The organism is Microbacterium sp. No. 7, from assembly GCF_001314225.1.
Lineage (GTDB): Bacteria > Actinomycetota > Actinomycetes > Actinomycetales > Microbacteriaceae > Microbacterium.
This window is the reverse complement of sequence record NZ_CP012697.1, coordinates 57672-112878: the sequence shown is the minus strand read 5'-3', so window position 1 is coordinate 112878 and position 55207 is coordinate 57672. Positions and strand designations below refer to the sequence as shown.

General features: G+C 70.3%; 57 protein-coding genes, 1 tRNA gene and 1 pseudogene (1 of these 59 running past the window's edge). 23 read left to right on the top strand and 36 right to left on the bottom strand.

The annotated features are described in order from the left end of the window. Positions 1–28 (bottom strand) — tRNA-Leu (locus AOA12_RS00530) (it extends 56 nt beyond the left edge of the window). A gap of 140 nt (positions 29–168) precedes the next feature. Here AOA12_RS00530 and AOA12_RS23465 point away from each other — a divergent pair. From AOA12_RS23465 to AOA12_RS00500, 6 genes are all read left to right on the top strand, one after another. Further along, positions 169–897, top strand: coding sequence for an FhaA domain-containing protein (locus AOA12_RS23465; protein ID WP_054678673.1), 729 nt, complete (start codon positions 169–171; stop codon positions 895–897). Next, a complete protein-coding gene (locus tag AOA12_RS00520; RefSeq protein ID WP_054678669.1) occupies positions 894–1412 on the top strand; it encodes an FHA domain-containing protein FhaB/FipA in 519 nt (172 codons plus the stop codon). Before AOA12_RS23465 ends, AOA12_RS00520 begins: the two co-directional genes overlap by 4 nt. 9 nt (positions 1413–1421) lie before the next feature. Then, positions 1422–2666 carry a Stp1/IreP family PP2C-type Ser/Thr phosphatase gene (locus AOA12_RS00515; RefSeq protein ID WP_054678666.1) on the top strand — a complete coding sequence of 415 codons (1245 nt, stop codon included), beginning with the start codon at positions 1422–1424 and terminating at the stop codon, positions 2664–2666. Next, positions 2663–4039 (top strand): FtsW/RodA/SpoVE family cell cycle protein, encoded by a 1377-nt coding sequence (locus tag AOA12_RS00510; RefSeq protein ID WP_054678663.1) that lies wholly within the window; start codon positions 2663–2665, stop codon positions 4037–4039. Before AOA12_RS00515 ends, AOA12_RS00510 begins: the two co-directional genes overlap by 4 nt. A 400-nt stretch (positions 4040–4439) precedes the next feature. Further along, complete coding sequence (locus AOA12_RS00505; protein WP_054678660.1) at positions 4440–5894, top strand: peptidoglycan D,D-transpeptidase FtsI family protein; 1455 nt, start codon at positions 4440–4442, stop codon at positions 5892–5894. Then, on the top strand, positions 5891–7693 hold the full coding sequence (locus AOA12_RS00500) for a serine/threonine-protein kinase (protein ID WP_082405831.1): 1803 nt from the start codon (positions 5891–5893) through the stop codon (positions 7691–7693). The genes AOA12_RS00505 and AOA12_RS00500 overlap by 4 nt, the downstream gene beginning before the upstream one ends. 195 nt (positions 7694–7888) lie before the next feature. Here AOA12_RS00500 and AOA12_RS00495 read toward each other — a convergent pair whose 3' ends face one another. Continuing rightward, entirely contained in the window at positions 7889–9400 is a 1512-nt protein-coding gene (locus AOA12_RS00495; RefSeq protein ID WP_442922247.1) for an IS1182 family transposase, read from the bottom strand. A gap of 67 nt (positions 9401–9467) precedes the next feature. Between AOA12_RS00495 and pknB the strand changes: the two genes are divergently transcribed. After that, a complete protein-coding gene (gene pknB, locus AOA12_RS00490) occupies positions 9468–11147 on the top strand; it encodes a Stk1 family PASTA domain-containing Ser/Thr kinase (protein WP_054678658.1) in 1680 nt (559 codons plus the stop codon). A 331-nt stretch (positions 11148–11478) separates the two neighbouring features. Here pknB and AOA12_RS00485 read toward each other — a convergent pair whose 3' ends face one another. From AOA12_RS00485 to AOA12_RS00480, 3 genes are read right to left on the bottom strand one after another with little or no spacing between them, the layout of a single operon-like run. Further along, positions 11479–12129 (bottom strand): anthranilate synthase component II, encoded by a 651-nt coding sequence (locus AOA12_RS00485; RefSeq protein WP_054678655.1) that lies wholly within the window; start codon positions 12127–12129, stop codon positions 11479–11481. After that, a complete protein-coding gene (locus AOA12_RS23460) occupies positions 12122–12280 on the bottom strand; it encodes a hypothetical protein (protein ID WP_197281020.1) in 159 nt (52 codons plus the stop codon). The genes AOA12_RS00485 and AOA12_RS23460 overlap by 8 nt, the downstream gene beginning before the upstream one ends. Continuing rightward, positions 12280–13065, bottom strand: a complete 786-nt coding sequence (locus AOA12_RS00480) for a class E sortase (protein ID WP_054678651.1) — start codon at positions 13063–13065, stop codon at positions 12280–12282. The genes AOA12_RS23460 and AOA12_RS00480 overlap by 1 nt, the downstream gene beginning before the upstream one ends. A 54-nt stretch (positions 13066–13119) precedes the next feature. Between AOA12_RS00480 and AOA12_RS00475 the strand changes: the two genes are divergently transcribed. Beyond that, the gene (locus tag AOA12_RS00475) at positions 13120–13353 is read left to right on the top strand and encodes a cell division protein CrgA (protein WP_054678648.1); all 234 of its coding nucleotides are present in this window, start codon (positions 13120–13122) and stop codon (positions 13351–13353) included. Positions 13354–13453: 100 nt separating this feature from the next. Here the strand turns inward: AOA12_RS00475 and AOA12_RS00470 are convergent, their stop codons facing one another. Both AOA12_RS00470 and AOA12_RS00465 read right to left on the bottom strand, forming a co-directional pair. After that, positions 13454–14329 (bottom strand): rhomboid family intramembrane serine protease, encoded by an 876-nt coding sequence (locus tag AOA12_RS00470; RefSeq protein WP_054678645.1) that lies wholly within the window; start codon positions 14327–14329, stop codon positions 13454–13456. A 6-nt stretch (positions 14330–14335) separates the two neighbouring features. Next, entirely contained in the window at positions 14336–14893 is a 558-nt protein-coding gene (locus AOA12_RS00465) for a peptidylprolyl isomerase (RefSeq protein WP_054678642.1), read from the bottom strand. Positions 14894–15021: 128 nt separating this feature from the next. Between AOA12_RS00465 and AOA12_RS00460 the strand changes: the two genes are divergently transcribed. Then, positions 15022–15597: a hypothetical protein gene (locus AOA12_RS00460; RefSeq protein ID WP_054678639.1), complete on the top strand. Its 576-nt coding sequence runs from the start codon at positions 15022–15024 to the stop codon at positions 15595–15597. A gap of 14 nt (positions 15598–15611) precedes the next feature. On the opposite strand, the gene AOA12_RS00455 is transcribed toward AOA12_RS00460, so the two are convergent. The 3 genes from AOA12_RS00455 to AOA12_RS00445 all read right to left on the bottom strand — a co-directional run bounded on the left by AOA12_RS00455 (position 15612) and on the right by AOA12_RS00445 (position 18215). Continuing rightward, positions 15612–16040 (bottom strand): NUDIX hydrolase, encoded by a 429-nt coding sequence (locus AOA12_RS00455; RefSeq protein ID WP_054678636.1) that lies wholly within the window; start codon positions 16038–16040, stop codon positions 15612–15614. Between the two features lie 622 nt (positions 16041–16662). Beyond that, positions 16663–17280: an NAD(P)H:quinone oxidoreductase gene (gene wrbA / locus AOA12_RS00450; RefSeq protein WP_054678633.1), complete on the bottom strand. Its 618-nt coding sequence runs from the start codon at positions 17278–17280 to the stop codon at positions 16663–16665. Then, complete coding sequence (locus AOA12_RS00445; RefSeq protein ID WP_082405830.1) at positions 17277–18215, bottom strand: EamA family transporter; 939 nt, start codon at positions 18213–18215, stop codon at positions 17277–17279. Before AOA12_RS00445 ends, wrbA begins: the two co-directional genes overlap by 4 nt. A gap of 78 nt (positions 18216–18293) precedes the next feature. Between AOA12_RS00445 and AOA12_RS00440 the strand changes: the two genes are divergently transcribed. Both AOA12_RS00440 and AOA12_RS00435 read left to right on the top strand, forming a co-directional pair. Next, positions 18294–19193 (top strand): LysR substrate-binding domain-containing protein, encoded by a 900-nt coding sequence (locus tag AOA12_RS00440; RefSeq protein WP_082405829.1) that lies wholly within the window; start codon positions 18294–18296, stop codon positions 19191–19193. Between the two features lie 140 nt (positions 19194–19333). After that, on the top strand, positions 19334–20275 hold the full coding sequence (locus AOA12_RS00435) for a hypothetical protein (RefSeq protein WP_156366327.1): 942 nt from the start codon (positions 19334–19336) through the stop codon (positions 20273–20275). A gap of 17 nt (positions 20276–20292) precedes the next feature. Here the strand turns inward: AOA12_RS00435 and AOA12_RS00430 are convergent, their stop codons facing one another. Beyond that, complete coding sequence (locus AOA12_RS00430) at positions 20293–21282, bottom strand: hypothetical protein (RefSeq protein ID WP_054678624.1); 990 nt, start codon at positions 21280–21282, stop codon at positions 20293–20295. A 206-nt stretch (positions 21283–21488) separates the two neighbouring features. Between AOA12_RS00430 and AOA12_RS00425 the strand changes: the two genes are divergently transcribed. After that, positions 21489–21998, top strand: a complete 510-nt coding sequence (locus tag AOA12_RS00425; protein WP_054678620.1) for a DUF6328 family protein — start codon at positions 21489–21491, stop codon at positions 21996–21998. A gap of 13 nt (positions 21999–22011) precedes the next feature. On the opposite strand, the gene AOA12_RS00420 is transcribed toward AOA12_RS00425, so the two are convergent. Next, positions 22012–22575: a TetR/AcrR family transcriptional regulator gene (locus AOA12_RS00420; RefSeq protein ID WP_054678617.1), complete on the bottom strand. Its 564-nt coding sequence runs from the start codon at positions 22573–22575 to the stop codon at positions 22012–22014. Between the two features lie 60 nt (positions 22576–22635). Between AOA12_RS00420 and AOA12_RS00415 the strand changes: the two genes are divergently transcribed. Beyond that, positions 22636–23064 carry a hypothetical protein gene (locus tag AOA12_RS00415; RefSeq protein ID WP_054678614.1) on the top strand — a complete coding sequence of 143 codons (429 nt, stop codon included), beginning with the start codon at positions 22636–22638 and terminating at the stop codon, positions 23062–23064. A 26-nt stretch (positions 23065–23090) separates the two neighbouring features. Here AOA12_RS00415 and AOA12_RS00410 read toward each other — a convergent pair whose 3' ends face one another. Together AOA12_RS00410 and AOA12_RS00405 are read right to left on the bottom strand one after the other, a co-directional pair. Continuing rightward, complete coding sequence (locus tag AOA12_RS00410; protein ID WP_054678610.1) at positions 23091–24101, bottom strand: RNA polymerase sigma factor; 1011 nt, start codon at positions 24099–24101, stop codon at positions 23091–23093. Positions 24102–24113: 12 nt separating this feature from the next. After that, a complete protein-coding gene (locus AOA12_RS00405) occupies positions 24114–24482 on the bottom strand; it encodes a YciI family protein (protein ID WP_054678607.1) in 369 nt (122 codons plus the stop codon). A 358-nt stretch (positions 24483–24840) separates the two neighbouring features. Between AOA12_RS00405 and AOA12_RS00400 the strand changes: the two genes are divergently transcribed. Then, positions 24841–25461, top strand: a complete 621-nt coding sequence (locus AOA12_RS00400; protein ID WP_054678603.1) for a hypothetical protein — start codon at positions 24841–24843, stop codon at positions 25459–25461. Here the strand turns inward: AOA12_RS00400 and AOA12_RS00395 are convergent. From AOA12_RS00395 to AOA12_RS00375, 5 genes are read right to left on the bottom strand one after another with little or no spacing between them, the layout of a single operon-like run. Then, on the bottom strand, positions 25443–25943 hold the full coding sequence (locus tag AOA12_RS00395) for a hypothetical protein (RefSeq protein ID WP_054678600.1): 501 nt from the start codon (positions 25941–25943) through the stop codon (positions 25443–25445). The two genes, AOA12_RS00400 and AOA12_RS00395, sit on opposite strands and share 19 nt — an antisense overlap. A 53-nt stretch (positions 25944–25996) precedes the next feature. Continuing rightward, the gene (locus tag AOA12_RS00390) at positions 25997–27253 is read right to left on the bottom strand and encodes an NAD(P)/FAD-dependent oxidoreductase (RefSeq protein WP_054678597.1); all 1257 of its coding nucleotides are present in this window, start codon (positions 27251–27253) and stop codon (positions 25997–25999) included. After that, the gene (locus AOA12_RS00385; RefSeq protein ID WP_054678594.1) at positions 27250–27576 is read right to left on the bottom strand and encodes a 2Fe-2S iron-sulfur cluster-binding protein; all 327 of its coding nucleotides are present in this window, start codon (positions 27574–27576) and stop codon (positions 27250–27252) included. Before AOA12_RS00385 ends, AOA12_RS00390 begins: the two co-directional genes overlap by 4 nt. Positions 27577–27608: 32 nt before the next feature. After that, on the bottom strand, positions 27609–28871 hold the full coding sequence (locus AOA12_RS00380) for a cytochrome P450 (protein ID WP_054678592.1): 1263 nt from the start codon (positions 28869–28871) through the stop codon (positions 27609–27611). A gap of 27 nt (positions 28872–28898) precedes the next feature. Then, on the bottom strand, positions 28899–29729 hold the full coding sequence (locus tag AOA12_RS00375; protein ID WP_054678586.1) for an SDR family NAD(P)-dependent oxidoreductase: 831 nt from the start codon (positions 29727–29729) through the stop codon (positions 28899–28901). 163 nt (positions 29730–29892) lie between these two features. On the opposite strand from AOA12_RS00375, the gene AOA12_RS00370 reads away from it, so the two are divergent. Both AOA12_RS00370 and AOA12_RS00365 read left to right on the top strand, forming a co-directional pair. After that, positions 29893–30312 carry an HtaA domain-containing protein gene (locus AOA12_RS00370; RefSeq protein WP_054678584.1) on the top strand — a complete coding sequence of 140 codons (420 nt, stop codon included), beginning with the start codon at positions 29893–29895 and terminating at the stop codon, positions 30310–30312. Beyond that, positions 30305–31225, top strand: a complete 921-nt coding sequence (locus AOA12_RS00365) for a LysR family transcriptional regulator (RefSeq protein ID WP_054678583.1) — start codon at positions 30305–30307, stop codon at positions 31223–31225. Before AOA12_RS00370 ends, AOA12_RS00365 begins: the two co-directional genes overlap by 8 nt. Positions 31226–31323: 98 nt before the next feature. Here AOA12_RS00365 and AOA12_RS00360 read toward each other — a convergent pair whose 3' ends face one another. From AOA12_RS00360 to AOA12_RS00320, 9 genes are all read right to left on the bottom strand, one after another. Further along, complete coding sequence (locus tag AOA12_RS00360) at positions 31324–32673, bottom strand: MFS transporter (RefSeq protein ID WP_054678580.1); 1350 nt, start codon at positions 32671–32673, stop codon at positions 31324–31326. A gap of 44 nt (positions 32674–32717) precedes the next feature. Then, entirely contained in the window at positions 32718–33680 is a 963-nt protein-coding gene (locus AOA12_RS00355) for an isocitrate lyase/PEP mutase family protein (RefSeq protein ID WP_054678576.1), read from the bottom strand. Between the two features lie 261 nt (positions 33681–33941). Then, positions 33942–34865 (bottom strand): LLM class F420-dependent oxidoreductase, encoded by a 924-nt coding sequence (locus tag AOA12_RS00350; RefSeq protein ID WP_054678573.1) that lies wholly within the window; start codon positions 34863–34865, stop codon positions 33942–33944. 109 nt (positions 34866–34974) lie between these two features. After that, positions 34975–37173 (bottom strand): MMPL family transporter, encoded by a 2199-nt coding sequence (locus AOA12_RS00345; protein ID WP_054686725.1) that lies wholly within the window; start codon positions 37171–37173, stop codon positions 34975–34977. 2 nt (positions 37174–37175) lie between these two features. Continuing rightward, on the bottom strand, positions 37176–38354 hold the full coding sequence (locus AOA12_RS00340; protein WP_054678570.1) for a prenyltransferase: 1179 nt from the start codon (positions 38352–38354) through the stop codon (positions 37176–37178). Further along, positions 38351–38686, bottom strand: a complete 336-nt coding sequence (locus AOA12_RS00335) for a lycopene cyclase domain-containing protein (RefSeq protein ID WP_257720149.1) — start codon at positions 38684–38686, stop codon at positions 38351–38353. The genes AOA12_RS00340 and AOA12_RS00335 overlap by 4 nt, the downstream gene beginning before the upstream one ends. Then, on the bottom strand, positions 38683–40275 hold the full coding sequence (gene crtI / locus AOA12_RS00330; RefSeq protein WP_054678567.1) for a phytoene desaturase family protein: 1593 nt from the start codon (positions 40273–40275) through the stop codon (positions 38683–38685). The genes AOA12_RS00335 and crtI overlap by 4 nt, the downstream gene beginning before the upstream one ends. Next, positions 40272–41198, bottom strand: coding sequence for a phytoene/squalene synthase family protein (locus tag AOA12_RS00325; RefSeq protein ID WP_054678564.1), 927 nt, complete (start codon positions 41196–41198; stop codon positions 40272–40274). Before AOA12_RS00325 ends, crtI begins: the two co-directional genes overlap by 4 nt. Next, positions 41195–42328 carry a polyprenyl synthetase family protein gene (locus tag AOA12_RS00320; RefSeq protein WP_082405825.1) on the bottom strand — a complete coding sequence of 378 codons (1134 nt, stop codon included), beginning with the start codon at positions 42326–42328 and terminating at the stop codon, positions 41195–41197. Before AOA12_RS00320 ends, AOA12_RS00325 begins: the two co-directional genes overlap by 4 nt. A 113-nt stretch (positions 42329–42441) precedes the next feature. Here AOA12_RS00320 and AOA12_RS00315 point away from each other — a divergent pair, with 113 nt between their 5' ends. The 5 genes from AOA12_RS00315 to AOA12_RS00295 all read left to right on the top strand — a co-directional run bounded on the left by AOA12_RS00315 (position 42442) and on the right by AOA12_RS00295 (position 44907). Continuing rightward, complete coding sequence (locus AOA12_RS00315) at positions 42442–43017, top strand: MarR family winged helix-turn-helix transcriptional regulator (protein WP_054678562.1); 576 nt, start codon at positions 42442–42444, stop codon at positions 43015–43017. Positions 43018–43092: 75 nt separating this feature from the next. Continuing rightward, positions 43093–43743 (top strand): response regulator transcription factor, encoded by a 651-nt coding sequence (locus AOA12_RS00310; protein ID WP_054678559.1) that lies wholly within the window; start codon positions 43093–43095, stop codon positions 43741–43743. A 116-nt stretch (positions 43744–43859) separates the two neighbouring features. Further along, positions 43860–44042, top strand: coding sequence for a CsbD family protein (locus AOA12_RS00305; protein WP_054678557.1), 183 nt, complete (start codon positions 43860–43862; stop codon positions 44040–44042). Positions 44043–44118: 76 nt separating this feature from the next. Beyond that, positions 44119–44391 (top strand): GlsB/YeaQ/YmgE family stress response membrane protein, encoded by a 273-nt coding sequence (locus tag AOA12_RS00300; RefSeq protein WP_054678554.1) that lies wholly within the window; start codon positions 44119–44121, stop codon positions 44389–44391. A gap of 27 nt (positions 44392–44418) precedes the next feature. Further along, positions 44419–44907: a MarR family winged helix-turn-helix transcriptional regulator gene (locus tag AOA12_RS00295; RefSeq protein ID WP_054678551.1), complete on the top strand. Its 489-nt coding sequence runs from the start codon at positions 44419–44421 to the stop codon at positions 44905–44907. An 11-nt stretch (positions 44908–44918) separates the two neighbouring features. Here the strand turns inward: AOA12_RS00295 and AOA12_RS00290 are convergent, their stop codons facing one another. The 3 genes from AOA12_RS00290 to AOA12_RS00280 form a co-directional block, all read right to left on the bottom strand. Further along, positions 44919–45767 carry an ABC transporter ATP-binding protein gene (locus tag AOA12_RS00290; RefSeq protein ID WP_054678548.1) on the bottom strand — a complete coding sequence of 283 codons (849 nt, stop codon included), beginning with the start codon at positions 45765–45767 and terminating at the stop codon, positions 44919–44921. A gap of 53 nt (positions 45768–45820) precedes the next feature. After that, positions 45821–48217 carry an FtsX-like permease family protein gene (locus AOA12_RS00285; RefSeq protein ID WP_054678545.1) on the bottom strand — a complete coding sequence of 799 codons (2397 nt, stop codon included), beginning with the start codon at positions 48215–48217 and terminating at the stop codon, positions 45821–45823. Positions 48218–48373: 156 nt separating this feature from the next. Continuing rightward, positions 48374–48973 carry a ScbR family autoregulator-binding transcription factor gene (locus AOA12_RS00280; protein WP_082405824.1) on the bottom strand — a complete coding sequence of 200 codons (600 nt, stop codon included), beginning with the start codon at positions 48971–48973 and terminating at the stop codon, positions 48374–48376. 142 nt (positions 48974–49115) lie between these two features. On the opposite strand from AOA12_RS00280, the pseudogene AOA12_RS00275 reads away from it, so the two are divergent. Then, positions 49116–50272, top strand: a pseudogene (locus tag AOA12_RS00275) (CE1758 family FMN-dependent luciferase-like monooxygenase). A gap of 96 nt (positions 50273–50368) precedes the next feature. Then, positions 50369–51370 (top strand): LysR family transcriptional regulator, encoded by a 1002-nt coding sequence (locus AOA12_RS00270; protein ID WP_054678542.1) that lies wholly within the window; start codon positions 50369–50371, stop codon positions 51368–51370. A 102-nt stretch (positions 51371–51472) separates the two neighbouring features. On the opposite strand, the gene AOA12_RS00265 is transcribed toward AOA12_RS00270, so the two are convergent. The 5 genes from AOA12_RS00265 to AOA12_RS00245 are packed head-to-tail and all read right to left on the bottom strand — an operon-like array spanning position 51473 to position 55098. After that, positions 51473–51715, bottom strand: a complete 243-nt coding sequence (locus AOA12_RS00265; protein WP_054678538.1) for a biotin/lipoyl-containing protein — start codon at positions 51713–51715, stop codon at positions 51473–51475. Beyond that, positions 51715–52140 (bottom strand): transketolase C-terminal domain-containing protein, encoded by a 426-nt coding sequence (locus tag AOA12_RS00260; protein WP_054678533.1) that lies wholly within the window; start codon positions 52138–52140, stop codon positions 51715–51717. The genes AOA12_RS00265 and AOA12_RS00260 overlap by 1 nt, the downstream gene beginning before the upstream one ends. Positions 52141–52198: 58 nt before the next feature. Continuing rightward, entirely contained in the window at positions 52199–53500 is a 1302-nt protein-coding gene (locus AOA12_RS00255; protein WP_054678531.1) for an ISL3 family transposase, read from the bottom strand. 56 nt (positions 53501–53556) lie between these two features. Continuing rightward, positions 53557–54117, bottom strand: a complete 561-nt coding sequence (locus AOA12_RS00250) for a hypothetical protein (protein ID WP_197281018.1) — start codon at positions 54115–54117, stop codon at positions 53557–53559. 33 nt (positions 54118–54150) lie between these two features. Further along, on the bottom strand, positions 54151–55098 hold the full coding sequence (locus AOA12_RS00245; RefSeq protein ID WP_156366326.1) for a thiamine pyrophosphate-dependent dehydrogenase E1 component subunit alpha: 948 nt from the start codon (positions 55096–55098) through the stop codon (positions 54151–54153). Positions 55099–55207: the final 109 nt, after the last annotated feature.

Here is a 55207-nt window from a genome sequence, read left to right as displayed (position 1 = left end):
GCGCGTCTGCCTATTCCGCCACTCGCGCGAATCCGCTCTCACGGACTCAACTTTCCGAGGATATCACGCTTGTGCGACGATCGATGTCCGTCATCGGCAGCGCACAGGTGCGCGTTCAGGGTATGCAACTACCATGTACGGACCGACAGGCATGCCCGAAGGAGCCCCGTGGGACTACTTGACAGCTTCGAGAAGGGTCTTGAGCGCGCCGTGAACAGCGCGTTCGCGAAGACCTTCCGCAGCGGCATCCAGCCGGTCGAGATCGCGTCGGCCCTGCGCGCGGAGATCGACGCGAAGGCCGCCGTGGTCAGCCGCGACCGCATCCTCGCGCCCAACGCGTTCACCGTGAGCCTGTCGAACGACGACGCCGAGCGCATGCGCTCGCTGGGCAGCGCGCTCGACGACGAGCTCAGCCGCCTCGTCGCGGCGCACGCGAGCACGCAGGGGTTCAGCTTCGCGGGGCCCGTGACGATCTCGCTCGTCGCCGACCCGCAGCGCGCGACCGGCACCGTCGGCGTGGCGTCGGCGACCGCCGTCGGCGACGTGTCGTGGCACGGCGTGCTCGAGATCGCCGGCATCCGGCATCCCCTCGCGAAGGCGCGCACCGTCATCGGCCGCGGCTCCGACGCCGACATCACGCTGGACGACTCGGGCGCGAGCCGCCGGCACGTCGAGGTGCTCTGGGACGGCGAGCGCGCCATGGTGCGCGACCTCGGCTCGACCAACGGCACGCTGCTCGACGGCCGCCGCATCGGCAACGCGCCGCTGCCGCCCGACGCCGTCTTCACGGTCGGGCGCACCGAGATCCGGTTCCGCGTCGTCGCGCAGGCCGCGCCGTCGCGCCCCGCGCCGCCCGACGACGCGACGCGCTCGTACCCCCTGGGAGGCGCCTCGTGACCGACCTGTCGCTGCTGCTGCTGCAGATCGGCTTCCTCATCCTGCTGTGGTTCTTCGTCTTCGCCGTCGTCTACTCGCTGCGCGCCGACGTGTTCGGCGTGCGCGTGCGCAAGATGCCGCCGTCGCAGACGCCGGCGCCCGCCCCCGTCGCGAAGGACCCGAGGCCCGCGAAGGAGCCCAAGGCGCCGAAGCCCGCGAAGGGCAGCCGGCTCGCGACCCGCGACGCCGTGTCGCGCATCGTCATCACGAGCGGCCCCAAGGCCGGCCTCGAGCTGCCGCTCGGCGACGAGCCGCTCACGATCGGCCGCTCCAGCGAGTCGGGCCTCGTGATCCGCGACGACTACACCTCCAGCCACCACGCGCGCCTGCTGCTGTGGGGCGAGCAGTGGATGCTGCAGGACCTCGACTCCCGCAACGGCACGTGGCACGACGGCGAGCGCGTCGCGGCACCCGTCCCCGTGCGCGTGGACGCCCCCATCAAGGTGGGCGCGACGACGTTCGAGCTGCGGAAGTAACCCGATCCGATGGTCTTCGAAGGGTCGAGCGCCGCGATCTCGCACACCGGCAAGGTCCGTGCGAACAATCAGGACTCCGGCTACTGCGGCTCCAACCTGTTCGTCGTCGCCGACGGCATGGGCGGGCACGCGGGCGGCGACGTCGCGTCGAGCCTCGCAGTGCACCGGCTGAAGGAGCTCGACCTGCCGTTCACCTCGACGACCGAGGCCGAAACGGCCCTGCGCGAGGCGATCACCGACACCGCGGCCGAGCTCATCGACACGGTCGCCGAGCGCCCCGAGCTCGCGGGCATGGGCACCACGGTCTGCGCGATCGTGATGGTCGACGACTACGCCGTGATCGCCCACATCGGCGACTCGCGCGTGTACCTGCTGCGCGACGGCGCGCTCACCCAGATCACGACCGACCACACCTTCGTGCAGCGTCTCGTCGACACGGGCCGCATCACCCCCGAGGAGGCCCGCTACCACCCGCGGCGCTCCGTGCTCATGCGCGTGCTCGGCGACATGTCGCCCGACCCCGAGGTCGACACGTTCATCATGCCGACCCGTCCCGGCGACCGCTGGCTGCTGTGCTCCGACGGCCTGTGCGGCGTGGTCGACGACGCGCACACCGCGAAGACGCTCGCGCAGGGCCTGGCTCCGGGCCGCACGGCCGATCTGCTGCTCAAGCAGGCGCTGGATGCCGGTGCCCCCGACAACGTCACGATCGTGCTCGTCGACGTGGGCGGCAAGCACCCCCTCTTCAGCGGCACCCCGACCATCGTCGGCTCGGCGTCGACGCCCGAGGGCGTCGCGATCACCGCGATCGCCCGCCCCAGCCGCACCGGCTGGCTGCACCCGGGCCGCCAGGCGGCCAACGAGCCGACGCACTTCGAGCCGGCGGCCGAGTACCTCGAAGAGCTCATCGAGGAGGACCGGCGCCGCGCCCGCGGGCGCCGCCGGTGGTGGGTCGTGGGCTTCGTCCTCGTGCTCGCGGTGCTCGCGGCGGCGGCGATCGGTGGCTACCAGTGGACGCAGACGCGCTACTTCGTCGGCACCGACGACGACACGGTCGTGATCTTCCGCGGCATCCAGCAGGACATCGGCCCGCTCTCGCTGTCGTCGGTCTACGAGGACACGAACATCCGGCTCGAGGATCTGCCGTTCTACCAGCGCCTCGAGGTCGAGAACACCATCTCCGCGCGGTCGCTCGAGCACGCCGAGAGCATCGTGCAGTCGCTCACCCCGGCGACGAGGGAGGAGAGCCGATGAGCGCCCCCGTCCAGGCCGACACGAGCGTGCTGAACGCGCTGCGCAAGCTGCGGATGCCGCAGACGCAGCGCAACCGCGAGCTGTGGCTGCTCGTGTTCGCGTTCGCGATCAACGCGAGCACGGTCGCGCTCGTGCAGCTCGGCGCCCACGGCCAGATCGACCCCACCTTCCTGTACTACTGCGGGGGCCTGTCGGTGCTCGTGCTCGCCCTGCACATCGTGCTGCGCCTGCGCGCCCGCGACGCCGACCCGTTCGTCGTGCCGATCGCGACGGTGCTGTCGGGCCTCGGCCTCGCGATGATCTACCGCCTCGACATCGCCGAGGACTACACGGGCTGGACGGCGTACTCGACGCGGCAGCTCGCGTGGCTCGCGATCGCGATCATCGCGGCGATCGCCGTCGTCGTGCTGCTGCGCAACTACCGCGTGCTGTTCCGCTACACGTACCTGTTCGGGCTCTCCGGCATCCTCCTCCTGCTGCTGCCGTACGTCCCGGGGCTCGGCACCGACGCGAACGCCGACGTGTGGGTCTCGATCGGCGGCATCGTCTCGTTCCAGCCCGGCGAGCTGGCCAAGATCGCCCTCGCGATCTTCTTCGCGGGCTACCTCGTGCGCACGCGCGAGTCGCTCGCCTCGGTGGGCACGCGGTTCCTCGGCATCACCTGGCCGCGGGCGCGCGAGCTCGGCCCCGTGCTCGTCGTGTGGCTCGCGTCGCTCGGCATCATCGTGCTGCAGCGCGACCTGGGCACAGGCCTGCTGCTGTTCGGCATGTTCGTCGCGATGATCTACGTCGCCACGGGCAAGACCAGCTGGGTCGTGATCGGCCTCGTGCTGGTGTCGGCGGGCGCGTTCCTCGCCTCGCGCTTCCTGCCCTACGTGGGGGCGCGGTTCGAGAACTGGCTCGACGCCTTCAACCCCGACCTCATGGACAACTCGTCCATGCAGCTCGTGACCGGCATCTTCGGCCTCGCGGAGGGCGGGTTCTTCGGCACGGGCCTCGGACGCGGGCGCCCCGACCTCACGCCGCTCGCCGAGAGCGACTACATCTTCCCGAGCCTGGGCGAGGAGCTGGGCCTCGTGGGCGTGTTCGCGATCCTGTGCCTCTACATGGTGTTCACGAGCCGCGGCATCCGCATCGGCATCGCGGGGCAGGACGACTTCGGCAAGCTGCTCGCGACGGGGCTCTCGTTCACGATCGCGCTGCAGGTGTTCATCATGGTCGGCGGCGTCACCCGCCTCATCCCCCTGACGGGGCTGACCACGCCGTTCCTCGCGGCGGGAGGCTCATCGCTCGTGGCCAACTGGATCATCGTCGCCCTGCTGCTGCGCATCTCGGATGCCGTGCGCTCCCGCCCCCGGGTGGTGATCGGCTGATGACGCTGACCCACCCCCGCCGGTCGAGTGCCCCCGGCCGCCCCGGCGCACCATCCCGCCGGTCGAGTGCCTCCGGCAGCATCGGCGCATCACCCCGCTGGTCGAGTGCCGCGCCGCAGACGCGGCGTATCGAGACCCCTCCCACAGACCGCTACACGGGTTTCGATACGCGGCCTCCGGCCGCTACTCAACCAGCGGTGGAGACGCACGCCCTCCTCCTCCCACCCCGCCGGCCGGGCCCCGCCGGCCGCGCCGGCGCATCACCCCGCTGGTCGAGTGCCGCGCCGCAGACGCGGTGTATCGAGACCCCTCCCACGGACCGTCACACGGGTTTCGATACGCGGCCTCCGGCCGCTACTCAACCAGCGAAGGGTGAGGCCGGCTCGAGGGGGTGCCGGGGATGACGAAGGAGCTTCGCCGTCTCAGCATCGTGATGCTCGTGATGTTCCTGGCGCTGTTCGGGTCGACGAGCTACATCCAGGCGATCGGCGCCAACGAGCTGCACGAGAACCCGCACAACCGCCGCGCGCTGTACGACTCCTTCGAGGTGCAGCGCGGCGCGATCCTCGCGGGCGAGAGCGTCATCGCGACCTCGGTGCCGAGCGGCGACCTGTACAGCTGGCAGCGGCAGTACACCGACGCCCTCATGTGGGCGCCCGTCACGGGATACATCAACCCCGTGCTCACGAGCGCGACGGGCCTGGAGCAGGCGATGAACAGCGTGCTGTCGGGCACCGCCGCGACGCAGCTGCTCGCCCGGCTGGAGCGCGTGATCAGCGGCCAGCCGCCGCGCGGCGCGAACGTCGTGCTCACGCTCGACCCCGCCGTCCAGGCCGCCGCGTTCGAGGCGCTGGGCGACTACGAGGGCGCGATCATCGCGACGACCCCCACCGGCGAGGTGCTCGCGATGGTCACGAGCCCCAGCTTCGACACGAACCTGCTCGCGTCGCACGACACCGTGGCGGTCGACGAGGCGTACCAGCAGCTCGTCGACGACCCGCTCGACCCGCTTTTCAACCGCGCGATCGGCGGCGACCTCAACCCGCCCGGCTCGACGTTCAAGCTCGTCGTGGCCGCCACGGCCCTCGCGTCGGGCCGGTACACACCGCAGTCGACGTTCCCGAACCCCACGTCGTGGCAGCTGCCGGGGTCGACGAGCCTCGTCTACAACCACGACAACGGCCCGTGCGGTCCCGGCGAGACCGTGACGCTCGCCGACGCGCTGCGGCTCAGCTGCAACATCCCGTTCGCGGAGCTCGCGGTCGCCCTCGGCGACGACGAGATCCGCGCGCAGGCCGAGCTGTTCGGCTTCAACACGTCGTTCGACCTGCCCGTGTCGTCGACGGCGTCGGTGTACCCGCCGACCGCGGACGACGCCTTCACGGCGCTGTCGGGCTTCGGCCAGGGCGACGTGCTCGCGACGCCGCTGCAGATCGGGATGGTGTCGGCGGCGATCGCGAACCGCGGCGTGCTGATGAACCCGCGCATGGTCGATCTCGTGGCCGCTCCCGACCTCTCCTGGCAGGAGCAGTACGAGAGCACCCAGTTCGCGGAGGCGATCGACGCGAAGGTCGCGGCGCAGCTCGCGGCGATGATGGTCGACAACGTCTCCAACGGCGCGGCGAGCGGTGCAAGAATAGAGGGCGTCGATGTGGCCGGGAAGACCGGCACGGCAGAGCACGGTCCCGATGATCCCTATACGGTGTGGTTCACGGGGTTCGCGCCCGCGGATACACCCGAGGTCGTCGTCACCGTGATGATCGAGAACGGGGGCGGGATGGGACAGCAGGCCACGGGCAACGAGATCGCGGCGCCCATCGCGAAGAGAGTCATTGAGGCGGTGCTGAGCAGATGAGACCGGCGCAGGGTGTGAGCTTCGGCGGACGCTACGAGTTGGATTCGCGCATCGCCATCGGCGGCATGGGCGAGGTCTGGGAGGCGACCGATCACGTCATCGGCCGCACGGTGGCGATCAAGATCCTCAAAGACGAGTACATGGGCGATCCCGGCTTCCTCGAGCGCTTCCGCGCCGAGGCCCGGCACGCCGCGCTCGTCAACCACGAGGGCATCGCGAGCGTGTTCGACTACGGCGAGGAGAACGGCTCCGCGTTCCTCGTGATGGAGCTCGTCCCCGGCGAGGCGCTGTCGACCATCCTCGAGCGCGAGGGCACGCTCTCGACCGACAAGACGCTCGACGTCGTCGCGCAGACCAGCGCGGCGCTGCAGGCCGCGCACGCCGCGGGCCTCGTGCACCGCGACATCAAGCCCGGCAACCTGCTCATCACGCCCGACGGGCGCGTCAAGATCACCGACTTCGGCATCGCGCGCATCGCCGACCAGGTGCCGCTCACCGCGACCGGCCAGGTCATGGGGACCGTGCAGTACCTGTCGCCCGAGCAGGCGTCGGGCCACCCGGCATCCCCCGCGACCGACATCTACTCGCTCGGCATCGTCGCCTACGAGTCGCTGGCCGGCAAGCGTCCCTTCACGGGCGAGTCGCAGGTCGCGATCGCGATGGCGCAGATCAACGACACCCCGCCGCCGCTGCCGGCGACCGTTCCCGGCCCCGTGCAGCAGCTGGTGCTCTCGATGATCGCCAAGAAGCCCGCCGACCGTCCCCCGACGGCCGCCGCGGTCGCGCGCGCGGCGTCGGCGCTGCGACGCGGAGACGTCGCCGCGGCCGCCGCGATCGTGCCCGCGATCGCCGGCACGGGCGCACCCGTCGACGAGGTCACCCAGCTGCTCACGCCGTCGGGCGAGGACACGACGCGCCTCATGCCGCTCTCGACGGCGACGGCGCCCGCGGTCGTCGCCCCGCCGCGCAAGCGCAGCCCGTGGACGTGGCCGCTCGTCGCGCTCATCGCGCTGCTGCTCATCGTCCTCGGCGGCACGGTGTTCGCCCTGATCAACTCGAACAGCGACACCCCCGAGCCGCCGCCCACGTCGCCGAGCCCCACCGTCACGCCGACGCCCACGCCGACCGCGACGCCCACGCCGACGCCCATCGCGATCGAGTCGCTCGAGCTGGTCGGCAAGACGTGCGACGAGGCGCGGGCGGCCGTCGAGGCCGTGGGCGCCACCGCGAACTGCGAGACGGGGGATGCCGCGTTCCTCCCCGAGGACGAGGGCAAGGTGTACCGCACCAACCCGTTCAGCGGAAACCTCGTCAAGGACGACCGCGTGACGCTCACCGTGTACAGCACGGCTGTCGACATGCCCGCGCCGACCGAGGCGCCGTCGCTGCCCGGCACCGTCACGGCCGGCACGCGCGTCGACGTCTCGTGGCCGGCCTACGCCTGCCCCACGGGCGCCGGCGAGGCTCACTACAACGTGTTCGTCGACGGCGGCGACGTCACGATGATGGGCGCCACCTCGGCGCAGATCGAGGTCACCGGCGAGGGCCAGCTGCAGGTCTCGTACACGGTCACGTGCCGCCGCGACGACGGGGCCACGCGCGAGACCAGCGCCTCCCCCACGGCGACCGCGAGCATCACGCCCGCCACACCCACGCCGACGCCCGATCCGATGCCGAGCGAGCCCTCCTCGCCCGAGCCCACTCCCGAGGCGCTGCCCGACGCGCAGCGTCTGTGGTGGCTGCTGACGTCGGGCGACACCGGTCACGCGGACGACGGGTCCGCCGTCTCTGAGGGCTGACTCAGGCTCGTCCACTAGGTGCGCGGGTCAGAATCGGGTGGCGTGGCGCGCGGCGTTGACTCTGGCATCGCGCGCTGACGGTCGCGAACGGGAACGGGCGGGCCGTTGCGGTGTGAGAGCGTGCGGGATCGCACGGCGAGGGGCTCGTGGCGACTGTCGGTGCGTGCTGTGACGCCCCGGGACCCCTGGGGAGGCCTATGCGGGCGCCAGCCCGGCGGCTGTAGCGACGCGGAGCTTGCGGAGGTTGTGGCAGATCGTGTGGAGTAGCCATTCGCCTTGGGCGCCGGCGAGTCCGCGTAGCCGGAGCTGTCCGGCGTTTTGCCGGGTCTTCATCTGCCCGAACGCGGGTTCAACGATGGCTTTGCGGCGCGCGTAGTCGGTGCGGCCCTGCTCGGTGCGCAGCGCGTGCGCCATCCGCTCCCGCCGGCTCGCGTCCTCTGGGGCCGGGTCCGGGGCGCCGGCGGTAGGGAAGCTCTCGCCGTGACGTTGCCGTCCCGTCGCGATCAACACCTGTGCGTCCAGATCGTCGGCGGCTTCGAGGTTGGCTTCCGAGCAGTAGCCCGCGTCAGCGAGGACGACCTCTGGGGAACGCTCGATTCCTGCCGCGTCGAGGTTCCGTAGGGTCTGCTCGGCCATCGGGACGAACTGCTGGATATCGGTGGCCTGCTGGGTGACCTCGGCGCTCAGCACGATCTGGTGGCCCTCATCGACAACGGCCTGCGCGTTGAACGCGTAATCGAAGCCGCGGACCGTCTTCATCATCCGCGCCTCAGGATCGGTGAAATTGCGTTGCGCTTTCGGCTTCGGCGCCGCCGTGTCCACTGCAGTCGCGACGGCCGCGTCGGCCTGTTCAGGGGGCTGACCGGCGGCGTCGGCCTTCTTCCGCGCTACGGCTGCCGCCTTCTCGGCGGCGTCGGCCTCGATCGCGTCCTTCGCGGCACGTAGTTTTGCCAGGCGCCCCTCACGGCGGGCCAGCTCCGGGGCGACCTCGTCCCCGCGCCGGTCCTGGCCGAACTGCTGATCCTCGGCCTCATCGACCGCCTCCGCCTCGGCGAGCAGCGCAGCGACCTCGGCTTGGAGCTGATCGATCTTCGGCACGATCCGGTCGTAGCTCATCGCCTTATGCCGCGACGCGTTCGCGGCCAGCTTCGTGCCATCCAGCGCGACACGCCCCAACCGCACCAGCCCCGCCTCCGCGCAGACCCGCAGCACCTGCAGGAACAACCCCGGCAGGGCATCCAGGTGACGCCGACGAAACCGGGCCAGCGACCGGTAGTCGGGCGCCTGGTTGCCCGACAGCCACCGGAAGGCGATATCGCGCTTGCAGCGCCGCTCCAACTCACGAGACGAGGTCACGCCCGTCGCGTACGCGAACAGCAGCAGCTTCAACATCATCCGCGGGTCATACGGAGGCGCACCCGAGGCGGACGCGTACGACGCGTAGACCGGCGTCAGATCCAAGAGCTCTTCGACGACCTCGGAGATGAACCGGGCCTCATCATCCTCGTCCAGCCAGTCATCCAGACTCGGCGGGAGCAGGAAACACTGCCCCTGGTCATACCCACGGAACGTCTTGCCCGCACCCGCCGGTGCAGCCGAGCCCGGCGCCCGCGCCTCACCCGGCTCGACCTCGAACAGACCCTCCAGGCTGGCAGTCACCGTCATGAATCGATTCTCCCAGCACCCCGCGCTATCCACCGGATTCACCCCGGCGCGTTAACGGAAGGATCTGACCCACGCACCTAGGCTGGCCACGACCAGTTCAGGGAGTGAAGTGACCGCAGGTTCCCGCGTGCTCTCGGGCCGCTACCGCGTCGACGAGCTGATCGGCCGCGGCGGCATGGCGACCGTCTACCGAGGGTACGATCTGACGCTCGGGCGTCCCGTCGCGATCAAGATCCTGCAGCGCGAGCTCGCCGACCACAACGCGTTCCGCACGCGGTTCCGGCTCGAGGCGCAGGCCGCGTCGCGCATGTCGCACACGGCGATCGTGCGCGTGTTCGACGCGGGCGAAGAGGTCGAGAACGACCGGCCGCTCCCCTACATCGTGATGGAGCTCGTCGAGGGCACGACGCTGCGCGACATCATCGCCGCCGGACCCGTGTCGCAGGCCGACGCGCTGCGCTACGTCGACGGCATCCTCGAGGCGCTCGAGTACTCGCACCGCGCCGGCGTCGTGCACCGCGACATCAAGCCCGGCAACGTCATGGTCACGCCGCGCGGCCAGATCAAGGTGATGGACTTCGGCATCGCGCGGGCCGTGTCCGACTCGTCGTCGACGGTCGCCGAGACGACCGCGATCATCGGCACCGCGTCGTACTTCTCGCCCGAGCAGGCGAAGGGCGAGCCCGTCGACGCGCGCGCCGACCTCTACTCCGCGGGCATCGTGCTGTACGAGCTGCTCACGGGCCGCCCGCCGTTTCGCGGCGACTCCCCCGTCGCGGTCGCCTACCAGCACGTGAGCGAGCAGCCCGAGCCGCCGTCGGAGGTCCTCGAGACGGTGCCGAGGGCGATGGATGCCGTCGTGCTGCGCGCGCTCGCGAAAGACCCCTTTCAGCGGTTTCAGGACGCCGCCTCCTTTCGCGAGGCGCTCGACGCCGCACGCGACGGCCGCGAGCCGACCAAGCGGCAGGTCGAGGCGCTGTCGAGCGAGCTGTACGGGCCGAGCCCGCAGCAGGCCGCCGAGACCGCGCGCTCGCTGCGGCAGCTGAGCACCGACACGACGGTGCGCCGCACGCAGTCGGGGCCGCCGGTCGCGTGGATCTGGGCAGGCGTCGCGGTGCTCGCCGTCATGCTCATCTCGATCGCGATCTGGGTGACGTCGTTCCGCCCCGTCGAGGCGATCCCGTCGAACGCGCGGGTGGTGCCGTCGACCGCGGGCATGACGTGGGACGAGGCGCAGAAGGCGCTGTTCGACGTCGACCTGCTCGCCAAGCGCGTCGACGAGAGCAGCGGCGAGGTCGAGAAGGGCGCCGTGATCCGCACCGACCCCGAGGCGGGGACGTCGGTCGAGGCGAAGACCGAGATCATCGTCTCGATCTCGTCGGGGCAGGAGCTCGTGAAGGTGCCGACGCTCGTCTCCCTCAATCGCGCCGAGGCCGTGGCCGCGCTCGAGAAGGCGGGGCTGACGCTCGGCACCGTGCGGTCGCAGAACGACCCGCTGATCGCCGCCGACGTCGTGCTCTCGGCCGACCACGAGGCCGGTGCGGAGGTCGAGCGTGGCACGCGCGTGAACCTCGTGGTCGCGAGCGGCAAGGTCACCGTGGGCGACATGTCGGGGCGGCGCTACTCGGTGGAGGCCGCCGAGTCGATCATCAGCGACCTGGGCCTCGTCACCGCCCGCGCCGAAAAGGCCGACTGCCCCCGCACCGATCCGCCCATGGTCGAGCTGCAGTCGCCCGTCGGCGACGTGCCCATCGGCTCGACCGTCACCCTCACCGTCTGCACGGGCTGACCCGGGAGCCTCTGCGCGGCGTGTCAGTGCCGCGGGCCGTGGGAGGGGTTTCGATACGCGCGCTGCGCGCGCTACTCAACCAGCGGGGGTGGGTGCACCTCACACCGCAGAACCCCGCCTCCCACTCCCGCTGGTCGAGTGCTCGCGGCGGAGCCGCGAGCGTATCGAGACCCCTGTCACGGTCCGCTAGATGGGTTTCGATACGCGCGCTGCGCGCGCTACTCAACCAGCGGGGGGAGCAGCCAGCGGAGGAGCAACCAGCGGGGGTGCGGGGCGGTCTTCCTGAGTTGTGGACGCCGCTTCGGGGATCGCGGGGGCGCGAGGGGCGGGGCTACGCCGTGCGGTGGGGGTGGAGGCGGGCGCCGCGGGCGGCGGCGCCGGGCACGCCGGCTCGCTCGAGCCAGTTGCCGAGCAGGCGGTAGCCGCCCTCGGTGAGCACCGACTCCGGATGGAACTGCACACCCCAGGCGGGGGCGTCGCGATGCGCGAGCGCCATGATGGTGCCGCTCGCGGTGCGGCCGGTGACGATCAGCTCCGCGGGCAGGGATGCGGGGACGACGGCGAGCGAGTGGTACCGCGTCGCCGCGAACGGCGACGGCATCCCCTCGAACAGGGCGCTGCCGTCGTGCCGCACGTCGCTCGTCATGCCGTGCATGAGCTCCGGCGCCTCGGCCACGGTCGCGCCGCACGCCTCGGCGAGGGCCTGATGCCCGAGGCAGACGCCCAGCAGCGGCACGCGCGCGTCGAGCGCCGCACGCGCGACCGCGATCGACGCGCCCGCCTCGCGCGGCGTGCCGGGCCCGGGCGAGATCAGCACGCCCGCCCAGCCGCGCACGAGCGCGGCGGCGTCGTCCACGGCATCCGCCTCGACGAAGTCGGCGGCCGCGCCGAGCTCGACCACGTACCCGACGAGCGTGTGCACGAAGCTGTCGTGATTGTCGACGACCAGGATGCCGCCGTCGCTCCCGCCGTCCCTATCCACCGATCGTCGACTCCTGCGGCACGAGCAGCGGCGAGAGCCAGGGGAACACGTGGAAGAACAGCCCGTAGATCGCCGCGGCGGCGAGCGCGAGCAGGATGAGCACCCGCACCCACCAGGGTCCGGGAAGGATGCGCCACAGTGCCGCGTACATCAGGCCCCCTCGGCGAGCGCCGGCGGCGGACCGTCGGCGGCGGGTGTGAACGAGTCGAACAGCGCGTAGGCGATGAGCCGCTCCTTCGTGTTGTAGAGGGGCGCGCACGTCGTGAGGGTGAGGATGCGGTCGCTCGCGACGCGGTCGGGGTGGCCCGGCACGGGCGCGAGCACCTCGATCTGCTCGGGCTGCACGTACTCCAGGTTGCGGAACCGGTAGGTGTACCAGCCCTCGGGCGTCTGCACGACGATGGCGTCGCCGACGACGAGCTGGTCCATGGGGCCGAAGAGCGCGCCGTGGCCCCAGCGGTGCGCCGCGAACGCGGCGTTGCCGACGGCGCCGGGCATGTCGGTGTTCTCGTAGTGGCCGATGAACGCCTCGTCGAGGATGTCGGGCCGGGTCGTGCCGCTCGCGATCTGGTACTGCCAGTCGGCGCCGAACCGCGGCACGTACATGACGCCGAACACCTCCCCGTGGCCCACCGCGGCGGGCACGGGGGGCGCGGGGTCGGCCGGCTCCTGCGGCGCGCCGGACGGCTCCGGTGCACCGCCGACGGATGCCGGGGCGTCCGCCCCGCCGGCCTGCGCGGCCGCGATCCACTGCTGCGCCAGGGCGTCGGCCTCGGCCTGCTTCTGCCCGCCGACGATCGCGTCGCCGATCCACAGCTGCCACACGACGAAGAGCATGGCGACGACCCCGGCGGTGATGAGCAGCTCGCCCAGGACACCGCCGAAACTCGCGCGCGATCGCACCCGCGCGCGCGATCGCCGACCCCTTGCCGTCACCGAGGCATTGTCCCATAGCGGGGTCGGAGACGCCTGATGACTACAATTGTCGCCATGGCACGTTCAACGAGCGGTGAAGACGAGTCGGCCCGCGAGGTCGAGCAGGCCCCCAACCCCGTCTGGTTCAAGCCGATCATGCTCGGTCTCATGATCATCGGCCTCGTGTGGGTGATCGTCTTCTACCTCAGCGGGTCGAACCTGCCGATCCCCGGCATCGGCGCGTGGAACCTCGTGATCGGCTTCGGCGTCGCGTTCGTCGGGTTCCTCATGACGACCCGCTGGCGATAGCCGCGGCATCCGTCTCGCGAAGAGTTACACGCGTGTAATTCATCCCCAGCTGTGGATGAACCTGTGGATAACTCTCCCGGCGATCGTGCGGTGATCCTGCTCAGCGCAGCAGCAGCGTCGGCGCCGCGATCGTGATCGCGAGCAGCCCGACGCCCACGGCCCCGAGCAGCACCACCTGCGTGCGCTTCTGATCGGCGCGGCGCGTGCGCGCGAAGATGAGGCCGACGAGCGCGCCCACGAGGCCGCCGCCGATGTGCGCCTGCCACGAGATGTTCGAGCCGGGCAGGAACGTGATGACGAGGTTGAGGCCCAGCAGGATCGCGATCGACGTGACGTTCGCGCCCAGGTGCCGTCCGATCACGAACATCGCGCCGAGCATGCCCCACACCGCGCCCGAGGCGCCGACGACCCAGCCGCCCGGGTTGAGCAGCGCGACGAGCGCCGAGCCGCCCATCGCCGACAGCACGTACAGCGTGAGGTAGCGCCAGGGCCCCAGCAGCGGCTCGAGGCTGCGGCCGAGCGCCCACACCGCGAGCATGTTGAGGGCGACGTGCCAGATGCCGGCGTGCACGAGCGTGACCGTGAGGATGCGCCACGGCTCGAACGCGAAGCCGGGGATCATCAGCAGGCTGTTGAACGCGAGCGCCGACTCGACCCGCGGGCCGATGCCGGGCACGAGGCCGATCAGGAAGAACAGCGACGTGACGAGGATGATCGCGTACGTCACGGTCGGCCGGCCGTCGGCGCGACGCCGCACCACCGCGGCGCGCGGTCGCCGGCCGGCCATCGACGTGACGTTCGGGTGCGCCGCGGTCGCGGCGGCGAGGCACTCGGGGCAGATCACCCCGACGGGCATGGGCGTCTGACACTCGGCGCACACGGTGCGCAGGCATCGCTGGCAGAGCACGAAGCTCTGCCGCTCGGGATGCCGGTAGCAGTAGTTGTCGGGGTTGCTGCCGAGGTCGGGGCCCGTCACGAGGGGTCAGACCGTGACGACGTCGATCGACGAGATGACGACGGGCTCGACGGGACGGTCGCCCGCCGCGGTGGGCACGGCGCTGATCGCGTCGACGACCGCGCGCGAGTCGGCGTCGGCCACCTCGCCGAAGATCGTGTGCTTGCCGTTGAGCCACGGCGTGGGGTCGGTCGTGATGAAGAACTGCGAGCCGTTGGTGCCCTCGGGCTTGCCCGTGATCGCGTTGCGGCGCAGGCCGGCGTTGGCCATCGCCAGCAGGTAGGGCGAGCCGAAGGCCAGCTCGGGGTGGATCTCGTCGTTGAACGTGTAGCCGGGGCCGCCCACGCCCTGGCCGAGCGGGTCGCCACCCTGGATCATGAAGCCGGGGATGATGCGGTGGAAGACGACGTCCTTGTAGAGGGGGCCCTCACCGGGCTTGCCCGTCGCCGGGTGGGTCCACGCCTGCGAGCCGTCGGCGAGCCCGACGAAGTTCTGCACGGTGCGCGGCGCGTGGTCTCCGAAGAGGTTGACGACGATGTCGCCGTGGTTGGTGTGGATCGTGGCGACTGCGGTGTGGATCGGCATGATCAGTATTCTCTCATCTTGGATTCGTGGCGACGTCGGCGACGTCTGGCAAGATGGGAAAGACGACGTCGTTCTGCCGTGCCTACCGGCGTGGTATCCGTTCACAACCCCCGATCTGGGAGGCCGCCATGAGCATCAGCCGCAAGCGCAAGAAGGAACTTCGCAAGCTGCAGTCGAACGCGCAGAAGCTGTGGGAGTCGCAGCAGACACTGGTCGAGGAGGCCGGAGACATCGCGCGCGAGGCCGGTCGTCAGCTGGGCAACTACAACCGCGAGCAGCTGCAGCCCGCCGTGCAGGAGGGCTACCAGAAGTACGCGGTGCCGGCGATCACACGGGGCGTGCGTGCCACGCGCGACTTCTACAACAAGGGCCTCGTGCCCGCCGCGGGCGCCGTCGTCGGCTCGGCACTGTCGGTGATGGATGCCGCCAACGACACGCGCGAGCGCATCGCCGCCGGTCGCGGCCTCGCCCCCGTCAACCTGGGCGACTTCACCAAGCGCGCCTCGACGTACGGCTCGGCGGCCGCGAAGAGGCTCACGATCGTGACGCCCGAGCCCAAGAAGGGCATCGGCGCCGGCGGCGTGATCGCGATCATCCTCGGTGTCGCCGCCGCGGTCGGCGTCGCCTATGCGGCGTGGCAGACGCTGCGCGCCGACGACGAGCTGTGGGTCGCCGACGACCCGCTGTCGGCCCCTGACGCCTGATCCGCGTCTGATCCTCAGCGGGCCGTGAGGCCCGCCATCTCGAGACCCAGGTCGACGAGGTGCACGTGTTCGAGTGCGCCCACGGCATCCACGGCGAACCACTCGGCGCGGTCGGTCGAGCCGTTCTGCTCGTGGGTCAGCTCGCCGCCGACGATGTGCGCGCGGTAGACGATGCGCAGCGCCTGCAGCGGCCCCTTCGCGTCGGCGAGGCGCCGCTCGGCGGGGATGACGTACGAGTGGATGCCGAGCAGTTCGTCGAGCGCGGCGTCGAAGCCGGTCTCCTCGCGCACCTCGCGCACGGCCGCGTCGGCGGGGTCCTCGCCGGGCTCGATCCCGCCGCCCGGGAGCGTCCACGCGGGCACCGGACCCTCGTTCCATCGCGCGAGCAGCACGCGTCCGGCCTCGTCGGTGATGATCGCATAGGCGGAGACGCGCAGATCCATGGCACAACTCTAATCACGTGCCTCACACCACCGCTGGTTGAGCAACCACCGGAGGCGGCGTATCGAAACCCGTCTAACGCACCGCGGGAAGGGTCTCGATACACCGTCGGCTCCTCCGACGGCACTCGACCAGCGGGATGGGATGCACCCACACGCCCGTCCTGCACCCCCGCTGGTTGAGTAGCCGCCGCAGGCGGCGTATCGAAACCCGTCTAACGCACCGCGGGAAGGGTCTCGATACACTCGCGGCTCCGCCGCGAGCACTCGACCAGCGGGATGGGATGCACCCGCCCCGCTCCGGCCCCGCTCAGATCCACGGGACAACTCTCATCACGCGCCTCACACCCCCGCTGGTTGAGTAGCCGCCGCAGGCGGCGTATCGAAACCCAGGTAACGGACCGTGGCAAGGGTCTCGATACACTCGCGGCTTCGCCGCGAGCACTCGACCAGCGGGAATGGACGCACCCGCAACCCACACCCGCGCCACACACCCCCGCTGGTTGAGTAGCCGCCGCAGGCGGCGTATCGAAACCCAGGTAACGGACCGTGGAAAGGGTCTCGATACACTCGCGGCTCCGCCGCGAGCACTCGACCAGCGGGACGGGATGCACCCCGCCCCGGCTCAGGCGTCGGTGTCGCGGAGCGCGGCGAGGCGGCCGGCCACGCGCGCGAGGCGGCCGCCCTGATAGCGCGCGGCCGCGAGGTCGGCGTCGGTGGCCGTGCGCGGCTTCGCGCCCGACGTCACCGAGATGCCGTAGGGGTTGCCGCCCGCCGCGGCGATGCTCGCGTCGGTGTACCCGGGCGGCACGATGATCGCGCCGAAGTGGCTGAGCGTCGCGAACAGCGACAGCGAGACGGCCTCCTGACCGCCGTGCGCGTTCTGCGCGCTCGTGAACACGGTCGCGGCACGGTCGGCGAGGTCGCCGCGCGCCCACGTGCCGCCCAGGGTGTCGATGAACTGCTTGAGCTGCGCGGCGGGGGCGCCGAAGCGCGACGGCGACCCGAACGCGTAGCCGTCGGACCACGCGAGGTCGTCGGGCGTCGCGACCGGGATGTCGCGCGTCGCGTCGAGGTGCTGCCGCCAGGCCGGGTTCGCGTCGATCGCGGCATCCGGGGCGAGCTCGGCGGCCCGCCGCAGGCGCACCTCGGCGCCCTGGGCGCCCGCGCCCTCGGCGATCGCCTCGGCGAGCTGGTGCACGTTCCCGGTCGACGAGTAGTAGACGACGGTGATTCTGGTCATGGGAGACTCCTGTCTTTGCGGACCGAGGGAAGAAGGGATGCCGGCGGCGGGAACTGCCCCGCGGCCAGGGCGCCCAGCGCGAGCACGAACCCGAGCAACTGCACCGGCGAGAGCATCTGGCCCAGCACGACCGCCCCGATGACGGCGGCGACGAGCGGCGACAGCAGGCCGAGCAGGGCGGTCGAGGTGACGGGCAAGGTGTGCAAACCGCGGAACCACACGGCGTAGGCGAGCACTCCGCCGATGAGGCCGAGCCACACGTACCCGCCGACGGCCCGGGCGTCGATGTCGCTCGGGACGCCCTCGAACAGCAGCGTCGGCACGAGCAGCACGAGCCCGCCGGCCGCGAGCTGCCAGCCCGCGAAGCCGATCGGCCCGACCCCGGGAGGGCGTCCCCAGCGCTTGGTGAGCACGACCCCGACGGCCATGCCGACCGCGCTGAGCAGTCCGGCGGCGATGCCCACGGCATCCAGCGACGCTGCGGGACCCAGCACGACGCAGCCCACGCCGACGACCCCGACGACGCCCCAGCCGAGCTTCCACCACGAGCGCGGCTCGTGCAGCACGACGATCGCGAGCACGGCGACGAGGATCGGCTGCGCGGCCGCGAGGGTCGCCGCGACGCCGCCGGGCAGGCGCTCGGCGGCGACGAACAGCAGCGGGAAGAACAGGCCGATGTTCAGCGTGCCGAGCACGAGCGCCTTCCACCACCAGTCGCCGCGCGGCAGGGCGCGGGTGAGGGCGATCGCGAGGAGACCACCGGGCAGCGCCCGCATGAGCGCGGCGAAGAGCGGGTGGTCGGGCGGCAGGAACTCCGTCGTCGCGATGTACGTCGTGCCCCACACGACGGGCGCGAGGGCGGTGACGAGCGTGCGCCAGACCCGTCCGCGGGTCGTCGCGGACGCAGCGGGGGATGCCAGGGTCGACGCGGTCATGACTCCACTATCCGCGCCCGCGATCCATGAGTCCAACACATGCTTTTCATTTCAGCGATCTACATGAAACATGGATGCATGGAACTGCAGCAGCTGCGCTACGTCGTCGCCCTCGCCGAGACCCGCAGCTTCACGCGGGCCGCCGAGCAGTGCCACGTCGTGCAGTCGGCGCTCAGCCACCAGATCAAGGCCGTCGAGAGGGAGCTCGGCACGGCCCTGTTCGTACGGAACAGCCGGCGGGTCGAGATCACCGAGGCGGGCGAGCGGTTCGTCGCGCACGCGCGCGACGCCCTCGCGGCCGTCGGGCGCGCCGGTGCCGTGGCGATCGCGGGGCACGTCGGCGGAAGCCTCACGCTCGGCATGATCCCCACCGTCACGGCGCTCGACGTGCCCGCGCTGCTCGGCGCCTTCCACCGCGCGCACCCGCACGTGCACGTGGCCCTGCGCGGCGCCTCGAGCGAGCAGCTGATCGCCGCCGTGCAGGCGGGGCGCGTCGACGCCGCCTTCGTGGGGCTGCCCGAGGACTCCGGCCCGGCCCGCGGCATCCGCATGCGCGAGCTGTCGCGGGCGGCGCACGTCGCCGTCGTGAGCGCTCAGCACCGGCTCGCGACACGGCGCCGGCTCACGCTGCGCGATCTCGCGGACGAGACCTTCGTCGACTTCACGGCCGCGAGCCGCGGACGCGCGCAGAGCGATCTCGCGTTCGAGCGAGCGGGCCTCGCGCGCTCGGTCGTGTTCGAGGTCTCGTCGCCCGAGATGATCTGCGGCCTCGTCGCGCAGAACCTCGCGGTCGCGTTCCTGCCGGCGGCGTTCGTGGCCGACCGGCCGGGACTCGTGACGCTGCCCGTCGTCGGCGGGCCGGGCCGGGTCGAGCACCTGGTCTGGGACGACTTCAACCCGAGTCCCGCGGCATCCGCCTTTCTCGCGCTCGTCGACGCGCAGCTCGCGGCCGCATCGGCGGCGGGCCGGGAAGGGTAGCGGATGCGACACTCGATATCGGGGGCGCTCGTTGTCGGATGCGGGGCCGCGAGGCGACGACAAGCGCCCACGAAAGCCGCGCGCGACACGCGTGGGGCGTCACCGGAGGACCGGACGGAGCGGGCGGAGAGGAGGCGCCGGTGCGACGGAGCGGTGCGCGGATGCGGGGAGCGGCGGGGCACGCGATCGCGATGCTCACGGCGCTCGTGCTCACGGGGTGCACGGGCCCGGCGCCCACGGTGCCCGCGAACGGCGTGCCCACGACCGGCGTGCCCGCGGCGGGCGGCCCGGCGACGGAGCTGCCCGCGGGGGTGACGGCGGTGCTGCGTCAGCAGCGCTCCGACGTGATCCCGCGCGAGGTGCAGGTCCAGATCGCCAACGGATCGGATGAGCCGTTCACCGTCGAGAGGATCACGGTCGCCGACCCGCGGTTCGCGGCGGAGATCGTGCGCGTCGACCCGGACCGCACGACGACGGTGCGCGCGGGCGGACGCGTCAACATCCGCATGCAGCTGCCCGCCGTCGCGTGCGACTCCGGCATCCGGCCGGACGGCGATGCCACGGAGCTCACGCTCGACCACCGGCAGGGGGATCGCACCGGCACGGCGGTCGTCGCGATCGGCGAGGCGTTCCCCTTCCTCGGCGCGCTGCACCGGCGGGAGTGCGACGCCCTCGCGCTCGCGGAGGTCGCCGACGTCAGGCTCGTCTCATTCACGCCGTCGGCTGCGGACGCCCCCGCCGAGCTCGTGCTGCGCATCGCTCCGACCGGCGCGGGCGGCGCCGGCGTCCTCGGCATCCACTCGACGAACCTGCTCACCTACGACGGCGCGTCGATGATCCATCCGATCGACGTCGACCTCGCGCCGGGCGACACGGCGGAGCGGATGATCGCCCTGCCGCTGGTGCCGCTGCGCTGCGACCCGCACGCGGTGCTCGAGGACAAGCGCGGCACCGTGTTCACGCTCGACGTCGAGCTCGGCGGCACGCCGACGAGCATCGAGCTGTACGGCGGCGACGTCCTGCGCGGCGACCTGCTCGCCTGGGTGAGCGCGTGGTGCGCCGCGGATCACCGCACCGGGTGAACGTCCTCCGTGACGCGCTATGCGAGCCCGATCGCCCGCTTGTGCTCTTCCTTCAGGTAGTGCACGGCCTTTCCCATCCGGTCGTTGATCTCCTGCTGGGCGCGAAGCTGCTCGGCGCCCAGCGCCGCCGAAGCAGCGGATGCCGAGGCGAGACCGCTGCTCATCCCGGACACGGACGCCGACAGCGAGCCCACCGACGTGTTCAGCTGACTGATCGATGCCGACAGCGTGGAGGACATCCGGCTCACGGCGACCTCAAGACTGGCGAAACCGCGGACGACGGCCGCGGTCGTGCGCCGCTGTTCCCAGATCTGCGCGAACACGGCGTCGCGCTGAGCCTGATAGACGATCTCGTTCAGTCTCCGGACGATCGGCTCTGCGGCCTGCGTCGCGCTGGCCGCATCGATCTGCACGGGGAACGCCGGCACCGCCTCAGGACCGCGCTCGGCCACGTATGACGTGGCCGCGTCGTCGTAGTCACGAGAGAGCTTCCCGATCGCGGCGAGACGCTCGTTGTAGTAGCCGAGGTTGTCGTACGCGTTCTCGATCGCGTGCCAGAACGGCGAGTACGCGTTGTTCTGAAAGTGATGCTGCGCCTCCGCACCCCAGTCCCGCGCATTGCGGAGGTCGCTGGGCAGGCACTCGAACACGGCCACCGAATCGATGCACGCCGATCGGATCTGCGCCATGAGACGGGCGAGGAGATCGCTGCGCTCCTGCGCAGCGGCCTCGCGTTCGCGTCGTTGCCGATCGCGCTCGGCTTCTGCCGCGTTTGCGCGACGCGACGCCTGAGAGGCGAAGGCGATGAGCCCGCCTGCGACGGCACCGACCCAGAGGCCGTTCGTGAAGAGGAAGAAACTGGACGAAGAGTTGATGTGGACCTGGAAGATGTCCAGCGCCACGCCGATCACGAGACCGCCGAGCGCGGTCGCGATCGCCCCTCCGATGATTCCGCCGATGATTCCCAGCACGTCTTTGAACGACACGCTCGAGTCTGATGACGCCATTGTTCCCCTCACCGTTGTTGCGGCTTCAGACGTCGGAGCGGGCGATGCGCCATGGCCGACCGAAGCGACAGCCGCGTCGTGCCATGTGGTCCGCCGCCGACCCGAATCTATCAACCGCGATCGCCACGGACCAGCGCGCGTGCCCTGCCGCGCGGTGAGCGGACGCGGTACGTTCGGCCTGTGAGCACGGGCGGGAGGATGTGACGGTGGACGAGCGGGATGACACCGGGGATGCCGATGCGAACGACGGGCGCCACGAGACCGTCAACGAGCGGTGGGACCGGAACTGGAACGAGCTGCTGCAGGAGCTGCGGGTCATCCAGACGGGCACGCAGATCATCACCGGCTTCCTGCTCGCCGCGGTGTTCCAGTCGCGCTTCTCGGAGCTCGACGACTTTCAGCTGGCCGTGTATCTCGTGCTGGTCGTCACGTCGATCCTGACGACGGCGCTCGCGCTCGCCCCCGTGAGCCTGCACCGGCGCCTGTTCCGCCGGCGCGTGAAGGGCAAGATCGTCGCGTACACGAGCCGGTTCGCGCAGCTGGCCCTCGTCGGCGTGGGGATCACGATGGCCGGCATCGGCCTGCTGATCTTCGACATCGTCCTGGGCCGCGCGTGGGGCGTGGGCGTCGCGCTCGGCATCCTCGCGATCGTGGTCGTCGTCTGGGTCGTCGTGCCGCTCGTGGCGCGGCGCCACACGTCGCGCGTCGAGGGCTGAGGCCGATCGGACGTCACTCCGCGATCAGGGCCGCACGCACGGTGGCGGCGATGATCGGCCGCGGGTCGACGTCGACGTGGCGGCCGAGCACCTGCAGGAAGAGCCCCTCGAAGCAGGTCGCGACGAGCTGCACCGCGAGGTCGGGGTCGGGAGCGCCCGCGGTGGCGAACGCGGAGCGGATCGGCTCCACGACCCGGGACCGGCCACGACCCAGCGCGGCGCGGATCACCTCGTCGTGGCCGGCCTCGACGAACAGCGCGAGCCGTGCCGCGGTCTGGGTGCGCAGCGGTCCGGTCAGGAGGTCGAACAGGGCGATCAGCGCATCGGCGAGCAGCGCGGGCGACGCGGCATCCTGCTCCGGCGGGGCGGAGGGCAGCGCGATCGCGGGCAGCTCGGTGGCGACCATGTGCTCGGTGATGCCGACGAGCAGCGCGCTGCGCGTGCGGAAGGCGTTGGAGGTCGAGCCGGCGGGCAGGCCCGCGCGCTCGTCGACACGACGATGCGTGAGGGCGCGGATGCCGTCGGTCGCGAGGATCTCGATGGCCGCGCCGATCGCGCGCTCCCGGTTCGACGCCATGCGTCCAGTCTAACTACATTCGTAGTACCGCGTGCACTACATCTGTAGTATTCTCGCCTCATGCCCGTCCTTGCCCTCGCGATCGCAGACCTCGTCCTGCTGCTGGTCGCGGCCGCGTTCGGGCTGACGTCGCTCCTCGCCTGGATGCGGCACCGCGGATCCGGCATCCCGCCCGTCGCGAAGATCGCGACGCACGTCGCCCTGCAGGTCGTGAGCATCGGCGTCTGGACGGCGTTCGTCGTCACGGGGTCGGCGCCGGTCGCGTGGGCCGCGTTCGCGATCATCACGGTCGGCCAGGTGTTCGGCGACCTGCTGATGTTCGCCTCGTACCGCGCCCGCCACCCCGGCACGACACGGCCCGGCTACCGCGCCGTGAGCGGCGACGTGCTGGGCTTCCGGCGCCCGGCGGCCGCGCTGCACGCGCTCGTCGGCGCGATCGCGTGGTTCGGGATGCTCGGCATCTGCATCCTCGCGAGCGTGCCGGCCTGACCCTCGCCCGCCGCGCGACCGCCCCGCTATGTCGACCGGAGCGCGTCGTACGCCTCGCGCGCGCCCGCCGTCGGCGCGACGACGAGGAGACCCTCGTAGAGCGTCAGGAGCGTCTCGCGGTCGAGCCGGCCCGTGCGAGCACGGTCGCAGTGGACCGACTGGATCGCGGCCTCGAGCTGATACCGGCCGAACGGGCGGCCGAGGCCGTGCGCGCGCTTCAGCAGGGCCTCCCCGTGCAGGATGAGAGTGCGGTCCCAGAGCCTCGTGTCCTGCCGGTCGATCGGCGGCCACGGGTCGCCGATGCGCGCCGGCGCGCGCGACTGCGCGAGGGTGAGGAGGGCGGCGAGCCCCCAGGCCTCGGGCTCGGTGCCGAGCAGCTCGGCGGTCAGCACGGCCAGCCAGCGCGCCTCGTCGGCGAGCGACTCGCGCACGCGCTCCTGCTGGTCGAGCCAGTCCAGGGTGTACGCGCCGTAGATCGCCTCGAGCACGGCGGGCAGGCGCGACGGCATGTCGCCGCGGCCCGGCACGCGGAAGGGGATGCCGGTGTCACGGATGCGCCGCTTCGCCCGCACCAGGCGCTGCGCCATCGCCGCCGGGCCCACCCGGAACGCCTCCGCGATCTGCGCGGCCTCGAATCCGAGGACCACCTGCAGCATGAGCGGAGCGCGCACGCCCGGGTCGATCGCGGGGTGCGCGCAGACGAACAGCAGCTCCAGGCGCTTGTCGGGGATGGCGTCGACGTCGGCCTCGGCGACGGAAACGGCCGGGATCTCCTCGTCGAGGGATGCCGCGGTGCGTCGCGCCGCCGCACCGGCGAGGTCGCGGAGACGGTTGCGCGCCACGGTGAAGACCCACGCCTCCGGGCGGTCGGGCACGCCGCTCGCCGGCCACGTGCGCAACGCCCGCTCGAACGCGTCGGCGAGGGCGTCCTCGACCAGGGCGATGTCCCGGGTCGAGGACGCCAACAGCGACAGGATGCGACCCCGCGCGTCGCGCGCCAGGCCGGTGATCGTGTCGTGGAGCGGATCAGCGGTCACGGCCGTCGCGGGTCACCGCCACTCGCCGTCGACGAACCGCGTCGCGACGGGCCGCACCTCGACGTGTCCCCACGCGGCGGACGGCGCCCGGGCGGCCCATTCGATCGCGGCGTCCAGGTCGTCGACCTCGATCGTGATCACCCCGCCGAGCCGCTCGGGCCCGTCGGCGAACGGCCCCGACTGCACCGTCGGCGCTCCGGAGACCGCGGTGACCGTCGTCGTGGCCGTGGAGGGGTGGAGCACGTCGGCCCCGCCGAGCACGCCCGCGGCGGCGAGCGCCTTCGCATAGGCGTCGAAAGCCCGCATCCCCTCCTCCATCCGCTCGGCGTCGAGCTCGCCCTCGGCGGGCTCCGGGTAGTGCAGGAGCAGTGCGTATCGCATGACAGTCATCCTTTCTCGTCGCGTGAGCTGTCACCACTATGACGATTCGGAGACCGATCGATCGACAGGGCGAGGCGCCTCAGGGAGGAATGCCCGCGAGCTTGACGCCGCGGGCTGTATCGGGCGGGGTGTGGCGGTCGCAGCAGCCGCCCCGCCCCTCTCCCTAGCGTGACCAGGCGCGGCCGAGTCAATCCTCGCCCGCCCAGCCAATACCCCGTACGCGCACACCGGGGGTTGATTCGGCGAGGGAGGATTGACTCGGCGAGGGAGGCGGGGCGGGGGCGGGGTGGGAAGAGGAGGGGCGCGCGGGCGGGTGGGCGGGGTTGAGGAAAGCCGTGCGAGGCGTAGTCTTCCCGGCATGGACCTCGATGCGCTGGCGTATGCGGCCCAGCGGCGCGGGTGGTCGTATCTGCCCCACGACCCGTCGCTGCGGGCGCACTTTCGCGAGGCCCGCGGCGCCGATCCGCGACGGGTCGTCCGCGGCCGGCACGAGGGGAAGTGGTTCGTCGCGTTCGAGACGGAGCAGGACAACTCCTATGTGGACGGCAACACGATGATGACGGTGCATTCGACGACCGTGCGGCAGGTGGTCGCCCTCGATCTCGGCGTCGAGCTCCCGTCGCTGGAGGTGACGCCGCAGGGCGCGATCAGCCGGCTGTTCGGTCAGCGCGCGGTGATCCCCACCGGTCATGCCGGCTTCGATCACGCGAACGCCGTCCGCACGCCGTGGCCGGAGTTCGCCGGTGACGTGCTGCCCGGCATCCTCCCCGTGCTGCTGCAGTGGCCGCCCATCGCGTGGCGGTTCGACGGGCGGTCCCTCGTGACGGTCGCGGGCGACGCGCTGCGCATCGATCACATCGACGCCATGCTCGCCTTCGCGACGGCGGTGGCCGACGCGGTGCCCTCGGCGGTCTGGCAGCGGCTCGGGCGCGGCGACGGGGACGAGGGCGGTCCGACCCGTCACGGCGCCGGCGGCTGATCGCCCCGGGGAGCCGCCTGCTCGCCGGCGTGCCGGAGGTGGATGCCGACGTGCCCGATGCCGAGGACGACGGCTCCGGCGACGAGCCAGAACAGGCGCCCGTAGACCCCGAGCAGAAGGAACGCGACGACGGGCAGAGAGGCGAGCGGGACCGGGATGCCGAGCAGGCTCCGCGTGAAGTCCCGCATCGTCCGCCGGCCGGCGAAGTAGCGGATCCAGGCGGCCTCGTAGGCGACCATGAGCACGATCGCGGCGACCAGCCACCACGACCACGGGCTCCACGGCTTCAGGTTCGTGTCGGCGAACACCAGCGCGGCGGTCGTCGTCGCCACCTGTCCGACCCGTTCCAGCAGGAGCAGGCCGCGGTGCTCGGAGCTCGGGTCGTAGTCCCGCGGCCTGGCCGCCAGGGCCCAGATCAGGTTCGGCACGAACAGGGCGAGCAAAAACGCCAGCCCCACCCACGAGAACCCGAGCTCACCCATGCACGTGCTCCGGCGTCCGGGGCACGGTGGCACGCGTCATGGCGCGAGCCTACTCACATCGTCGCTGCGGCGTGCTCGTGGGACAGGAGGTCGGCGAGCGCCGGCGCCGCGGAGAACCGCTCGGGCGTGACGGCGAGGCGGCGGCCGAGCAAGGTCTTGACGACGTTGAAGTCGCGGGGAGCGTTGAGGCAGTCGGCCGCCACGAGGAGCCCTTCTCGGAAGTACCCGACGACGTACGCGTCATCGGCACCGGGCTCCCGGACGACCTCCTGATCGAAGCCCGCGAGGATTCCCGCGGTCTGAAGGCGCACGTCGTACTGCTGCGACCAGAACCACGGCACGCCTCTGGCGATCTCGGCGCCGCCCACGACGTCGGCGGCGACGCACTTGGCCTGCTCGGTGGCGTTGGGCACCGACTCGATGCGCAGGCGAGCTCCGCCGGCGTACCCGCACTCCTGGGCGGCGACGTCCCCGATCGCGTAGACGCCGTCGAGACCGGTGCGGCACCGGCTGTCGACCAGAACGCCCCCGGCGGTCGCCGCACCCGCCTCGACGAGCTGCGCGATGCGCGGCTCGACGCCGATGCCCACGACGACGAGGTCGGCGTCGAGCACGTCGCCGTCCCCCAGGACGACGGAGGTGACGCGGGACCCCGCCGTCCGCAGACCGCTCACCTGAGCGTCGACGACGACGCGCACGCCGTGGCCGGCATGCAGCTCGGCGAGCCGGCGGGCGACGGCCGGTCCGCTCACCCGCGCCAGCAGGCGCGACTGCGCCTCGACGACGGTGACCCGGGTGCCGAGCTTGGCCAGCGTGGCCGCCGTCTCCAGCCCGATGTATCCCCCGCCGATGAGCACCGCGGTCGCCGCGGTCGCCGCCAGCCGCTCGAGACGACGCGCATCGGCCAGCGTGCGGACGGCGACGACGTTCTCGGAGTCGGCGCCGGGCAGCGGCAGGGCGCGAGCGCTCGCGCCCGTGGCCCAGACGAGCCTCCCGTAGCCGACGGTGCTCCCGTCGCCGATCGTCACGCGGTGCGCCCGAGGGTCGACGGAGGTCACCGTCACGCCGAGATGCAGGTCGGCGACGCCGCTCTGCCAGTAGTCCGCGCGGCGCAGCCGGAGCTCCTCCTCGGTGACATCGCCGAGGAGGAGTCCCTTGGACAGCGGAGGGCGCTCGTACGGTAGCTCGTCCTGGCCCTCGATGACTCCGATCGTGCCCGCGTATCCCGACTTGCGGAGCTGGCCGACGACGGCGACCCCCGCATGCCCGCCGCCGACGACGAGGAGGTCGTAGGCATCCGGGATCGTCACGACGACGCCTCTCCGGTGGCGACCGTCACAACGATGCCGTCATGCGCGCCGCAGAGCTTGAGCTGACATCCGAGCCGGCTGGTGGGCGCGCGGTCGACGATGTCGAGCATGACCCCCTCGTCCCAGTCGGGCTCGCCGAAGCTGCCGTACCACTTCTCTCCGACCCACACGTGACACGTGCCGCAGTTCATCTCGCCGCCGCACTCGCCCTCGATGCCGGGCACGTCGTTGTTGACCGCGACCGTCATGACGTCGTCGCCCTCGGCGAACTCGACGGTGCGCTCGGTCCCGTTCTCGGGCACGACATAGGTGATCTTCGCCATCTCTTCCTCCTCGAATCCGTTGGTCGCCGTGACTACACGCCGGCGGGAACCCGCGGCTCGAACGCGAGCGGAAGCGACGCCAGGCCGGTCGTGTTGGTGGAGTGCACCCACTCGGGCTCCCCGGAGAGGCGCAGGTCGGGGAACCGCGCGAACAGCTTCTGGAGCAGGATCCGCAGCTCGAGCCGCGCGACGTTCCGGCCCAGGCAGATGTGCTCGCCCTCGCCGAACCCGAGGTGGGGGTTCGGGCTGCGGGTGATGTCGAACTGATCGGCGGTGGGTCCGAAGACGGTCTCGTCCCGGTTGGCCGACACGATCCACCCGACGACCCAGTCGCCCTTCTTGATCTGCTTGCCGCCGATCTCCAGGTCCCTGGTCGCGACACGCAGCCTGTTCTTGGACGGCGTGACCCAGCGGATGATCTCTTCGACGGCGAGCTTGGCCGTCTTGTCGTCGGCGAGGAGCGCCGCCTGCTCGGGGCGCCGGGCGAGCTCCATGATCGCGATGGCGGCGGCGTTGCGAGTGGTCTCCAGCCCGCCCGCGACGACCGAGAAGCCCATCATCCCGGCCTCGCGTTCGGTGAGCATCTTGCCGCGGTAGTCCTTGTTCGCGATGAGGGTGGCGAAGTCCGCGCCCTCCTTGCCGCGTCGGGCGAGGACGTGATCCGCCATGTACCCGTACAGGTCGCCCATGGCGTCCGCGATCAGCGCGTTGTAGTCGGCGGCGTCCGGGTCGCCCCAGTTCGGGTCCTCGGGGTGCAGCATGCGGAGCGTGATCTGGCGCACCTTCGCCCAGTCCTGCTCCGGCACGTCCATGAGGCTCAGGAAGAGCCGCACGGGCAGGAGGGCGGCGATCTGGGTGACGCCCTCGGCGGTGCCCTTGTCCGCGATCTCGTCGAGGATCTCATCGACGATGCGGTCGCAGTCGCCGTGGAACTTGGCGACGGCCGGAACGGAGAAATGCGGGTTGAACGGAGCCCGCAGCTCCTGGTGACGGGGCGGGTCGGACACGACGAGCTGCACGTCGTACCCCATCTTGAACCGCTCCTCCTCCGTCAGCGGGCGGCCGTTCGGCGGAATGTGCGTTCCGGCGGAGTTCGAGAAGTTCTCGGGCTCCTCCAGCAGGCGCAGGCAGTCGTCGTAGCGGGTGAGGGACCAGAATCCGCGATCGTACGAGGGATCGTGCGTCCAGTGCACGGGGTCCTCACGACGCAGCTGCGCCAGGACGGCGTGGAACCCGGTGCCCGCGAAGAAGGCGGGGTCCACCAGCTTGTGGTCGATGTCGGCGGGAAGTGTCATGACGTTCTCCTTCGGGATTCCTTGCGTTCAATAGCCGCGATAGGCGCGGGTCCAGAGCTTCGCGCGCTGCGCGATCTCGCTCTCGGGGGCCGGATGGGTGAGGCAGTATGGGTCGTTGCGGCGAATGGCCTCGACCACCTGCTTGCCGACGTTCTCGGGGCCCTTGGGCCGGTTGTGCGGAAAGTCGAACGTCCGCACCTGCGTGTAGGCGATCGCATCGGACAGATCGTCGCCGGTCTCCTGCGCACGGACGCTCTTGCTGGTCTCGCCGATGTTCGTGGTGATCAGTCCCGGATAGAGCACCGTCACGCCGAAGTCGTCGCCGTGGTCGACGAGCTCTTCCCGGAGCACGTCGCTCAGCCCGTCGACGGCATGCTTCGATGCCGTGTAGGGCGCGTGTCCCGGGCTCGTCGACAGCGTCGCCAGCGACGACGTGTTGACGATCTGCTTCCTGCCGGCCTGCGCTCTCATGCGCGGCAGGAACGCGAAGACGCCGTGGACCACGCCGAAGTAGTTGACCTCGGTCATCCAGCGAAAGTCCGCGAGGCTGGCATCCCACACCGACCGGAAGGGACGCCAGGTCACCCCGGCGTTGTTGCAGAGGATGTCCACCCGGCCGAAGGCCTCGAACGCCTCGTCGGCGAGGGCCTCGACGCTGTCGGCATCGGTCACGTCGACCGCCCGCGCTCGCGCGTCTCCCCCTGCAGCCCTGATCTCCTCGGCGACCGACTGCGCCGAATCGTCATCGATATCGGCAACGAGCACACGCGTTCCCAGACTCGCGAACTCGTGTGCGATCGACCGCCCGATTCCGCTGCCCGCGCCGGTCACCACCGCCGCGGCGGCACTGAAGTCCATATCGGTACCCACGACACCTCGCCTCTCCCACGAGGGGCGTCTTCATCCTCGAAGACTGCTTTCCGAACCCGTGGTCACGAGGTACTCTAGGCAGGCGATGAATTCATAACAAGCAATGATCAATGTCTTTCAATGCATCTATCGCATGACAAAGGAGTCTTCCGTGAATCTGACCTGGACCATCCGCCGAAGCTTCGTCGACTACGTCGAACGATCCGGCGGCTCCGTCGAAGCATCCGACGGAGCGCACCGTTCCGCCGACGGCTTCGTCTTCGAGACCGTGGAGTCGAACGCGCATTCCGCGCGATATCGCGGAACCGTGCGGTTCCGCGCCCACGGCGGCCTGCTCGACGTGATCGTCGCCGATCCGCAGGTGCGGTTCGAGGGCGCCGGGGGCACCATCGCCGTGCGCGCCTCGGAGGATCCGTCCGATCCTCCCGTCGTGCTCGCGCGTGTCGGCGAGCCCGACGCGGCGGGGGCGCCCCAGCTGCGCCTCACCGTCGACGGCGCCCGCCTGCTCGGAGACGTGTACTCCCCGGGGGAGCTGCTCGACCCGTTCCGCGCAGCGGGCGAAGATGCTTGAGATCGAGAAGCTCCACCAGTTCGCCGTGCTCGCGCGGCACGGCAGCTACACCGCGGCCGCCGCGGTGCTGCACGTGTCCCAGCCGACGCTGACGCGCAGCATCCAGAGCCTGGAGAACACGCTGCAGACGCGTCTGCTGGACCGCGGGCGCAACGGGATCGAGCTGACGACGATCGGCGTCGACGTGCTGCACCACGCCGAGAACCTCCTGCGGCATGCGAGCAACATCGAGGCCGACATCGCCTCACGCTCGCGCGGCGTCCGCGGACACGTGCGCATCGGCGCCGGCCCGATGGTCGGCGCGAGCGTCATCCCGCACGTGGTCAGCGACATCCTGAACTCCGGGCTCGACATCTCGGTGTCCACGGTGCTGTCCAAGACCTCCACGATGTACGCCATGCTCCTCGAGGGCGAGCTCGACTTCTTCCTCTCGCGCCAGCCGAACCCGGCGTGGGGCGACAAGCTCGAGACGACGGTCGTCGGACTCGGTCGTCCTCAGTTCTTCGTGCGGCCCGAGCATCCGCTCGCCTCGGCCAACGCCGTGACGTTCGCGGACCTCGGCGAGTACCCGCGCATGTGCGCCACCGCGTGGAACGAGGTGCTGCGCATGTCCAACGAGCCCGAGCTCGCGCAGCTGCTCTACGCGACGATCGAGAGCGACGACACCGGCATCCTCACGCACATCTCTCGCGAGACGGACACCATCCTCATCTCCACGGCGGGGATGCTGACCGGAGATCTCGTGGCCCTCGACATCGCGGACCGGGGCGATGCGCTGCCGGGCGACGTGGTGACCCTGAACAGACCCGCGCAGCGGACGCTGTCGCCCGCCGCGCTGCACGTCATCGAGATCGCCCATCGCCGGGCGATCGCGGCGTACGGCAGCGTCCCCGCCGAGACGCCGGCCTCCTGATCGGATGCCGCCGGCGGAGCCGCAGCGCCCGCGGCCGCCGCACGCACGTCCGGTGCCGCCGGCGGGGCGAGGACCCGCCGGCGGCACCGTCGCCCGCGTCAGTCCGCCGCGACGCGCAGCTCCTCGGCGCCCTGTCCGGCGAAGTAGCGCGCACCCCGCCGCTTGGCGCCGATGCTGACGAAGCCGGCGACGAGCAGGAGCGCCGCACCGACCAGATAGGCGAACGCGACGACGAACGCGACCACGGTGTAGGAGCCCGTGAGGTCCTTCACGATGGCGAAGCTGATGCCCCCGAGGAACCCCGCGATCCCGGTGGCCATGAACATGAAGCCGGCGATGAACGTGTAGTTCTTGGCACCGAACTCGCGCATGGAGAAGAACGCCATGTAGTCGCCCTCGGCGCCCTGGGAGAGCCCGATGAGGCCGGCGATGACCCACATGACGACGATCGAGGTGGTGTTCGGGAGCGTGCCGAACAGCACCGCCCCGATGCCCGAGACCGTGAGGATGATGACGGGGCTGATGTACGGCCATCCCGTGCGGTCGATCAGGAAGCCGCCGAGCACGCGACCGAGGAGGACGCCGATGAGCATCGCCATCGACAGGCCCGTCGCGAACACCGCGTCGAACCCGCGGTCCATCGCGATGACGGCGATGTTCGCGAGGAAGCCGCCCACGGCCAGGTTCGCGATGAAGAACGACACGAGGAGCGCCCAGAACCGGACACCGCCGAAGATCTCCCGCAGGGACAGCCCCGCGATGTCGGCCTTCGCCGCGTTCCCGCCCTCCTCGACCGCGAGGTCGTCGGCGAAGATCGGGCTCTTCGGCTTCTTGAACAGCAGGAGCACCAGCGGAAGGGTCACCACCAGCACGTAGACGAACAGCACCCAGTAGCCCGAGCGCCATCCGCCGCCGCTGTAGATGAAGTGGGTCATGACCGGCAGGGCGATGAGGGGGAACAGCGATGCCGCCCCTCCGACGATGCCCACGGCGACCCCCAGGTTGCTCCGGAACCAGAACGAGAGCATCCGGCTGATCGCGACCTGGTAGCCGAGCGATCCGACGATGCCGACGCCGAACGCGATCGCCCAGAAGCTGAACCAGCTGGCCGGCATCGTCGCGAACAGCAGCAGCGCCACGAGGTTGGCGATGACGGTGACGATGATGAACGGCCGGGGCGAGTAGCGGCGCAGCAGCCAGCCGACGATCGGCTGCAGGACCCCGAGGAAGAGGATGATCCAGGGGCTGATGGTCACGGCGATGGCCGGCAGGCCGGTCTCCTCCATCGTCGGCCCGATCATGATGCTCTGCGTCTGAGCCAGGATGATCGGGCTGCCGGCGTAGAAGACGACCCCGCCGATGAGGGCGCCGATGCCCCGGCGGAACTCGCTCGGCTCGCCGGCCGCGGGCGTCGCCGGACTCTCGGCGGCGTTGAGTGTGGTGGACATGGATCGGGTTCCTTTCGTCATTGAAAGTCTCGGGAGAAGAGCGATCAGTCGTTCACGTTGGGATTGTTGACGTAGTCGCGCTGCATGGACGCGGGAAGGTATTTCTCCTCCATGCGGCGAATGTCCGCATAACCGGGTCTCACCCACTGATCGCCGACGCCGCCATAGCGCTCCTCGCCGCGGAGCTTCAGCTCGGCGGTCATATACGCGGACACCGGCTCACTGCTGTTCGCCGCCCGAACGTCGAGGAGCATTCGCCAGGCCTCGCCGAGGGCCGGGTAGATGAACGGCGTGACCTCGATGGACTGGCCCATCTCGGACAGCTCCGCCATCGACGGCCGGTCGGTGAGGGTGTAGGAGGGGATGACGTAGGCGGGTCCGGGCGTCTCGGCGAGCGCCGTGCGGATCTGTTCCCACGTGTGCAGGCCTTCGTAGAAGATCACGTCGGCCCCCGTCTCCTCGCGGTAGAGCCTGCCGCGACGGATCGCCTCCTCGAGGCTGCCGCCGCCGGCGCCGTACCCGTCGGTCCGGGCGACGATGACGAAGTCCTCGTCCAGCTCGTCGCGGGCGTCGCACGCGGCGTTCAGCCGGCCGATGGCCTCCTCGTCGGAGACCAGCGCGATCCCGGTCTGTCCCCCGGCCTTCTTCGGCTCGGCCTGGTCCTCGATGTGGATCCCGGCGACGCCCGCGTGGATGTACTCGTGGACCGTCCGGCGGATGCTCGCCGGACCGGGGCCGAATCCCGTGTCGGCATCGCAGAACACCGGGATGTCGACCGACCGGGCCACGCGCTCGCAGTGGGCGACGAACTCGGTCATCGTGAGCAGGCCCACGTCCGGCACGCCGTACCAGTATGCGGAGAGGCCACCCGACACCTCGAACGCCTCGAATCCGGCGGCCTCCGCCATCTGGGCATGGATCGGCATCACGCCGAACGGCATGATCACCGTCTCCGGCCGGGCGAACAATGCTTTCAGCCGCGTGGATTTCTTTACGGACATGCCCATGTGCAGAGACTCCTTCATCGTTGAACGGGGCGCGCACGCGACCTCGCCAGTCACCCTAGGAGCGGCACGATGAATTACGCCAATGCATAATCTTCGCCCCTCCTATCCGATTGCCGCATCGAAGGTGCGAGAGGAACAGAGAATGCGCCGAGAATTCAACCGACGGCTCGGAGCGAGATGTCACAGGAGAGCGCGAATCGCACGAGAATGCGCGCGCCATTCGGCGGCGTCACCGAGCGATGCGGGGCGGCCGGGACCGCGTCACCGCCCGAGGGCCGGAAGCACCTCGGCGCCGAGGAAGTCGACCTGGTCGACGTCACGCAGGTCGAGCAGCTGGAAATGCACCCGGTCGGCGCCGAGCGCGCGCAGTCGGTCGACCTTCGCGGCGATCTCGTCGACGCCGCCCACGATGTTGACGCCGTCGCGGACGTCGGCTCGGCCGACGGCCTCCGCGCGACGTGCGACGTCGGCCTCTGTCGCGCCCGCGAACGTCGGCAGCGCGACCGAGATCTTCATCGTGGCCGGGTCGCGGCCGATCCTCTCGCACGCCGCCCGGATGACGGGGATGCGCTCGGCGACGACCCGCTCGGAGCAGAAGCCGATGTTGAACTCGGTCGCGAACCGTGCCGCGATCTCGGGGGTGCGGCGCGGGCCGCTGCCGCCGACGACCACGGGCACGCGCTCCTGCACCGGCTTGGGCAGGGCCGGCGCATCGACGAGCGTGTAGTGCTCGCCAGCGAAGGAGAAGGTCTCGCCGACCGGCGTGCGCCAGAGGCCGGTGATGACCTCGAGCTGCTCCTCCAGCATCCCGAACCGCTTCGCCGGAAAGGGGATGCCGTACGCGCGGTGCTCCGCCTCGAACCAGCCGGTGCCGAGACCGAACTCGACGCGTCCGCCCGACATCGCGTCGACCTGTGCGACCTGGATCGCGAGGATCGCGGGCACCCGGTGCGTCGCCGACGACACGAGCGTGCCCAGCCGGATGCGCGAGGTCTCGCGCGCGAGACCGGCGAGCGTGGTCCAGGCGTCGGTCGGACCGGGCAGCGGATCGCCCTCGGCCATCCGCATGTAGTGGTCGGAGCGGAAGAACGCGTCGAACCCGTGCCGCTCCGCGGCCAGCGCGAAGGCGAGCTGGTCGTCGTAGCTGAAGCCTTCTTGGGGCTCGGTGAAGACCGTGTACTCCATGCGTCCAGTCTGGCGGATGCCGGGCCGGCGGGCGCCGGCAGACGTGGCGTTCCCGGCGGTGGTCGACCGCGCCTCCCGCGTCGCACCTGCCCGGACAGGTCTCGACGAGTCATGGGCCGCGTTCGACGCCGAGTCTCGACGGCCACCAGATCCTCGGCCCGATGTCGTAGAAGAGCGCCGGAACGAGCAGGGCCCGGACGAGGAAGGTGTCGAGGAGCACGCCGAACGCGACGATGAACGCGAGCTGCAGCAGGAACAGGATGGGGAGGATCGAGAGCGCCGCGAAGGTGGCGGCGAGCACGAGCCCCGCCGACGTGATGACGCCCCCGGTGACGGCGAGTCCGCGGATGATGCCCTCCCGTGTTCCGTGGCGGCGCGCTTCCTCCCGCACGCGGGTGGCGAGGAAGATGTTGTAGTCGATGCCCAGGGCGACGAGGAAGACGAACCCGTAGAGGGGCACCGCCGGGTCTGCTCCGGGGAGGTCGAGGACGCTGTTGAACACGATGGCCGAGACGCCCAGAGCCGTCGCGAACGACAGCACCGTCGTGAGGATGAGGAGGACCGGGGCGACGACCGATCGGAGCAGGAGCATCAGGACGAGGAGGATCACCGCGAGCACGACGGGGATGATCAGGGCACGATCGTGGATCGAGGTGTCCTTGGTGTCGATCGCCGTCGCGGTCACACCGCCCACGAGCGCCTCGGCATCGTTCCGCTCGAACGTCGCTCGCAGGTCTCGCACGGCGCTCTCCGCCGCCTCCGAGTCCGCGGCGTCGGCCAGGGTCGCTTGGAGCATGATCTCGCCGTCGACGACGGTCGGAGCCGGCGTCGGCGTTCCCGGCGGCCCGACCGACCCGATGCCGTCCGCGGTCACCGGAGCCGACCCGGAGACGCTGTCGCGGCTGAGGACGGCAACGTCCTCGATCCCGGGGCTGTCGAGCAGCGCATCCGCGGTCTGGCGGAACGCGTTCTCGGGCGCGAGCACGAAGACGGGGCTTCCGGATCCGCCGGGGAAGTGCGTGCCGAGGGCCTCCTGCCCGTCGCGAGCCTCGGACGAGGCGAGCACGAGGTCGGACTGCGGCACGCCGTCCGCCTGAAGCTGCGTCACGCCGAGCGCGCCCGCGAGCAGCACGATCGTCGTGACGATCCACACCGGGCGGGGGCGGCGTCGGATCAGCTCGCCGACCTTTCGCCACATCCCCCGGGCGGGGAGCCCGTTCTCGGCAGCGACGGCCTCCGGCTCGTAGCGGGGCCGCCGGGGCCAGAACGCGGCCCGGCCGAGCGCGAAGAGGATCGCCGGCAGGAGCGTGAGGGCGGCGAGCATCGCGAACACGATGCCGAGGGATGCCACGGGGCCGAGTGCGCTGTTCGACTTCAGGTCGCTCAGCAGCAGGCAGAGCAGACCCGCGATGACCGTTCCGCCGGAGGCGAGGATCGGCTCGATCGAACCGCGCAGTGCGGCCTTGCTGGCGACCCATCCGTCCTGCTCCACACGGAGTGCTTCGCGGTAGCGGGCGACGTAGAGCAGCGAGTAGTCGGTCGCAGCGCCGATGACGAGGATGAAGAGGATGCCCTGGGTCTGTCCGCTGAGCAGCACGACGCCTGCCTTGGCGAGCCACCAGACCGTCAGCAGGGCGACGGTGAGCGCGAAGACGCTCGTCGCGAGCACGGCGACCGGAAGCAGGAGAGAGCGGTAGACGATCACCAGGATGACGAAGACCGCGATGAGGGCGACGGCGAGGAGCAGTCCGTCGATCCCCGAGAACGCCTGGACGAGGTCGGCGCTGAACCCTGCGGGGCCGGTCACATAGACGGCGATCGAGGGCGGAGCCTCCGCCCGGAGCCGATCGCCGATCTCGGACACGACCTCTCCGATCTCGGCGTCTCCGTCGACGGGCACGAAGACCTCGAGCGCCCGCCCGTCGTCGGAGGGGATCGGCGGCGAGATCCCCTCGCCGACACCGTCGATGCCGGAGAGTGCCGTCACCGCATCCCGCAGATCCTCGATGTCCCCTTCGGTGAGCTCCTGCTCGCCCACGATGACGACCACGGCGGGTATCGCGTCGGAGTCCCGGAACCGGCCGAGCCGCTCCTGCACGCGCGTGGCGTCGGCGGACTCGGGGAGGTACGAGGTCTGGTCGTTCGAGGAGACCTCGTCGACCCTGCCGAAGAAGGGTCCGCCGATCGCCGCTCCGGCGAACCAGACGAGGATGATCAGGGCGGGCAGGGCGACGCGGAGCATCGCGACGATGCGCCGTCGCTCACGACGGCGCTCCGGCGAGGCCGAGGCGGGTACGGTGCGTGACATCTTCATGACGTGAGTCTCCAGGCGTAGATCATGATGAGTGTGACAAGGAATCCGGAGAGGTAGTTGAGGACGATGAAGCGCCGCCACGCCCGAGTGGTCGTCGCCGCCGTGGCGTCCGTGACGGCCACGCAGGGCGCGCAGTTGACGAGGTAGGGCACGGCGATGATCGCCGCGAGCGGCGCCGGCCACGGTGCGGCCAGGACGAGCAGCCCGGCCAGGGTCCAGAGGACGAGCGACAGCCGCACGGTGCGGCGGGCTCCGAGCACGGTCGCGACCGACCCGATGCCCGCCCGACGGTCGGGAACGATGTCCTGGACGGCCCCGAACGCGTGGGCCGCCGTGCCCCAGAGGAAGAACGAGGCGAGCACGAGGATCGTCGCCGCGTCGACCGCCGCTCCGGCGAGCGCGAGCCCGACGACGGCGGGACTGACGAAGTGGGTGCTCGAGGTGATCGAGTCCAGCACGGGGCGCTCCTTGAACCGGAGACGGGGTGCCGAGTAGGCGATGACCGCGAACGTGCTCACGGCGATCGCCGCCCACGACGCCGGTCCTCCCGCCGCCACGAGCACGATCAGGAACGGGAGGTTCGTGACCGCGACCAGCCGGAGCAGGGCTCCGTGGAACGGCGGCGGGAGGAGGGCTCCCTGGATGCCGCCCTTGCGCGGGTTGCCGACGTCGGACTCGTAGTCGAAGACGTCGTTGATCCCGTACATCGCGAGGTTGTAGGGGATGAGGTAGTAGATCGCCCCGATCACGAGGAGCGCGTCGACCTCACGCGTCGTGAGGACCATCGCCGCGGCGAACGGGAAGGCCGTGTTGATCCAGCTCACGGGGCGGGAGGCGACGAACGCCTGGCGCAGCAGCTCTCCCGCAGGGACGACGTCGCGCCGCGTCAGCAGCGCCCAGAGCGCGGGCAGCAGCACGGCGATCGCGAGCGGGTACGCGAAGTCCTCCACGGGCGCCCGCCCGATCACGACCCCGGAGGTGTGCTCGGGGGCGTAGTGGAACAGGTCGAGCGCGATCATGAGGCTGTCGAACACCGCCGTCAGGACGATGAGCGCTCCGATCGTGATCGCGACCGCGGCCCAGCGCACGCCCGGCCTGCCCGCCCGGCCCGCGAGCACCATCCCGACGAGGAGCGCGACGATCAGGAATCCCGCCGACAGCAGCCCGTAGGTCATCGTCCGCCCCGCTCGCGGCGGGCCTCCAGGAGGCGGGCGCTCCCCGTGTAGAGGACCATCGTGCAGAGCACGAGGAAGACGAGGAACACCGGCTCCTCCAGGGGGAGCTCGGGGGCGAGGACGATGCCGGACGCGATCTGCGCCTGCCCGCGGAGGAAGATGCCGGCGGCGATCCCGGCGGCATCCCAGAGCAGCAGGAACGTCACGCCGGCGGCGGTGACGAGGGCGGCAGCGGCGGGCGAACGCCAGAAGAAGAGCCCGAACCGGCGGTCGATGAGCAGCATGCATCCGATGCCGACGAGCAGGCAGCCGAGATACACGAGCCCGCTCACCGCGCAGCCGCCTCGGATCCGATCCGGGGCGCGGTGGGCCCCGGCGAGTGGTCGCGCCGCAGCCGCTTCAGCACGAGCTCCGCGCTGATGAGGCACATCGGAACCCCCACGCCGGGCGCGGTGGTCGCTCCCGCGTAGTAGAGGTTCCGCACCCGCCGAGACTGGTTCTGCGGTCGGAAGAGGGCGCTTTGCCGGAGCGTGTGCGCCGGGCCGAGCATGCCTCCGTGCCAGGAGTGGTAGTCGCGTGCGAAGTCGGCCGGCCCGAGAGTCTCGCGGACGACGATCCGGTCGCGCAGGTCGGGAATGCCGGCCCATCGGGAGATCTGGTCGATGGCGGCATCGACGGCGCGCTCGATCGCCGGAGCGCCGTTCCCCTCGATGCCGCCCGCGCCGAGGCCCGTATCGGCGGGGACGGGGATGAGGATGAACAGGTTCTCGTGATCCGGCGGCGCGACGGCGGGGTCGGTCGCGCTCGGCCGGCACACGTACAGCGATGCGGGCTCGGGCACGTGGGGGGCCTCGCCGAAGATCGCGTCGAAGTTCGCCGCCCAGTCCCGGGTGAAGAAGAGCGAGTGGTGCTCGAGCCGGGGAAGGGCTCCTCTCACCCCCAGGAGCGCGATGATCGCGCCGGGCCCGCTCTCGGCCTTCTGCCACCACGATGCCGGATGGCTCTGCGCCTCGGGCGGGAGCAGCTGCGTCTCGGTGTGATGCAGGTCGGCGGCCGACACGACGACATCGGCGTGCTCGACCCGCTCGGCGCCGCGATCGTCGCGGACGCGGACGCCGTTGACGACGAGATCCCCGCGTTCTCGTCTGGTCAGGATCCGGGTGACGTCGGAGTCCAGGACGATCTCGACGCCGGCACGGGTGGCGAGCTGCTCCAGGCACTGCACGATGCTCCAGAACCCTCCCATCGGGTACAGGACGCCGTCGCCGAGGTCGAGCGCGCTCATCAGGTGATACAACGCGGGCGCGCGGCGCGGATCGGTGCCCAGGAAGACCGCCGGGTATCCGAGCACCTGACGGAGCACCGGGTCTGCGAACCGCCTCGCCACGAAGCGTTCCAGGTCGGTGCCGAGCAGCGATGCCAGCTTCGGCGCGGCCCGCACGACGTCCGCGGTGGCGAGGCTGCGGAGCCTCGTGAACGGGTTGTAGAGGAAGTACCGCCCGGCCAGGCGCGAGGCCTGCTCGGCGGAGGAGAGATACTTCTCCAGGGTCGCGGCGCTGCCCGGCTCGATCGTCTCGAAGCGGCTCATGACGCGTTCTCTGCCGTTCGGGATGTCGGTCACGCGTGCGGGCGCCGCGCCCGCCGGTTCCGAGTACACCCGGTACCCGGGATCGAGGGTGCGCAGATCGAGCTGTTCCCCCGCCGTCGTGCCGAGCAGGGCGAAGAAGTGCTCGAACACCTCGGGCATCAAGTACCAGGACGGCCCGGTGTCGAACCGGAATCCTCCGCGTTCGACGATGCCGGCACGACCGCCCACCCGCCGACCGCGTTCGAGCAGTCGGACGGCGTGCCCTTCGCGGGCGAGCAGCGCGGCGGTGGCGAGACCGGCGATTCCGCCGCCGATCACGATCGTTCGTGTCATCTCGCTCGCTCCCTCATCGCGTCGAGCATCGATCGGGCGATCAGCCAGGACTTCTCCGCGGCCGGAACCCGCACGCGCTGTTCGTACAGGTCGTCCGCCGGGGTGCGCGCGATGCGGTCGGTGAGCCTGCCGAACAATCGCAACGCGGAATCGACGGCGACACGGGCGTCGCCCGGCAGCAGAGGCAGCGCCGCGCGCGCGACGGAGAGCTGCGCGCGGATCTCCGAGACCCAGCGATCCCTGACCCGATCATCGATCCGTCCGTGCTCGCTGAGATAGCTGCGCCCCAGGCGTGCGGTGTCGTCCGCGAGGTCGCGAAGGAAGTTCACGTTCTGGAACGCCGCGCCGAGACGGCGGGCTCCGTGCTCCAGGATGGCGCGCTCCCCCGAGTCGAGCGGCTCGTCCCTGATGAACACGCGCAGGCACATCAGTCCGACGACCTCCGCGGAGCCGAAGACGTAGCGCGCGTGCTCGGCGTCTCCGAAGCCCGGCAAGGATGCGCGTGACGCGTCCGGCGTCTCGTGCTCGTCGGCGGCGAGGTCGGTGCGCATGGACGAGAAGAACGGGCGGGTCAGCTCGTGGCCGATCCCCGCCGCGCGCGCCGTGTGCGCGAAGGCCTGCACGATCGGGTTGCTGCTGTAGCCGGTCCGGATCGCGCGCTCGGTCTCCTCCTCGAGCCGATCGAGGGCCGACCTCTGCTCGTCGAGCGCCATTCCCGCGTCGGCCGTGGCGCCGTCGACGAGCTCGTCGGCGACGCGGACCAGCGAGTAGATGTTCCGGACGTGCGCGCGATGTCTGCGCCCGAGGAGTCGTGTCGCGGTGCCGAACGACGTCGAATACGCGTCGATGATCCTCGCGGCCGCGTTCTCGGACGCGCGCGTGTACCGAACCAGCGGACTCAGCCGGTCGAGTGCGCCGCTCATGACCGACGCGTCTCGAGCTTCTGCATCGTGCGATGGAGGAAGCCGGCGAGGCCGGGGGGAACGGCGGAGTCCGGCGAGACGAGGAGCCAGCGCGCGGCGCGCAGATGCTCTGCGACGAGGGAGCCGACGAACGCCTCCGCTCCGCAGTCGGTGAGGTGTCGTCGCACCGTCATCGCATCGCTCGGGCTGAGCCCGGGGTCGCCGAGGAACCGCTCGATCGTCCGCCAGCTCTCGGTCGTCCGGGCAAAGGCGATGATGGCCGTCTCCTTGCCCTCCCTCAGATCCGATAACGCGTCCTTGCCGTGCTCGGCCGCGTCGCCGAACGCGGAGAGAAGATCGTCCTGCAGCTGGAAGACCACGCCGAGGTGACCGGCCACCCTGCCGAGGGCGTCCTCGGTGCGACGCGACGCCCCCGCGACGATCGCTGCGGCCTTCAACGGCAGCTCGAACGTGTACGTCGCGGTCTTCAGTCGCGTCATGGAGAGCACCGTCTCCAGGTCGGGCGTGATCACGCCGTCGCCGAGCGCGACATCGAGATGCTCGCCGACGATGGACTCGGTGATCGCGTGGTCGAGGAGGTCGAGCAGGCGGATCCGCACCGGCTCGGGCAGCGGTTCGCGCGCGAACGCGTGGTGCGCGTCCGACAGGAGCATGTCTCCCATCAGGATGCCGCTGGTCCGCGCCCAATGGACGTCGTGGTCATCCGCTGACATCGCGCGCCATGTCGCCGGTCGCCGGCTCCCGCGCTCCGCGAGCACGGCACCGACCAGGTTCGGGCGTCCTCGCCTGAGCACGTCGCCGTCGATGACGTCGTCGTGAAGGAGGAAGGAGTAGTGCAGCAGCTCCGTCGCGGCGGCGATCCGAACCGCGGCGGCACGAAGGGGCTCGCTCTGCCCGCCGGCCGGGCAGAGCGCATCGAAGGCCTCCAGGAGCAGACGCGGCCTCAACAGCTTGCCGCCCATGACGCACTGCGCCGCCGTCTTCCACAGGGATGCGAAGAGCGGGCCGTACTTCTCGGCACGGAGCGAACGCGAGTCGAACAGCCTGCGGATCTCCTCCCTCACCTCGTGCTCGACCCGCCGATCCGAGCCGGGATACCGCCGGAGCACCGCCTGATCGGGTGACGGCATGGCGTGTCCTCCCGCTCGAAATTATTTCCATCAGTGTAATACACCCTGAAAGATACAATAACTGAGAGTTGATTATCTACCCATGATCCTCGTACGGGCGTACGATGACGTCCATGCGGGAGAACGACCCTCGGTCACAGCGAGACGAGGTCGCCGACCATCTCTACGACCTGGGCTCCGGCGACCCGACCGGTGAGCTGTTCGATCGATCCACCCTCTCTCCCGACGAGGTCGCGCAGATCAGTCGTCTCATGAAAGCGCTCGTCGATCTCCGAGAGACCGAGCAGGCCATCCTCGACGCCTCCGAGAAGTACATGAAGCTCAGTTCCCAGGACATGCGCGCCCTCCACTACCTCATCGTCGCGAGGAATCGCGGCGAGGTCGTCACGCCCAGCATGATCGCCGCATTCCTGAAGATCTCGCCGGCATCCACGACGAAGCTCCTGAACCGTCTCGAGCGGGGCGGCCACATCACACGACACCTGCACCCGACCGATCGCCGCGCATTCGCCATTCGCATCACTCCGCAGACGGAGGCCTCGGCGAAGCAGACCGTCGGCAGACAACACGCCAAACGCATGCACGCCGCTGTCCGTCTCACGAGCGCAGAACGGGAGATCGTGATCGGATTCCTGCACGACATGGCGCGGGAGATCTCCATGGACAATGCAGACTGGTCGGTGTCGTAGTCGGCCGCTCTCCCGGCATCAGAACGGGCTGCCGCCGAACGCCGTTGCCGCCGGGTGCCTTCCTATACTCGTGCTGTGAGCTCAGGACCCTTGCGTCTGCGTCTGCTGAACGACTACGAGGTGATCGTCGCAGGCCTGAGGGCGATGATCGAGCCGTATGCGGACCGGCTTCGCGTCGTGGAGGAGGACGTGAGGAGCACGGCCGACCGCGCGGTCGACCTCACTCTGTACGACACGTTCGGTGCGCCGCAGGCGGATCAGAGTGAGATCACCGCCGTGCTCGCGGACCCCTTGGCCGGCGCCGTGGTCGTGTACTCGTGGAACACGCAGCCCGCACTGGTGGCGGGGGCCCTCGGCCACGGATGCCGCGGCTATCTGGACAAGCGCCTGGCCGCGGCGGAGGTCGTCGACGCGCTGGAGCGGGTGGGCGCCGGCGAGACCGTCGTGCAGCACCTGGGCGCGGCCGAGGCCGGCGGCCCGGTGCCGCCCGCCACGGACTGGCCGGGACGGCCCGCCGGACTGAGTGTGAGGGAGGCGGAGGTGATCGCTCTGATCACGCAGGGCTTCACGAACGCGGACATCGCGGCGCGCGCCTACATCAGCATGAACTCCCTGAAGACCTATATCCGTTCCGCCTACCGCAAGATCGGGGTCGAACGCCGATCGCAGGCGGTTCGCTGGGGACTCGAGCACGGAATGTCGCCTCGGCGCCCGTCGGAATGCTGAACGATCTCACCCTTTGGGGTGAAGATCCGCGCCGTCACGCCTGTTAGAAAAGTACGAAACTCGGTGAGTGAGTCATCGAGTGAGTCATCCAGCGAGTGATGCAGAAGGAGTCAGCAATGGGTATCGAAGACAAGTTGTCGGCCGCTAAGGACAAGATCGCCGGCAAGGCCGAGGAGCTCATCGGCAAGGCCACGGACGATGACGAGAAAGTCGCAGAGGGCAAAGCGAAGCAGGTGAAAGGCGACGTCACGCAGGCAGCCGAGAAGGTCAAGGATGCCGCGAAGGATCTTCGCGACTGATTCCTCGCTCATGCCGTGACACCGGCATGAGCGACCCGTCCCCATCGACCGATCCACGCAGAAACGAGTACCGACAGTGAGCTTCTTGGGATTTCTTCTCCTCGGCCTGATCGCCGGAGCGATCGCAAAGCTGATCCTCCCCGGACGGCAGAGAGGCGGCTGGATCGCGACCCTGCTGCTCGGCGTCGTCGGGGCGCTGGTGGGAGGCTGGCTCGGCAGCCTGCTGTTCGATGCGAACCTCCAAGACTTCTTCTCCCTCCAGACGTGGCTCCTGGCCATCGGCGGATCGATCGTCGTTCTGCTCGTCTACGGCCTGATCGTGGGACGCCGTGGCGCCGACTCGCCGTGATCGAGCACGCTCCGGAACGAGGCCGCGGTGCCGCAGAACATCATTCGACGCGAGGAGGAGCACCTGTATGCCACGCAGCCTCTGGGTGATGCGGGCCGCCGTCTCAGCGCAGCCCTCCTGAGGCTGCGACGTGCCGAGCAGGCTCAAGAGGCCGTCGCCTTGCGGACGTCGGGGCTCTCGCCACTCGATCAGCGGGCGTTGAGGTATCTGATCCAGGCGGGCAGGGAGGGAAGGAACCTCAGTCCGAAGGACCTCATCGGCATGCTCGGCACGTCCAGCGCGACCGTGACGAACGTCGTCGACCGCCTCGTCGAGAGGGAGTGCGTCGAGCGGGTGAACCACCCCACCGACCGCCGAGCACGCTACCTGAAGGCGACGGACGTCGCCGTCAGGCTCGTCGACGGAACAATCGGGGTGCACCACAGCCGCTTGGTGGCGGCGATCGACCGCATCAGCGACGAACAGGCCGAGATCGCGGCGGAGGTGCTGACGCAGATCACGGAGGGGCTGGAGTAGCGCCCCGTCGATCAGAACCCGAGTCCCCGCAGCCACGCGAGCAGGTCATCGCCGCGCTCGGCGACGCTCTCGGGGCTCCATCGGCCCAGCTCCCGCGCGTCGACCAGCCGGCCGTCGCGCAGGTAGACCACGCGGTCGCCGCGCACGGCGCACGCCGGGTCGTGGGTCACCATGACGACGGTGGTGCCGTCGCGGTGCGCATCGGTCAGCGCGTCCATGACCTCGGCCGTCATCCGGCTGTTGAGCGCGCCGGTGGGCTCGTCGGCGAACAGGATGGACGGCGCGCACACGAGCGCGCGGCAGATCGACGCGCGCTGCAGCTGGCCGCCCGAGACCTGCGTGATCCCGTGGGTCTTGACGTGGTCGATGCCGAACCGCTGCATGAGGGCGTCGGTGCGCGCGATCGCGGCATCCCTGTTCTTCGGAGCATCCCTGTTCTTCGAGGCGGCCCTGTTCCTCCGGACGGATGCGAGGGCCGGCAGCAGGATGTTGTCGCGCAGGCTCAGATTGTCGAGCAGATGGGCCTGCTGGAAGACGAAGCCCATCTGCGTGAGCCGCACCCTGCTCATCTCCGCCTCGCTCAGCGAGGTCAGCTCGCGTCCGTCGAGCAGCACGACGCCGCTCGTGGGACGGTCCATCCCGCTGATGCAGTACAGCAGCGTCGACTTGCCCGAGCCGGAGGCGCCCATCACGACGAGGAACTCGCCGTCGCGGACCGCCAGGTCGATGCCGTCCAGCACCCGGGTCGGCGGATCGGTGGAGGTGTGCGTCTTCGTCAGGCCGCGGCTCTCCAGCACGATCTCGTGTGCCTGTGCCTGTGCCTGTGCCGAGTCGGTTCGTGCCGTGCCGGCTTCTGTCATCGGTGCTCCCATGATCGGTGTCCTTCCGGTCGCTGCGGTTGTGGGTGGGGTCGTCACGACAGCCAGGCGCTCCTGTCGGCGCGGCGCAGCCGCATCGTGAGCAGGACGGCGCCGAGGTATCCGGCGCCGACGAGGACGAGCGGATACGTCACGTACACCAGCCACGGGGCCGGGATCAGCGTGAGGTCGGCGAGACCGAGTCCGGCGAACGAGAGCAGTCCGCCGACCAGCGATTCGCCGAGGGACGCCGTGAAGAGCAGTCCCAGCAGCGTGCCGGTCACGACCATGAGCATGGTCTTGCCGCGCACCTGCGCGATGATCTCGCGGGCCGAGAAGCCGATCGCGGACAGCACCCCCGTCTTGCGGCGGTCGCGCGCGAGGCGCAGGCTCAGGAACAGGCCGGTGATCAGGATCGCGATGCCGGTGCCGAACGCGAAGGCGAGCGCGGCCGCGCCGCGGAGGACGCCGGTGACGTGCCCGAGCGTCTGCCGCACGTACTCCTGCATCGGGACGACGGCGATCGACGGGAACCGCTCGCCGTACTCGGCGGCGACGGCCGCGGGGTCGACGCCGTCGGCGACGTCGGCGTAGAGCACGTAGCCCGCGGCATCCCGAGTGACCTCGCCCTGCATCTTCGCGGTGTGCCCGCCGCCGGTGACGTCCTGGTAGACGCCGCTGACGACGTGCTCGGTCGCCTCGCCGTCGATGCGGACGATCAGCGTGTCGCCGGGCCCCACCCGGTGCTTGTCGGCGTTCAGGACCGACACGGCGATCTCGCCGTCGGCCGGGCGCACGCCCCGCACGAAGTCGACCGTGCCGCCGGAGTAGTCGCCGACCTCGACGCGCAGCGTCTCCGGCCCCTCCTCCCCGTCGACCTCGGCGAGCACGTTCGCGAAGACGCGCACGTCGGTGACGCGGTCGTCGCCCTCGAACCTAGCGACGACGTCCGCGCGCACCGCGTCGACGTCGTCGGAGAACTGCACGTCGGCGCGCACGTCGCTCTCGGGCGCCCCCATGTACGTCACGAAGCGCGGGCTCTCGAAGGTGCTGAGCAGGTTCGTCGGCAACGCGACGAGCGTCGCCACGAGGAAGAACACCGCCGGGAGCAGCGCCCACTGACGCCCCTCCGCGCGGAGATCCAGCAGGGCCAGGCGCCGGTTGACGTCGCCGTCGCGACCGGTCGCGAGGCTCGATCGCCGCACGCGCCGCGCCGCGCGTCTCGCCGCGCGAGCGGCCTGCCGCTCCGTGAGCGTGCTGCCGTGCACGAGCGCGTTCACGACCTCGAGCCGGCGCACGCCGCGGAGCACCCCGCGACAGATCGCGACGACGAGCACGTACACCAGCAGCAGCGCCGCCGCCGGGACGAGGAACGTCCACGGGGTCGGCCGGGCGGCGGCGTAGTTCGCGGCGACGTCGTGGGTCAGCAGGCCGGTCGCGACGATCGCGAGCAGACCGCCCACGATGCACGCGACGAACGTCATGGCGCGGTACTTGGACAGGTACAGTCGCGAGATCTGCGCGGCGGGCAGGCCGATCGCCTTCATCGCCCCGATCTGACGGACCTCGTCGTGGATCGTCCCGCGGATCACGAAGCGCAGGTTCAGCAGCGCGATGGCGATGAGCAGCAGGCTCCCGAACACCAGCGTCACCGCGACCAGGCCGTCGCTGAACACGTTGATGAGGCGGATCATCTCGTAGGTGACGGCCTGCCCGTTCTTGGGCAGCGCGTCATCGGCCTCGTACGCGGCCTGCAGGTCCGACGCCCCGGCGGGGTCGTCCAGCAGGTACTCGACGATGATCTCGGGGTCGCCGCCGCCCGCGCCCAGGGCATCCCGATCGGTCGGCGACACGACGAAGCGCGTCGCCGACGAGAGCGACGACGCCATCTGCGCGTCGCGCACGAAGCCCCGGACGGCGAGCTCGTGGATGCCGTCGTCGCTGCGCACGCGCAGCGCGTCGCCGGCCTGCAGGCCGAACCGCTGCCGATAGGCGACCGGCGCGTACACCTCGCCCGGGGCGGGGTCGGCGATCGCGCCCGACTCGTCGATCAGGAAGTCGAAGTCGGGGTTCTGCGCGACGAACAGATTGTCGATCAGGCTGTCGGACAGATCGCCGCCCTCGCCGGTCGACGGTCGGTCCCACGCGATGGCGGCACCGTCGAAGCCGTAGAGCTGCACGACGGTCCAGGCGTCGATCCCGGGGTGCTCGGCCGCGAAGGCGTCGAGCGCAGCGGCGTCGTGGTCGCCCCGGTGCATCTGCAGGAGATGCGGCGGCTGGGCCTGGGCGAAGAGCGCGTCGACCGAGCCGGCGAGGCGCTCGATCACCATCGCCCCGGTGGCCATCAGGAAGGCGCTGAGCACGAGGACCACGGCGAGGGCGAGGTTCACGCCCTTGTTCTTCACGAGATCGTTGCGGGCGTGCCGCAGCATCAGGGACTCGCTGCTGCTCATGACGGGCTCCGAACTCTGGGGGGACCGTGGCGAGCCGGCGAGACCGTCATCCCCGCTCGACACTGCGGATGAGAGAAACATACCGGTCGACCGGCTTTTTGTCGAGACAGATGTGAGAAGCCCGGAATCTCCGGGCGATGAGAGGCGCGATCGGTCTCAGGAAGGCCGGGCAGGCGACAGGCCCGCGCGCAGCAGGCCCCACATCCCCTCGACCCGACCCTGGAGGTCGTCCAGCCCGGAGGCGACGAGCGACACCGTCTGCAGCCCCGTGAACGCGGCGACGAGGAATCGCGCCAGCTGCGCCGGATCGACGTGCGCGGCCAGCTCGCCGCGCGCACGAGCCCTCGCCGCCACGTCGGCGACCAGCCGCTCCCACGTCTCATAGGTCTCGGAGATGACCTCGTCCCGGCCCTCGCCGCGCTCCACCGCCAGACGCATCGCCGCGCGCAGCGTCGGGTCGTCGACGAGTCGCTGGGCGAGCCCCTTCGTCATGCTCTCCAGCAGGTCGAGGTGGTCGCCGTCGTGTGCGCGCACGGCGTTCTCGAGCTGGGCGTTCGCGTCCTGCTGCGCCTGGATCATCGCGGACGCCAGGGCGGTCTTGGACGGGAAGTGGAAGTACAGGGCCCCCTTGGTCACCCCCGCCCGCGCGGCGATCTCGGAGAGGCTCGCGCCGGCGAAGCCGTGCGCGACGAAGACGTCCGCGGCGGCGCGCACGATCGCGCGACGGGTCTCCACAGCGCGTGCCTGCATCGTCATCGCGACCTCCAGCAAGGGGACTCGGCCCGGGCGATCGGGGCCACTGCCTATTCTGTACCGCGCTCTGTTCTCCGCCGCACTGGCGAGCGGGATGCCCAGCGCGGCCGCCCTTGCCCGTCAGCGCCGGAGTTGACACGTCAACATCGCCCCCGATCCCGCCACCGGCATCCCGCGCTCGGAGGCGCAGCGCATCCGGGACACCATCCGGGTCGCGAAGGCCGCCGACCAGTCGGGGCTGGATGTGTTCGCGTTCGGCGAGCACCACAACCCGCCGTTCGTGGCATCCGCGCCCCCGGTGCTGCTGGCCTACATCGCGGCGGAGACCGAGAACATCCTGCTGTCCACCTCGATCACCCTGATCACGACGAACGATCCGGTGAAGATCGCCGAGGACTACGCGTTCCTCCAGCACGTCGCCGACGGTCGCCTGGATCTCATGCTCGGTCGCGGGAACACGGTGCCGGTCTACCCGTGGTTCGGACAGAGCATCCGCGAGGGAGTCCCGCTCGCGTTGGAGAACTACAACCTGCTGCACCGCCTCTGGCGGGAGGACGTCGTGGACTGGGAAGGGAAGTACCGCACGCCCTTGCAGGGCTTCACCGCGACCCCGCGGCCGCTGGACGGGGTACCGCCGTTCGTGTGGCACGGGGCGATCCGCACCCCGGAGATCGCCGAGCAGGCCGCGTTCTACGGCAACGGCTACTTCGCGAACCACATCCTCGCGCCGAACTTCCACTTCACACCGCTGGTGGACTTCTACCGGCAGCGGTTCGAGCACCACGGGCACGGCCGCGCGCAGGACGCCATCGTGGGCCTGGGCGGGCAGGCCTTCTCGCGGCGAGGTCCCAGGACGCCTACACGCGGTTCCGGCCGTACTTCGAGTCGTACCCGATGTTCCAGGGCACGACCCTGGAACAGGTCGCCGAGGGCACTCCGCTGTCGGTCGGATCGCCGCAGGAGGTGATCGACAAGACCCTCACCTTCCAGGAGGGGTTCGGCGACTACCAGCGACAGCTGTGGGCGATCGACATCGGGTCGATGCCGGTCGAGGTCGCACTGGAGCAGGTCGAGCTGCTCGCCACGGAGGTCGTGCCGGTCCTGCGCAGGGAGATGGCCGGCCGCCGGGCGCCGGGCGTGCCGGACGCTCCGACCCACGCCACGCTCGTCGCGGCGGCGTACGGAGACGGAGAGACGCGGCAGGCCCGCCCGCGACCGAACACGGGCGACAACACCTCGGGACCGCTGCCGTATCTCGACAGCGACCCGGCCAGGCCCGCGCGGATGCCGAGGTTCGCATGAGCCTCGGGGAGGCCCCGTTCCGGATCGTCGGGATCAGCGCCGGCACGAGTGAGCCCTCTGATTGAGGCGCTGCAGCGAAGTCGTTACAATCCGCCTATGGGCTTCGCGGAAGAAGCAGAATCCGGGTCCACGTCGCCGTCCCCCCGGTTCGATCAGGACCTCCTCTCCTCGTTCGACTTTCGCCAGCTGTTCTACTTCTGCGCCGTGGTCGACCATCTCTCGTTCTCCCGCGCCTCGGAGTCGCTGCACGTCGCCCAGCCCTGGCTGTCGGCGCAGGTGCGCCGATTGGAGGAACGCGCGGGACGTGCGCTCGTCGAGCGCTCGTCGCCGCTCCGCCTGACCGAGGCCGGGGCCGCGCTGTACGTGCGTGCCGACCGGTTGCTCCGCGAGGCGAAGTCCGTCGCGGGGACGCTGAAGGGCATCAAGGAGCGACCGTCCGGAGAGCTCATGCCGGCCGAGATGGACACGCCTCGTTGCGAGCTCACGATCTACTCGCTCCAGATGCCGATCCAGGCGACCGGGCTCGACGTGCTCACGGAGTTCGCCGCCGATGTCGAGATGCGCATCGACACGACGATCAACCACACCGGCACGGTGGAACGCGTGCGTCTGGGGCTCTGCGACGTCGCTCTGTGCCTCGGACCGATAGCGGCGGGTGGGCTGCGGCGCCTCCTCGTGCACGCAGAGCCCCTGGTCGTCGTGATGGACGCCGCCGATCCCTTGGCGCAGCGATCCACGCTCACCCTCCGCGACCTCGCCAATCGCAGGGTCGGTGCCCCGCCGCGCAGTCTTCACCCCCAGCTGTACGACCACGTCTACGGTGCCATGCAGAAGTCGGGCACAGAGGTCGTGTCCGTCCCGAACACCACCATGCGGAACACCCTCCTCGCGGCCGCCGGCGGGGAGAACCTCGTGCTCTCCCCGATCTCCAGCACCGTACGCCTTCCCGACGGCTTGGTCAGCCGACCGCTCGGGCCGCGCCCGATCTTCATCGGAGTGTGGTGGATCATGGCCGAGCACACGATCAATCGGAATGCCGAGCTGCTGTGGAAGATCCTGCAGTCTCGCCACCACCAGCCGACGCAGCTGGGCATGTGACGACCGCCCCCATCACGGCTCCGGCGAAGTCCCCCCGGTCGCGAGGAGGTGGCCAGCCCCGGGGACGGTGCGTCCCCGGGGCTGGCCACCTCCTCTGCCGAGCTACTCCTGCTCGTCGATGACGACGAGGACCTCACCCACCGGAACATCATCGTCGACCTCGCCGATGAGCTCCCTCACCGTGCCGGCGGCGGGGGCCGTGACGGTGTCGCTGGCCTTCGCGGTCTCGATCTCGACGAGCCCATCGCCCGCTGCCACCTCGTCGCCGACGGACACCAGCCACTCGACGATCGTGCCTTCGCTCATACCCATGCCCCACTGCGGGAGCGTCACCTTGATCGGCATCAGCCGAGCGCCTCTGCCCTCGTGAAGACCCCGCGGACCGCCGCGAGCACCTTCTCCTTGTTCGGCAGGATCTCCCTCTCCAACTCCGGGCTGAACGGAACCTGCATGTCAGGTGCGGTGACGCGCACGGGCACTGCCTTGAGATCCTCGAAGCAGTTCTCGATCACCCGCGTGACGATCTCGCTCGCCGCGCCGCAGGTTCGGAAGGCGGGATCGACCACGACGAGCCGGCCGGTCTTCCGCACCGAGGCGAAGATCGCATCCCAGTCCATCGGCACCAGGGTGCGGGGGTCGATGACCTCGGCAGAGATGCCGTCCTTGTCGAGCTCCTTCGCCGCCTGCTCGGTGTACCGCACGGCTGCGGCGATGGCGATGATCGTCACGTCGGTGCCCTCCCGCTTCACGGCGGCTTTGCCGAGCGGCACGAAGAAGTCCTCGTCGTCGGGGACCTCGTCGCGGGCGCCCCAAAGAGGCTCTTCGGAATTAGGGGTGTAGTTGGGGTCTGAATCCTCCGGCTTCGAGCAGGCTTCTTGCGATGTAGTTCGTGAGGTTCCGGAAGCCGAGCGCGGAGCCGCGGAGGTGTTCAAGTCGTCCGTTGATCGCCTCCGTTGGGCCGTTCGAGGTGCCGGGCCGATCGAAGAACGCGAGCACGTCGGCGGCGCGCTGCTTGAGGGTGCGGCCGAGCTTGCGGATCTCGACGAGCGCGGCAGGAACCCCGGTGCTGACCGCGTCGATCAGGGTCTGCATCATCTGCTTGCCATTCTTCTTGTCGGGTTCGCGATACGCGGCGATCATGCGCTGGTAGATGCCCCAGGTCGCTTCGACCTCGACGTGCTCCTCGGTCGCGAACAGCGCCTCCAGCCGAGCGCGTTGCCGGTCGGTGAGTAGCTTGTCGCCGGTGTGCAGGGTGCGGCGCGCCTGATAGAGCGGGTCGCCCTTCATCCCGCGGTGTCCGTGTAGATCCTGCTGAACGCGGCGGCGACACACATCGAGCGCATCGCCGGCGAGACGGACCACATGGAACGGATCCATCACCGGGACCGCGTCGGGCAGCTCTTCGGCGGCGGCCGTCTTGAAGCCGCTGAACCCGTCCATCGCGACCACCTCGATCCGCTTGGACCACTCCTTGGGCCGTGCCGCGAGCCACTGCTTGAACACGGCCTTCGAACGGCCCTCGACCATGTCCAGCAGCTGGGCCGGGCCTGTCTTCTCGCGGGCGGGCGTGAGGTCGATGATCACGGTCACGTACTTGTCGCCGTACCGGGTGTGACGCCAGACATGCTCATCGACGCCCAGGGTCGTGACCCCGTCGAACCGGCCGGGAGCGTCGATCAGACGACGCCGACCCTCGGCGAGAATCGCACTGTTCGCGGTATGCCAGGACACCCCCAGACCGGCCGCGGCGCGGGTCACCGTGAGATGGTCGACCACGATCGCCGTCAGCGCCCACCCGAGCCCGCCACGCGAGATCTTCGCCCGCGGCGCGGCGGCCTTCGTGGTGTCCTGCCGCCACGTCTTCCCGCAGTGCGCGCACCGGTAGCGGCGCACCCGGACCAGCAGTGTCGTGGGCCGGTGCCCGAACGGCTCATGCGCGAGCCGACGCACCACGGTGTCTCTCGGGACGCCTTCCGCGCCGCACTTCCGGCACCAGGGATCGTTCTCGACGACGCGGCACTCGATCACCGCCCGATCCGCCTCGAGATGTTGACCTACAGCCTCGAGGCCGAGCTCGTCGAGACGGCAGAACGTGGTCAGGCAGGGCGCGGCGAAGGTAGTTTGGAGCACGTCGAGGTCTTTCGGATGGGCAGTGTAGGAACTTCCATCCTGGAAGACCTCGACGCCTATCCGGCAATCGACCCGCGAACCTCGACTACACCCTCAACTGCGAAGAGCCCCCAAAGATTCCCGTCCTCGAAGACCAGCACGGGATCGGGTTCCCTGATCGCCGCCTTGATCAAGCCCTTGGCATCCGCCGCGCTCGCTGGTGCAACGATCTTCAGGCCGGGGACGTTCATGAACATCGGATAGGGGCGGTCGGTGTGATGCGCCGCTTGCGAGCCGCCGTAGTACATGGTCGCGCGGATGACGAGTGGAAGATCGGCCTGACCGCCGAACATATAGCGGCTCTTTGCCGCCTGGTTCACGATCTGATCCGCAGCGGAGTACAGGAAGGTGGAGAAGGTGATGTCGAGCACGGGCCTCAGCCCGGCCAGCGCCGCCCCGACGGCGGTGCCGACGTTGGCGGCCTCTGAGATGGGGAGATTCCTGATGCGCGAGCCGAACTCCTCTACGGGGTAGACGCCGTAGGTACCGCTTCGTATGTCCTGGCCCATCGTGAACACGGAGTCGTCGCGTCGCATCTCCTCGACGATTCCGGCGTTGATAGCAGCGAGGTAGGTCATTTTCGTCATGGTGAATGGGGTTCCTTTCGGAGTTCAAACCGGGATGGGGTTGGCGTAGAGATCCTCGTATGCGCTCGACACGTCGGGCAGCGGGCTCTGCTCTGCGAAGCGGACAGCCTCGGCGACCTCCGCCGTGACCTCTTCGGTGATCGTGTCGACTCGAGCTGCAGAGAGCGCCCCCGTCTTGATGACCTTCTCCGTGAACAGCTTGATCGGGTCGCGCGCGAGCCACGCCTGCACCTCCTCGTCGGTCCGGTAGGGGGCGAGGCTGAACTCCACGCCGCCGAACTCCGCGTGGTGGCGATAGCGGTAGGTCTTCACGTCGAGCAACGTCGGCCCCTCCCCGGCCCGAGCGCGTTCGACGGCACGCGTCGTCGCCTCGAACACCGCCTGCACGTCCTGCCCGTCGACGATCTCGTACGGCACGTCGTAGGCCACGCCGCGGACGCCGATATCCTCGACGGCGGTGACTTCGGCGGCTGGCGTCGTCACGCCGTAGCCGTTGTTCTCGCAGAGAAAGATGACCGGCAGCTTCCATACCGATGCCAGGTTGAGCGACTCGTGGAAGAGTCCGTTGTTGGCGGCACCATCGCCGAAGTACGTGAGCGCGACCTGGTCGCTGCCACGCAGCTGGGCGCTGAGTCCGGCGCCCACGGCGATCGGCATGCCTGCGCCGACGATGCCGGACTCACCGAGGCTGCCCACCGAGAAGTCGGCCAGATGCATCGAGCCGCCATGTCCCCGGCAGACGCCGGTGGCCTTGCCGAAGAGCTCGGCCATGAGGGGGTTGAGGTCGGCGCCTCGCCCGATCGGGTGTCCGTGAGATCGGTGATTGCCGAGCGTGTAGTCGTCCGGGTTCAGAGCGAGCCCCGAACCGGCGACCTCCGCTTCCTGGCCGATCGTGAGGTGTATCCCACCCGGGATCTTGCCTTCGTTGAACAGTCTCAGCGCCTGCTCGTCGAAGATCCGGATACGGAGCATCACGCGAAGGGCTTCCTCGTCATTGAGTGTCGACATCTTTGTCCTCTCGATTGGTGTTCGGTGCCCCGAACACGCGTAGTCCAACAGGTGGATGCAGCGCCGGGCGGCA

What these genes read in the sequence shown, in the direction of transcription:
- AOA12_RS00515 (WP_054678666.1), top strand. Translation starts at nt 1,422, where the DNA reads ATGGTCTTCGAAGGGTCGAGCGCCGCGATCTCGCACACCGGCAAGGTC.
- AOA12_RS00510 (WP_054678663.1), top strand. Translation starts at nt 2,663, where the DNA reads ATGAGCGCCCCCGTCCAGGCCGACACGAGCGTGCTGAACGCGCTGCGC.
- AOA12_RS00505 (WP_054678660.1), top strand. Translation starts at nt 4,440, where the DNA reads ATGACGAAGGAGCTTCGCCGTCTCAGCATCGTGATGCTCGTGATGTTC.
- AOA12_RS00500 (WP_082405831.1), top strand. Translation starts at nt 5,891, where the DNA reads ATGAGACCGGCGCAGGGTGTGAGCTTCGGCGGACGCTACGAGTTGGAT.
- AOA12_RS23460 (WP_197281020.1), bottom strand. Translation starts at nt 12,280, where the DNA reads ATGTACGCGGCACTGTGGCGCATCCTTCCCGGACCCTGGTGGGTGCGG.
- AOA12_RS00475 (WP_054678648.1), top strand. Translation starts at nt 13,120, where the DNA reads ATGGCACGTTCAACGAGCGGTGAAGACGAGTCGGCCCGCGAGGTCGAG.
- AOA12_RS00465 (WP_054678642.1), bottom strand. Translation starts at nt 14,893, where the DNA reads ATGCCGATCCACACCGCAGTCGCCACGATCCACACCAACCACGGCGAC.
- AOA12_RS00460 (WP_054678639.1), top strand. Translation starts at nt 15,022, where the DNA reads ATGAGCATCAGCCGCAAGCGCAAGAAGGAACTTCGCAAGCTGCAGTCG.
- AOA12_RS00455 (WP_054678636.1), bottom strand. Translation starts at nt 16,040, where the DNA reads ATGGATCTGCGCGTCTCCGCCTATGCGATCATCACCGACGAGGCCGGA.
- wrbA (WP_054678633.1), bottom strand. Translation starts at nt 17,280, where the DNA reads ATGACCAGAATCACCGTCGTCTACTACTCGTCGACCGGGAACGTGCAC.
- AOA12_RS00445 (WP_082405830.1), bottom strand. Translation starts at nt 18,215, where the DNA reads ATGACCGCGTCGACCCTGGCATCCCCCGCTGCGTCCGCGACGACCCGC.
- AOA12_RS00440 (WP_082405829.1), top strand. Translation starts at nt 18,294, where the DNA reads ATGGAACTGCAGCAGCTGCGCTACGTCGTCGCCCTCGCCGAGACCCGC.
- AOA12_RS00430 (WP_054678624.1), bottom strand. Translation starts at nt 21,282, where the DNA reads ATGGCGTCATCAGACTCGAGCGTGTCGTTCAAAGACGTGCTGGGAATC.
- AOA12_RS00420 (WP_054678617.1), bottom strand. Translation starts at nt 22,575, where the DNA reads ATGGCGTCGAACCGGGAGCGCGCGATCGGCGCGGCCATCGAGATCCTC.
- AOA12_RS00415 (WP_054678614.1), top strand. Translation starts at nt 22,636, where the DNA reads ATGCCCGTCCTTGCCCTCGCGATCGCAGACCTCGTCCTGCTGCTGGTC.
- AOA12_RS00405 (WP_054678607.1), bottom strand. Translation starts at nt 24,482, where the DNA reads ATGCGATACGCACTGCTCCTGCACTACCCGGAGCCCGCCGAGGGCGAG.
- AOA12_RS00400 (WP_054678603.1), top strand. Translation starts at nt 24,841, where the DNA reads ATGGACCTCGATGCGCTGGCGTATGCGGCCCAGCGGCGCGGGTGGTCG.
- AOA12_RS00395 (WP_054678600.1), bottom strand. Translation starts at nt 25,943, where the DNA reads ATGGGTGAGCTCGGGTTCTCGTGGGTGGGGCTGGCGTTTTTGCTCGCC.
- AOA12_RS00385 (WP_054678594.1), bottom strand. Translation starts at nt 27,576, where the DNA reads ATGGCGAAGATCACCTATGTCGTGCCCGAGAACGGGACCGAGCGCACC.
- AOA12_RS00380 (WP_054678592.1), bottom strand. Translation starts at nt 28,871, where the DNA reads ATGACACTTCCCGCCGACATCGACCACAAGCTGGTGGACCCCGCCTTC.
- AOA12_RS00375 (WP_054678586.1), bottom strand. Translation starts at nt 29,729, where the DNA reads ATGGACTTCAGTGCCGCCGCGGCGGTGGTGACCGGCGCGGGCAGCGGA.
- AOA12_RS00365 (WP_054678583.1), top strand. Translation starts at nt 30,305, where the DNA reads ATGCTTGAGATCGAGAAGCTCCACCAGTTCGCCGTGCTCGCGCGGCAC.
- AOA12_RS00360 (WP_054678580.1), bottom strand. Translation starts at nt 32,673, where the DNA reads ATGTCCACCACACTCAACGCCGCCGAGAGTCCGGCGACGCCCGCGGCC.
- AOA12_RS00355 (WP_054678576.1), bottom strand. Translation starts at nt 33,680, where the DNA reads ATGGGCATGTCCGTAAAGAAATCCACGCGGCTGAAAGCATTGTTCGCC.
- AOA12_RS00350 (WP_054678573.1), bottom strand. Translation starts at nt 34,865, where the DNA reads ATGGAGTACACGGTCTTCACCGAGCCCCAAGAAGGCTTCAGCTACGAC.
- AOA12_RS00345 (WP_054686725.1), bottom strand. Translation starts at nt 37,173, where the DNA reads ATGTCACGCACCGTACCCGCCTCGGCCTCGCCGGAGCGCCGTCGTGAG.
- AOA12_RS00340 (WP_054678570.1), bottom strand. Translation starts at nt 38,354, where the DNA reads ATGACCTACGGGCTGCTGTCGGCGGGATTCCTGATCGTCGCGCTCCTC.
- crtI (WP_054678567.1), bottom strand. Translation starts at nt 40,275, where the DNA reads ATGACACGAACGATCGTGATCGGCGGCGGAATCGCCGGTCTCGCCACC.
- AOA12_RS00325 (WP_054678564.1), bottom strand. Translation starts at nt 41,198, where the DNA reads ATGAGCGGCGCACTCGACCGGCTGAGTCCGCTGGTTCGGTACACGCGC.
- AOA12_RS00320 (WP_082405825.1), bottom strand. Translation starts at nt 42,328, where the DNA reads ATGCCGTCACCCGATCAGGCGGTGCTCCGGCGGTATCCCGGCTCGGAT.
- AOA12_RS00315 (WP_054678562.1), top strand. Translation starts at nt 42,442, where the DNA reads ATGCGGGAGAACGACCCTCGGTCACAGCGAGACGAGGTCGCCGACCAT.
- AOA12_RS00305 (WP_054678557.1), top strand. Translation starts at nt 43,860, where the DNA reads ATGGGTATCGAAGACAAGTTGTCGGCCGCTAAGGACAAGATCGCCGGC.
- AOA12_RS00290 (WP_054678548.1), bottom strand. Translation starts at nt 45,767, where the DNA reads ATGACAGAAGCCGGCACGGCACGAACCGACTCGGCACAGGCACAGGCA.
- AOA12_RS00285 (WP_054678545.1), bottom strand. Translation starts at nt 48,217, where the DNA reads ATGAGCAGCAGCGAGTCCCTGATGCTGCGGCACGCCCGCAACGATCTC.
- AOA12_RS00280 (WP_082405824.1), bottom strand. Translation starts at nt 48,973, where the DNA reads ATGACGATGCAGGCACGCGCTGTGGAGACCCGTCGCGCGATCGTGCGC.
- AOA12_RS00270 (WP_054678542.1), top strand. Translation starts at nt 50,369, where the DNA reads ATGGGCTTCGCGGAAGAAGCAGAATCCGGGTCCACGTCGCCGTCCCCC.
- AOA12_RS00265 (WP_054678538.1), bottom strand. Translation starts at nt 51,715, where the DNA reads ATGCCGATCAAGGTGACGCTCCCGCAGTGGGGCATGGGTATGAGCGAA.
- AOA12_RS00250 (WP_197281018.1), bottom strand. Translation starts at nt 54,117, where the DNA reads ATGACCTACCTCGCTGCTATCAACGCCGGAATCGTCGAGGAGATGCGA.
- AOA12_RS00245 (WP_156366326.1), bottom strand. Translation starts at nt 55,098, where the DNA reads ATGCTCCGTATCCGGATCTTCGACGAGCAGGCGCTGAGACTGTTCAAC.